Here is a 57208-nt window from a genome sequence, read left to right on the forward strand (position 1 = left end):
TACGCACCACCCCGTCAGTAGCTGAACAGGAGGGACAGCTGATAGAAACAGAAGCCACTGGAGCACCTCAAAAACACCATCATACACTAAATCAGTAAGTTGGCAGCATCACCACGCGTTTCGATGAATACAAACCTAAATTCAACTATGCATTTAGCCTTTTCTTTTTTATACCGGGTGATTTCCCGGCGACATCACGGGGTGCGGTCTTTCCGCATAAAAATAATAGTTGGTTATTCGGGATGGGAACAATGCATACATCCGAGTTGCTAAAACATATCTATGACATCAATTTGTCGTATTTACTGCTCGCGCAGCGTTTGATTAGTCAGGACAAGGCGTCCGCGATGTTTCGTCTGGGTATTAACGAAGAGATGGCAACCATGCTGGGCGGTTTAACCCTCCCGCAGATGGTTAAACTGGCTGAAACGAATCAACTGGTTTGCCAGTTCCGTTTCGATGACTCTCAGACTATAACGCGTCTGACGCAGGAGTCCCGTGTAGACGATCTTCAACAGATCCATACCGGTATTCTTCTCTCTACTCGCTTGCTTAACGAAATCAGCCAGCCTGATGACGTAGCCCGTAAGAAAAGGGCCTAGCAATGAGCGAGAAAAGCATTGTTCAGGAAGCGCGTGACATACAGTTGGCCATGGAGCTGATTACGCTGGGTGCTCGTTTACAAATGCTGGAAAGCGAGACGCAGTTGAGCCGTGGTCGTCTCATCAAACTGTACAAAGAGTTACGTGGTAGTCCCCCGCCGAAAGGCATGCTGCCGTTTTCTACCGACTGGTTTATGACGTGGGAGCAGAATATTCACGCTTCCATGTTCTGTAATGCCTGGCAGTATCTTCTCAAAACCGGTTTGTGTAGCGGCGTTGACGCCGTGATCAAAGCCTACAAACTTTACCTTGAACAATGCCCACAGCAGGAAGAAGGTCCTCTGCTGGCGCTGACCCGCGCATGGACGCTGGTGCGTTTTGTTGAGAGCGGAATGCTTGAGCTGTCGCGCTGCAACTGCTGCAACGGCAATTTCATTACCCATGCTCACCAACCTGCAGGCAGCTTCGCCTGTAGTTTATGTCAGCCTCCTTCCCGTGCAGTAAAAAGACGTAAACTTTCCCGGGATGCTGCCGATATTATTCCACAACTGCTGGATGAACAGATCGAACAAGCTGTTTAACCCGAACGTATGGGAAAGATTCCAGCAGCGGTAAGCGATTACCGCTGCTTTTTTTTACCCCGCGAACGGTCAACGCTGCGAGCTGGACGTCCTTGCCATAGTCACTAGCGGAAGGATGATGTCGTGCTTATCTTATTAGGTTACCTGGTAGTTCTCGGTACAGTTTTCGGCGGTTACATGATGACCGGCGGGCACCTTGGAGCACTCTATCAACCGGCTGAACTTATTATCATCGGCGGCGCAGGGGTAGGGGCTTTTATCGTTGGCAACAACGGTAAATCGATCAAGGGCACGCTGAAGGCAATTCCGTTGCTGTTCCGTCGCTCAAAATACACCAAAAGCATGTATATGGATCTGCTGGCACTACTCTATCGCCTGATGGCGAAGTCGCGTCAGCAGGGCATGTTCTCGCTTGAGCGGGATATTGAAAACCCGAAAGAGAGCGAAATTTTTGCCAGCTATCCGCGCATTCTTGCTGATGCCATGATGCTGGATTTCATCGTCGACTATCTGCGACTGATCATCAGCGGCAACATGAATACCTTCGAAATCGAAGCGCTGATGGATGAAGAGATTGAAACCCATGAAAGCGAATCGGAAGTGCCGGCCAACAGCCTGGCGCTGGTCGGCGACTCGCTTCCGGCATTTGGTATCGTTGCTGCGGTCATGGGGGTGGTTCACGCCCTGGCCTCGGCAGACCGTCCGGCAGCTGAGCTCGGCGCGCTGATTGCCCATGCGATGGTGGGTACCTTCCTCGGTATTTTGCTGGCGTACGGCTTTATCTCTCCGCTGGCCAGCGTGCTGCGCCAGAAGAGCGCGGAAACCACCAAAATGATGCAGTGCGTGAAGATCACGCTGCTCTCTAACCTCAACGGTTATGCGCCACCGATCGCGGTTGAGTTTGGCCGTAAAACGCTTTACTCCAGCGAGCGTCCGTCGTTTATCGAGCTTGAAGAACACGTGCGTGCGGTGAAAAACCCAAACCAACAGACGACAACTGAGGACGCATGAAAAACCAGTCCCATCCGATCGTCATCGTAAAAAAACGCAAGCACAAGGGCGGTGGGCATGGCGCCCACGGCTCGTGGAAAATCGCGTACGCCGATTTTATGACCGCAATGATGGCGTTCTTTCTGGTGATGTGGCTGATCTCCATCTCCAGCCCAAAAGAACTGATCCAGATTGCCGAATATTTCCGCACGCCGCTGGCAACGGCGGTGGCCGGCGGGCCGCGTATCTCTAACAGCGAAAGCCCGATCCCGGGCGGCGGCGATGATTACACCCAGCAGAAGGGTGAGGTGAAAAAAGAGCCGAACATCGACGAGCTGAAACGAAAGATGGAACAGGCGCGGCTGAAAAAACTGCGTGGCGATCTCGATCAGCTGATTGAAGCGGATCCGAAGCTGCGCGCGCTGCGACCGCATCTGAAGATTGACCTGGTGCAGGAGGGGCTGCGTATCCAGATTATCGACAGCCAGAACCGCCCGATGTTTAAAACCGGGAGTGCGGAAGTCGAACCGTACATGCGCGATATTCTGCGTGCCATTGCACCGGTGCTGAACGGCATTCCTAACCGAATCAGCCTGTCAGGCCACACGGATGATTTCCCCTACGCCAGTGGGGAGAAGGGATACAGCAACTGGGAACTTTCTGCCGACCGTGCCAACGCCTCGCGCCGCGAGCTGGTGGCAGGTGGGCTTGATGATGGCAAGGTACTGCGCGTAGTCGGCATGGCCGCAACCATGCGCGTTTCCGGCCGCGGGCCGGATGATGCCATCAACCGTCGTATCAGTCTTTTAGTGCTGAACCAGCAGGCGGAGCAGGCCATCCTGCATGAAAACGCCGAAAGTCAGAATGAGTCACTGGACGATTTAAAACAGCCTGGGGCCGTTCCTTCGGCTGCCGTTCCAACATCGCCACCAGCCAATCCGAGGTGATAGCGTGAGCATGGATATTAGCGATTTTTACCAGACATTCTTTGATGAAGCCGACGAATTGTTGGCCGATATGGAGCAACACTTGCTCGATTTGGTGCCCGAAGCACCGGATTCCGAGCAGCTCAATGCCATCTTCCGTGCGGCGCATTCCATTAAAGGCGGAGCCGGAACGTTTGGATTTACCATCCTGCAGGAAACGACCCATTTAATGGAAAACCTGCTTGATGAAGCACGACGCGGTGAGATGCAGCTCAATACCGACATTATCAACCTGTTTTTGGAAACCAAAGATATTATGCAGGAACAGCTCGACGCCTATAAAAGTTCGGCAGAGCCTGACGCCGCCAGCTTTGAATACATCTGCAATGCGCTGCGCCAGCTCGCGCTTGAAGCCAAAGGTGAGGTTGCCGCAGCCGTGGTTCCTGCCGCAAAACTGAGCGTTGTGGATACGGTTGCCGCGCAGGCGTCTGCCCCTGCCGACGCACCGGCGGGCAAACTGCGCGTGGTGCTGTCTCGCCTGAAAGAGAATGAAGTTAACCTGCTGGAAGAAGAGCTGGGTAACCTGGCGAAATTAAGCAACGTGGTTAAAGGCAAAGACAGCCTGGCCGCGACGCTTGATGACGGTATTGGCCAGGACGATATCGTGGCGGTGCTGTGCTTTGTGATTGAAGCCGATCAAATCGCCTTCGAAACCGAAACCGAAACGGTCGCGGTTGATGCCCCTGCGGCTGTGGAAGAGGCGGCTGTTGTCGCTCAGGCTGCCGTACCGGCTGTGGCGCCTGCGGCTCCGGCGCTCAAGGCGGTGCCAAAAGAGGCTGCTGCACCGGGCCGTGGTGAAAAACCTGCCGCGCGCTCCAGCGAGTCGACCAGCATCCGCGTTGCCGTTGAGAAGGTTGATCAGCTGATTAACCTGGTGGGCGAACTGGTGATCACCCAGTCGATGCTGGCGCAACGTTCAAACGAACTCGACCCGGTCACCCACGGGGATTTGATTACCAGCATGGGCCAGCTGCAGCGTAACGCCCGCGATCTGCAGGAATCGGTCATGTCCATCCGTATGATGCCGATGGAATATGTCTTCAGCCGCTTCCCGCGTCTGGTTCGCGATCTCGCCAGCAAGCTGAACAAGCAGATTGAACTGACCCTGATGGGCAGCTCAACCGAACTGGATAAAAGCCTGATCGAGCGCATCATTGACCCGTTAACGCACCTGGTGCGTAACAGCCTCGACCACGGTATTGAACTGCCGGAAAACCGCATTGCCGCCGGGAAATCCCCGGTCGGGAATCTGATCCTGTCTGCGGAACATCAGGGCGGAAACATCTGCATTGAAGTGACCGATGACGGCGCCGGTCTGAACCGCGAGCGCATCCTGGCAAAAGCGATTTCGCAGGGAATGGCGGTCAATGAAAACATGACCGACGAAGAAGTGGGCATGCTGATCTTCGCACCGGGCTTCTCTACCGCAGAGCAGGTGACCGACGTCTCCGGGCGCGGCGTGGGCATGGACGTGGTGAAACGTAACATCCAGGAGATGGGCGGCCACGTTGAGATTCAGTCCAAACAGGGTTCCGGCACGACCATTCGCATCCTGCTGCCGTTGACGCTGGCGATCCTCGACGGCATGTCAGTCAAAGTGGCGGACGAAGTCTTTATCCTCCCGCTGAACGCCGTGATGGAATCCCTCCAGCCGCGTGAGGAAGATCTGCATCCGCTGGCGGGCGGGGAGCGCGTCCTCGAGGTTCGCGGTGAGTACCTGCCGCTGGTGGAACTGTGGAAAGTGTTCGAAGTGGACGGGGCGAAGACCGAGGCCACGCAGGGTATCGTGGTGATCCTGCAAAGCGCGGGCCGCCGCTATGCGCTGCTGGTCGATCAGCTGATTGGCCAGCACCAGGTGGTGGTCAAGAACCTCGAAAGCAACTACCGCAAAGTGCCGGGTATTTCTGCCGCCACCATTCTGGGTGATGGTAGCGTGGCGCTGATCGTCGACGTGTCGGCGCTTCAGGGATTAAATCGTGAACAACGTGTGGCGTACACAGCCGCCTGATTAAGTAGAAGGTAATAACATGACCGGTATGAGTAATGTAACGAAACTGGCGGGCGAGCCATCAGGACAGGAATTTCTGGTATTCACTTTAGGCGATGAAGAGTACGGCATCGATATCCTGAAAGTGCAGGAAATCCGTGGTTACGACCAGGTTACCCGCATCGCTAACACGCCTGCGTTTATTAAAGGTGTCACCAACCTGCGTGGCGTCATTGTGCCCATCGTGGATCTGCGCGTGAAGTTCAGCCAGGGCGACGTTGACTACAACGACAACACCGTGGTGATCGTCCTGAATCTGGGGCAGCGCGTGGTGGGGATCGTGGTGGATGGCGTGTCTGACGTGCTTTCCCTGACCTCTGATCAGATTCGTCCTGCGCCAGAGTTTGCGGTCACGCTGTCGACCGAATACCTGACCGGTCTGGGCGCGCTCGGCGAGCGTATGCTGATTCTGGTGAACATTGAGAAGCTGCTGAACAGCGATGAGATGGCGCTGCTGGATATCGCCGCGAGTCACGTAGCCTAAAACAAAGCCGGGTGGCGCTGACGCTTACCCGGCCTACGCGTTCGGGCCATTTGTAGGCCGGGTAAGGCGAAGCCGCCACCCGGCTTTTTTACATCCTGCTCCCCCAGCTTAGCTTCCGTGTCCACCCATACGTTAATGCTCGGGGGCCGTCTTCACTGCAGGATATCGCGGAGAGTCACGTAGCCTAAAACAAAGCCGGGTGGCGCTGACGCTTACCCGGCCTACGCGTTCGAGCCATTTGTAGGCCGGGTAAGGCAAAGCCGCCACCCGGCTTTTTTACATCCTGCTCCACCTGCTCAGCTTTCGTGGCCACCCATACGTTAATGCTCGGGGCCGTCTTCACTGCTGGATATCGCGGCGAGTCGCGTAGCCTAAAACAAAGCCGGGTGGCGCTGACGCTTACCCGGCCTACGCGTTCGAGCCATTTGTAGGCCGGGTAAGGCGAAGCCGCCACCCGGCTTTTTTACATCCTGCTCCACCTGCTCAGCTTTCGTGGCCACCCATACGTTAATGCTCGGGGGCCGTCTTCACTGCAGGATATCGCGGCGAGTCACGTAGCCTAAAACAAAGCCGGGTGGCGCTGACGCTTACCCGGCCTACGTGTTTGAGTCATTTGTAGGTCGGGTAAGGCGAAGCCGCCACCCGGCTTTTTTACATCCTGCTCCACCGGCTTAGCTTCCGTGGCTACCCATACGTTAATGCTCGGGGGCCGTCTTCACTGCAGGATATCGCGGCGAGTCGCGTGGCATAAAAACAAAGCCGGGTGGCGCTGACGCTTACCCGGCCTACGTGTTCGAGCCATTTGTAGGCCGGGTAAGGCGAAGCCGCCACCCGGCTTTTTCATGCCATTACGCTTCCTGCTTTACCAGTTCAGCTTCAGCTTCCGCGTCCCGCGCGCCTTCATTCTGCGACAGCATGGCGGTCGCAATACCATTACCCAGAACGTTAATTGCGGAACGGCCCATATCCAGGAAGTGGTCGATCCCCATCAGCAGCAGAATCCCGGCCACCGGAATGTTAAAGCTTGGGATCGTCGCAGCCAGCACCACCAGCGAGGAGCGCGGTACGCCCGCAATCCCTTTTGAGGCCAGCATCAGGGTCAGCATCAGCACCGTCACCTCAGAGAAGCTCAGATGAATGTTGTACGCCTGCGCGATAAACATCGAGGCGAATGAGCAGTACACCATCGACCCCACCAGGTTGAAGGAGTAGCCAATCGGCAGTACGAAAGAGGCGATGTTGCGCGAGCAGCCAAAACGCTCCAGCTGCTCCAGCGTTTTAGGGTAGGCCGCTTCAGAACTGCTGGTGGTAAACGCCACCAGAACCGGATCTTTCAGCATGCTGACCAGGCGGAACACCTCTTTTTTCAGCACCATGTAACCCACGGCCAGCAGCACCATGCAGGTGAGAAGAATGGCAACATAGTAGCCGCCAATAAAGGAGGCATAGTTCAACAGAATGCCCAGGCCCTGCGTGGCGATGACGGAGGAGATTGCCGCGAAAATGGCCAGCGGCGCAACGTACATTACGTAGCCTGTGACCTTCAGCATAATATGAGAAACCACGTCCAGCGCGGCCACCAGCGGGGCGTTGAATTTCTGCCCCAGCGACGCGCCGCCAATGCCGAAGAACATTGAGAACACCACAATCTGCAGGATCTCATTGTTCGACATCGCCCCCGCGATGCTGGTCGGAATGGTGTGAGACAGGAACGCTTTCAGCGTCATCCCCCCAACGGCCAGACCGGTATCCACCACCTCGGTCGGGACGGTCAGGTTCAGTCCGCTGCCCGGATGCTCCAGCGTGACGATAAACAGGCCGACCAGAATTGAGAGCACGGATGAGCTGATAAACCATACCATCGCTTTGCCGCCCACGCGGCCAATGGTGGAGGTTTCGCCCAGCTTCATAATGCCGACGGTGAGCGTACTGAAGACCAGCGGCGCAATGACCATTTTGATCAGTCGCAGGAAAATATCGGTCAGAAGGGTAATATTATCCGACCAGGCTTTGATGGCATCCGCAGATGCATATTCATGAATTGCTGCCCCTGAAAGAATACCCGCCAGCATGAATATCACGATGAAGAGTGTGAGTTTGTTTGCACTTGCCACGAAAAAAGACCCTCTATGCGCTTCAGATGTAGCCCGCACCGATACATATAAATTTTTTATTACGACGCGGGAAATTATTCGGCACATAAATTGACGCAAAGCGTAGGGGGATACAACTCCTTTTTAAGTTTTATTAATTTTGTTGTTATTGCCCTGACGATATATTGTGATCTGCATCACACTTTAATGGATATATTCTCTCCTGATAGCATGAAAATGCTGAAAAAAATAATTTAACTCTCTGTTATTTAAGGCAATAAGAAGTCAATAAGTCAAAGTGCTTATGCGTTATGGGGCAGGTGGTCGAAGCGATATCCGTAAACTAAATTCTCAATAACCCCCCTCAGAGGAACATTAAGCGGGGCTAACATCTTGAACGACAAAAATAAAACGTGGCAAGGGAACGGAGACGTCTTCTGGAGGGTGGTAAATGAAAAGAAAACTCCTTTTGATCTGCGCAGGCACCTTACTGACTGCGACAACGATCCATCAGGCGCTGGCCGTCACCAGTAGCGGCACCATCGGCGCGACGCTGACGCTCACGAACGGTTGTCTGATAAACGGATCGCCCACGCAAAACGGCATTAACTTCGGGACACTGGATTTCGGCACCCATCCCGCAACGTTTTCCACTCTGACCACGCAGCTCACCGGCGCCAGCGGCGGAAACACCTTCACTATTCAATGTACGACCGCCAGCTATACGGTGGCGATCACCGGCAACACCAACTCCACCGCACCCGGCACCGTTGTCGGCACCCCGGGAACCCCTGCGCGCTATCTGGTTAACACCGCCAACGCGGCACAGGGTGTGGCATACAGCCTGTACAGCGACAGCGGGTTTAACAGCGTGATTGCCAATAACACCGCGCTGCCGATCGCCTCTACGGCCGGAGGGGTGGACAGTTACACCCTCTACGGACGTATTACCGGCGGCGGTAACAGCGTGACGGTCGTCCCGGGCACCTACACCGACACGATTAACGTCAGCGTCACCTATTAGTCCTGCACCGCCATGAAGGCAACTCTTACTGGTCTGCGCATATGTGCAGAGGGACACGTGCAGCCTTTTTTCGCGCTGATCGTCGGATTGCTGATGGCGCCCGCGGCGGAGGCGGTGACATCACAGTCCTTTAAGGTCAGCGCGACGATTGTTCCGGGATGCGCGGTGGCCACCGGCAGCGGAGGGGTTCTCGGGACGCTGGATTTTGGCACCCATAACGGCGTCGAGAGCGCACCGGTAAGCACCAGCTTTGTGCCAAACGGGGCGTTGTCTATCGCCTGCACGCCGGGCGTGGCGCTGAGCATGAGCATTAATGGCGGACAGAATTATTCAACCGTTCGCCGCATGAAGCGCTCGAACGGCGCCGACGTGGTGGGATACCGGCTTTACAGCAGCAGCTCGCTGGCAGCGAACAGCGAAATTGGCGTCAACCAGGCGATACCGGTGACCTATAGCAACAGCAATAACATCGCGCTGCCGCTTTTTGGCGTGGCGCTACTGACCGGATTTAGCCCGGCAGGAACGTATTCCGATCAGCTCACCGTGACCTTGTCATGGTAATAAAGGGAGAGTGTTGATGAAGCCAGTTTTCAGACCTGTTTGTCTGGCGGGCGCGTTGGGAATGGCTGTGGCAACCGGTCAGGCGCAGGCGGCAGCCACCATTCTGCTCTGGCCTATCGACCCGTGGCTTGCGGCAGACGCCAACGCCACGGAGCTGTGGATCCAGAACCAGGGAAACAGCGCCACCACGATGCAGGTGCGTATTGTGCGCTGGAAGCAGGAGGACGGACACGAACGCTACGCCGCGCAGCAGGATGTGGTCGCCAGCCCGCCCATCGTCACGATTGGCACAGGCAGCAAGCAGCTTATCCGTCTTATTAAGCAGGCCCCCGTTCCCGCAGGCGTCGAACAAGCCTACCGCATTATCGTGGATGAAATTCCTCAGCCTGATGCCAAAGCAGAACCCGCCATCGGCCTCAAGTTGCAGATGCGTTACTCCATTCCGCTGTTTGTGTATGGCCAGGGGATCCCGACAATAAAAGAGGGGGCGCATCACGCGCTGGTGGAGACCCGGAACCTGAGCTGGCGGGTGACGCGAGCGGATGGGCAGCCGGTACTGGAGGTCCGGAATCGGGGGGATGTCCATGTCAGGCTGAGCCAGGTGGCGCTGGAGCAGGGAGGGCAGAAACGCACGGTCGCGGAGGGATTGCTGGGTTACGTACTTCCCGGCAGCACCCGCAGCTGGCCGATACCCGCAGGCGTTCGTCAGCCAGAGCGGATGAGCGCGCAGATTAATGCCAGGGACGCACAATGGCAGTCGACGCCCGTCAACTGAAGCCGGCGATGATGATACTGCTTTGCGTCAGTTCCGCGACCTGGGCTGAGCCCGGCGATGACAGCCTTCCGCCGCCGCCCCAGGCACAGGCGATACATGATGAAGCGGTCTTCCAGCTTGCCCTCGTGCTCAACCACTACGATACCGGTCTGGTCGTGCCCGTGACGCAGCGCAAAGGCGCTTTCTTTATCTCCAGCGCTGACCTGCTGCGCGCGGGGCTGCCCCCGGAACATGTTCCTGCCGGAGAGGTGAATCTCTCATCGCTTTCTCAGGTTCGGGTGGAGTACGACAGCGCCGGGCAGCGCCTGCTGCTGACCGTTCCCCGGGACTGGGTCGCATCCCGCGTGACGCCGTTCGGCGCGCAAACGGTGCAGGCCAAACCGCACTTCGGGCGCGGCGCGCTGCTCAATTACGATCTCTACACCAACCACACGGAGCATATCGGCGGACAGGCGTCCCTCTGGCATGAATTCCGCTATTTCAATGAGAACGGCTCGTTTTCCTCCACCGGCTATGCCCGGGAAAATTTCACCGGTAACGACGGTCAGCAGGAAGGGTATGTCCGCTATGACACGACCCTGCTGTTCACTAACGAGGATGACGCAATGAGCTGGAGCGTCGGGGACGTGATCAGCGATGCCCTGAGCTGGAGCTCGAGCGTGCGGATGGGAGGGATCAGCGTCGGGCGAGATTTCTCCCTGCGCCCTGACCTGGTGACGTGGCCGCTGCCCGAATTCGCGGGGGAAGCGGCGGTACCCACCTCGGTGGATCTCTTTATCAACGGCTATCGGTCCGGCTCAACCCAGCTTCAGCCGGGCCCCTTCACCCTGACCAATCTGCCCTATATCAACGGCGCCGGGGATGCGGTACTGGTCACGACGGATGCATTAGGGCGCCAGGTCAGCACCACGCTGCCGTTTTACGTCTCCAGCGACCTGCTCAAAAAAGGGCTGAGCGACGGCGCCGTGACGCTGGGCAGCCTGCGGCGTAATTACGGTATCAAGAATTTTGACTACGGCCCGGCGGCAGGCAGCGGTTCGTATCGCTACGGGGTGACGGACTGGCTGACGCTGGAGGGTCATGCCGAAGGGGCGGAGGCGCTGGCGCTGGGCGGGGCTGGGACGGTGATTAAACTCGGCCAGTTTGGCGTGGTGAATACCTCTTACTCGCAAAGCCGCATGCGCGGGGAGGCGGGCGGGCAAATCAGCTGGGGTTACCAGTACAGCACCAGCGAGTTCAGCGTGGCCACCCAGCACACGCGTCGGGACCGCGGCTTTGGCAATCTGGCCCTGTACGACCAGCCTACGGTGTATGACGAGAACGATAAACCCATCGCCAGCTTCAGCCGCAATACGGACCAGTATTCTCTGACCTTCAACCTGGGACAGTACGGCAACATCGGCGCAGCCTGGATTGGCGTGGAGAGTTTTGACAGTCAAAAAACCGAGCTGCTTAATCTCTCATGGAGCCGTAATTTGTGGGGCGCGAGCAGTATTTACCTCGCCGGGAGCCGGGACCAGCAGCGGGGAGACTGGACGGTCGCGCTGTCGCTACAGGTGCCGCTGGGGGCACGCGACAGCGCCGCGTTCACCGTCGAAAACACCCCGGATGCGGGCAACACCCAGCGCATTAACTACAACCATTCCATGCCGTCTGACGGCGGCTTTAGCTGGAACATGGCCTGGGCCAACCAGTCAAAATCCAGTGACTATCAGCAGGGCACGCTGGGCTGGCGTAATAACAATATTGAACTGCAGGGCGGCGGCTACGGCGAAAGGGACATGATGACCTGGTGGGGCGAGGCGATGGGCGCGATTGTTCTGATGGACGGCGAGCTGTTTGCCGCGAATAAGATCAACGATGCGTTTGTCGTCATCAGTACCGACGGTCATCCGGACGTGCCCGTCAGCTATGAGAACCAGCCCGTTGGCAAAACGAATAACAACGGTTACCTGCTGGTCAGCGGGGTGTCGGCGTATTATCCGGCTAGCTACCGCATTGATGCCCTGAACCTGCCGGCGGATACCCGTCTGAAAGAGACCGAGCGGCGGATAGCGATTCGGCGTCACAGCGGCTATCTGGTCGATTTCCCGATGGAGCAGGAGAGGGTGGCAAGCGTCATCCTCCACGATGCGCGCGGCCAGGCGCTGCCGGTGGGAAGCCAGGTCCGACGTGCCTCGCGCAGCAATGCGGTGGTGGGGTATGACGGTATTGCCTGGCTGGAAAACCTTAGCGATGTGAATCCGCTGGAGGTGATCGCGCCTGACGGAAAACGCTGCAAGGTCACCCTGACCGTGGGAGCCAACCCGGAGCACAAGCTGCAAACCTACGGTCCGCTGGTGTGTCGGGAGGCGCCATGACGCGCCTGCTGTTTATGCTTCTGCTGCTGGTGGCAAGCGGCAGTTGGGCTGACTGTCGAGTCAGTACGGTCAACGCCGCGTTTGGGAGTGTAACCTCATTCGCGCTGAGTGGTTCTGGCGAAGTGGCAACCACCGGTACACTGGTCGTAGCCTGTGATGCGCTGGTGAACTTGCTGACCGGGGACACCATCACGCTGAATTTTGTCTCCGCAACCGTTTCGGCCAATGGTCGTGCGACCATGAAGCGCACCGACAACGCGGCCATCACCGATGTGATCCCGACGCGCCTGTGCGGGCAGTCGGGCTGCGCTAACAACAGCGAAGTGCAGACCAGTAAAACCTATACCTGGGACAGCAGTACCTTGTTAAATCTGATCGGCGGCAAACAATACAATATCCCTCTCTATTTCCGCACGGTACCGGGGCAAAATGTGACCGCGGGTCCTTATCAGGTGACGCTAAACTTCGATATCACCTATAGAGTCTGCTCGGTGGGCGTGCTCAACGCGTGTTTGTCGGGACTGCAAACCGGAACGAAAGGAACCAGCATCACGTTGGATATGACCGTCACCAACGACTGCAGCGCCATGACCACGCCGGACGTCAACTTCAACAGCGCGCCGCTGGTACAAAGTTTCCCCACCGTCTCACAGGCGATTGCCGTCACCTGTACCAAAGGCAGTACCTATACCATCGGCATTAACAACGGTGCTAACGCGCTGAATAACGTGCGCCGGATGGTAAGCGGCAGTAACTACCTCAGTTATGACATCTATAAAGAAGCCAGGGGTAACCGCTGGGGCGGCAGCGGCAGCGAACGCTGGACCAGCGCGACGTCGTCGCAGGTCAGTGCCGACGGTTTACTGCGTACCTACAACTACACCGCGAAAGTGCTGACTAATCAGGCCACGCCACCCGCCGGAACCTACACCGATACGCTGATTGTCGACGTGGCTTTCTAACCCCGCGCTTTTCCCTTTCTCAAATGTAAAGTTCCTGTTGGCTGTGCCGATAACACCGTTAATAAATCTATGAGAAGGTGTTGTATGTTGAACCGTATCCGCGTTGTCACAATGCTTATGATGGTGCTGGTCATTTTCGCACTACTTCAGCTTATCTCCGGCGGGCTTTTTTTCTCGTCATTAAAACAGAACCAGGACAGCTTCGCGGCCTCGAACGATCTCCGCCTGCAGCAGAGTGAACTCACCTCAACGTGGGATCTGATGCTGCAAACGCGTATCAACCTGAGCCGCTCGTCCGCGCGCATGATGATGGATCCCAACAATCAGCAGAGCAGCGCGAAAACCGATCTGCTGAAAAATGCCCGGGCGACACTTGCGGATGCCGCAAAGCATTACGAGGCCTTTAAGAAAATCACCCCGCAGCCTGCGATGGAGCAGGTGAGCCAGAATATCGACGAAAAATACAACGCCTACCATGCCGGTCTGGCAGAGCTGATTCAGTTCCTGGAGAGCGGCAACATGGACGCATATTTCGCGCAGCCGACGCAGGGGATGCAAAACGCCCTCGGCGCGGCGCTGGGGGAATATGCAAAGGTCAGTGGCGATCTGTATCACTCCGCGTTTGCTGAAAGCCAGAATGACTACCGCTTTGCGAAATGGCAGATGGCGGTGCTGGCGCTGGCGCTGGTCATTGTGCTGATCGCGGTCTGGTACGGCATTCGCCATATCCTGCTGAACCCTCTCGGTCGCGTCATCGCCCACATTCGTGACATTGCCGGCGGTGACCTGACCAAAACGCTGACCGTGTCCGGGCGCAATGAGATCACCGAGCTGGCAACCAGCGTTGACCATATGCAGCGTTCGCTTATCGATACCGTCGCCAACGTGCGTAGCGGCACGGATGCCATCTATACCGGCACCAGCGAAATTGCGATGGGCAATAACGACCTCTCTTCGCGCACTGAACAGCAGGCGTCCGCCCTGGAAGAGACGGCGGCCAGCATGGAGCAGCTCACCGCGACCGTGAAGCAGAACGCCGATAACGCCCGCCAGGCGTCTCAGCTGGCGGAAAGCGCCTCCGAGACGGCGCAGCGCGGCGGCCGCGTGGTGGATGGCGTGGTGAAAACCATGCACGACATCGCCGAGAGCTCGAAGAAAATCGCCGACATCATCAGCGTCATCGACGGCATTGCCTTCCAGACCAACATTCTGGCGCTGAACGCCGCCGTGGAAGCGGCGCGCGCAGGCGAACAGGGACGCGGATTTGCCGTGGTGGCCGGGGAAGTGCGCAACCTGGCCAGCCGCAGCGCCAACGCGGCAAAAGAGATCAAATCGCTGATTGAAGATTCCGTCTCCCGCGTCGATACCGGCTCCGTGCTGGTGGAAAGCGCCGGGGAGACCATGAATGACATCGTGAATGCCGTCACCCGCGTGACGGACATCATGGGTGAAATCGCCTCTGCGTCTGATGAGCAGAGTCGTGGTATCGACCAGGTTGCCCTGGCGGTATCGGAAATGGATCGCGTGACACAGCAAAACGCCGCCCTGGTGCAGGAGTCCGCTGCGGCGGCCGCTGCGCTGGAAGACCAGGCGAGCCGTCTGAAGATGGCCGTCTCGGCGTTTCGTCTCGCTTCACTCGCTGGAAACACGGTCACCCCGCAGGCGACGTACCGCGCGCCAGCCGCTGAACCGGCTGCCAACCGTACGCGTACCGCGACGACCGGACAAGATGAAAACTGGGAAACATTTTGACTGACAATTAAACCGCGGCTGCTTGCCGCTTGATGGGAGCGTGGATGTTAAATCGTATTCGTATCTCGACCACACTGTTTTTGATTCTGATCCTTTGCGGTGTGTTGCAGGTTGGCAGTAACGGGTTGTCTTTTTGGGCGTTTCGCGATGGCTATCAGAATTTGCAGGACGTTGAGGCGAGTAATCAGCAGCGCTCCGCACTGGCACAAACCCGTGCCGTGCTGTTGCAGGCAAGCACTGCGCTGAACAAGGCGGGAACCTTAACCGCGCTAAGTTATCCGCCGGATGACATTAAGGCGCTGATGGCCACCGCGCGCGACAGCCTGAAACAGGCTGACGCACAGTTTAAGGCCTTTGCGGCACAGGCCACCGGCAGCGAGAAAGAGAAAGCGCTGAAGGCCGCCATGAAGACCCATTTTGAACAGTGGTACAGCGATCTCGACCATCAGGCGACGTGGCTTGAGAACAACCAGCTGTCGGACTTTATGACCGCGCCGGTTCAGGCCTCGCAGGCGGCGTTTGACGGCAGCTTTGACGCATGGCAGCAGGATATCAATCAGTCTGTTCTGCGCGCCGGTGAAGCAAGCCGCACCAGCTATCACATGTCGGGCGTCATCTTCGGCGTGATGGTGATTCTGGCGGGCTTGCTGACCGGCGCCGCGCTGCTCTGGTCACGCAAAATGATTGTGCAGCCGCTGGCGATTATCAGCAGCCACTTCGACAGCATTGCGAAAGGCGACCTGGCGCGTCCGGTGGCGGTGTTCGGCAAGAACGAAATTTCGGCAATTTTTGCCAGCCTGAAGGCGATGCAGGGATCGCTGCGGGAAACGGTATCCGACGTGCGTCAGGGCAGTTATGCCATGCACACCGGGATCTCAGAGATTGCGGCGGGTAACAACGATCTCTCATCCCGCACCGAGCAGCAGGCGGCCTCGCTGGCGCAGACGGCAGCCAGCATGGAGCAGCTGACCGCGACGGTTAGCCAGAACGCCGATAACGCGCGTCAGGCATCTGACCTGTCAAAACAGGCGGCGATGACGGCGAAGAAGGGCGGCGACCAGGCGTCCCATGTCGCCAGCACCATGCAGGAGATCGCCACCAGTTCACAGAAAATTGGTGACATCATCAGCGTGATTGACGGTATCGCGTTCCAGACCAACATTCTGGCGCTGAATGCTGCCGTTGAAGCGGCGCGTGCCGGGGAGCAGGGGCGCGGATTTGCGGTGGTGGCGGGTGAGGTGCGTAACCTGGCGAGCCGCAGCGCCAACGCGGCGAAAGAAATTAAGGTGCTGATTGAAGAATCGGTGTCACGGGTTCAGCAAGGCTCTGCCCTGGTGGATACGGCGGCACAAACCATGCACGAAATCGTCACCTCGGTGACGCGGGTGAACGACATCATGGGCGAGATTGCCTCGGCGTCGGATGAACAGCGTCGCGGGATTGAGCAGGTTGCTCAGGCGGTCACCCAGATGGATCAGGTGACGCAACAGAACGCCTCGTTAGTTGAGGAAGCGGCAGCGGCAACCGATCAGCTGGCCAGCCAGGCGGATCGTCTGACCGGGCTGGTCGCGGTATTTAATGTGAAAGAGCACGTTGAAGCAGTAACAGAAGTCGGGCGGTCGCAGGCCGTGCCAGTTGTATCCTGAATGTAATTAAGAAGGCGCTATGACATCACCAATGCCCCCTGGGCAAACGTCATTATTGTTGCAGATGACACAGCGCCTCGCGCTGTCCGACGCGCATTTTCGTCGGATATGTCAGTTAATCTACCAGCGTGCGGGGATCGTGCTTGCGGATCATAAGCGGGACATGGTCTACAACCGTCTGGTGCGGCGCTTGCGTACGCTGGGGCTGGATGATTTTGGCCGCTATCTGAGCATGCTCGAGGCGAACCAGAACAGCGCCGAGTGGCAGGCTTTTATTAACTCGTTAACCACCAACCTGACGGCGTTTTTCCGGGAGGCTCACCACTTCCCGGTCCTGGCCGAGCATGCGCGCCGTCGCACCGGGGAGTATCGCGTCTGGAGTGCGGCCGCCTCGACGGGGGAAGAGCCGTACTCGCTGGCGATCACCCTTGCCGATACGCTGGGGATGGCGCCGGGACGCTGGAAGGTCTACGCCAGCGATATCGATACCGAAGTGCTGGAGAAGGCGCGTAACGGTGTTTATCGCCAGGATGAACTGAAAACGCTGTCGCCGCAGCAGCTGCAGCGTTATTTCATGCGCGGCACGGGCCCGCATGAAGGCCTGGTACGCGTACGCCAGGAGCTGGCGAACTGCGTCGAATTCGCGCCCGTTAACCTGCTGGATAAGCAGTACAACGTGCCGGGGCCGTTCGACGCCATTTTTTGCCGTAACGTCATGAACTATTTTGATAAAACGACGCAACAGGACATTTTGCGTCGGTTTGTTCCGTTGCTCAAGCCTGACGGTTTACTGTTTGCCGGGCACTCGGAAAACTTCAGCAACCTCGTGCGTGAGTTTAGCCTGCGTGGGCAAACGGTATATGCGCTGAGTAAGGAAAAAGCATGAGTAAAATCAGGGTATTGTCCGTCGATGATTCAGCGCTGATGCGTCAGATCATGACTGAAATTATCAATAGCCACAGCGACATGGAGATGGTGGCAACCGCCCCCGATCCGCTGGTAGCGCGGGATTTAATTAAAAAATATAACCCCGACGTGCTAACGCTGGATGTCGAGATGCCGCGCATGGATGGCATAGATTTCCTCGAAAAATTAATGCGGCTGAGGCCCATGCCGGTGGTGATGGTTTCCTCCCTGACCGGGAAAGGATCGGAAATCACCCTGCGCGCGCTGGAGCTGGGAGCGGTGGATTTTGTCACCAAGCCGCAGCTCGGCATCCGTGAAGGGATGCTGGCGTACAGCGAGATGATCGCCGAGAAGATCCGCACCGCGTCGCGGGCGAAGCTTGCCGCCCACACGCCGATGGCCGCGCCTGCGACCCTGAAGGCCGGTCCCTTACTCAGTTCGGAAAAACTGCTGGTCATTGGCGCGTCAACCGGAGGAACAGAGGCAATTCGTCATGTACTCCAGCCATTGCCGCTCTCAAGTCCGGGTATTCTGATCACGCAGCATATGCCGCCAGGCTTTACCCGTTCGTTCGCCGAACGCCTGAACAAGCTGTGCCAGATCAGCGTGAAAGAGGCGGAAGACGGCGAGCGCGTGCTGCCGGGACATGCCTATATCGCCCCTGGCGACAAGCATATGGAACTGGCGCGCAGCGGCGCTAACTATCAAATCAAAATTCATGACGGACCGCCGGTCAACCGGCACCGTCCGTCGGTGGATGTGCTGTTTCATTCGGTGGCGAAACATGCGGGGCGCAACGCCGTTGGGGTGATCCTGACGGGGATGGGCAACGACGGGGCCGCCGGAATGCTTGCAATGCACCAGGCTGGCGCCTGGACGATTGCGCAGAATGAAGCAAGTTGTGTGGTGTTCGGCATGCCGCGCGAGGCCATCAATATGGGTGGCGTGAGCGAAGTGGTCGATCTTAGCCAGGTAAGCCAGCAGATGCTGGCGAAAATCAGTGCCGGACAGGCAATACGTATTTGACTCAGGAGTATTATTTTATGGCGGATAAAGAGCTTAAGTTTTTGGTTGTGGATGACTTTTCCACCATGCGTCGCATTGTGCGCAACCTGCTGAAAGAGCTGGGCTTCAATAACGTTGAAGAAGCAGAAGACGGCGTGGATGCGCTGAACAAGCTGCAGGCGGGCGGGTTTGGTTTTGTGATCTCCGACTGGAACATGCCAAACATGGACGGTCTGGAACTGCTGAAAACCATTCGTGCTGATGCGGGAATGGCGTCCATGCCGGTGCTGATGGTCACGGCAGAAGCGAAAAAAGAGAACATCATTGCCGCTGCACAGGCGGGCGCAAGCGGCTACGTGGTGAAGCCATTCACGGCGGCGACCCTGGAAGAGAAGCTCGGTAAGATCTTCGAGAAACTCGGCATGTGAGGTGTTGGTTATGATGCAACCTGCTATGAAACCCGTTGAAGAACACTCGCCGAGCGACATTATCGTCCGCATCGGCAGCCTGACGCGCATGTTGCGTGACAGCCTGCGTGAGCTGGGTCTGGATCAGGCAATTGCCGAAGCGGCGGAAGCGATTCCTGATGCACGCGATCGTCTGGACTACGTCGTGCAGATGACCGCTCAGGCCGCGGAACGTGCGCTGAACAGCGTTGAAGCGTCACAACCGCACCAGGATGCGATGGAAAAGGGTGCGAAAGCGCTGACCAAACGCTGGGACGAGTGGTTTGAGAACCCAATCGAGCTGGCGGATGCCCGCGAACTGGTGACCGACACCCGTCAGTTCCTGGGGGATGTGCCCGGCCACACCAGCTTCACCAACGCCCAGCTGCTGGACATCATGATGGCGCAGGATTTCCAGGACCTGACCGGTCAGGTGATCAAGCGCATGATGGATGTGATCCAGGAGATTGAGCGCCAGCTGCTGATGGTGCTGCTGGAGAACATCCCGGAACCGGCAGCCCGTCCAAAACGCGAGAACGAAAGCCTGCTCAATGGTCCACAGCTCGACGCCAGCAAGGCGGGCGTGGTGGCAAGCCAGGATCAGGTGGACGACCTGCTGGACAGCCTCGGCTTCTGATGGTCCATTCCGCTTCAGGGGGTTAACGCCGCCTGGGGCGGTTTGCGACAAAATCACCGAAAAGAGCCCGAATAAACGGGCTTTTCCCGCCATTGGATTTCCGCTGCGCTGGCATGATACCCGTGACGTAATGGGCTGAGCGTGCACAGTGGCAGAAGAGAACGACGACAAAACGGAAGCCCCCACACCCCACCGACTAGAAAAGGCGCGTGAGGAAGGGCAGATCCCCCGATCCCGAGAATTGACCTCCCTGCTGATCCTTATCGTAGGGGTGTGCATTATCTGGTGGGGCGGGGAGTCGCTCGCCCGCAAGCTGGCGGGCATGCTCTCAACCGGCCTCCGTTTTGACCACAGTATGGTCAACGATCCGAATCTGATCCTCAGCCAGATTATTCAGCTGATTAAAGGGGCCATGGTTGCGCTGCTGCCCCTCATTACCGGGGTTGTGCTGGTCGCGCTGGTCTCGCCGGTGATGCTCGGCGGTCTGGTCTTCAGCGCCAAATCGCTGCAGCCGAAATTTTCCAAACTCAACCCGCTGCCGGGCATTGCGAAAATGTTCTCTGCGCAGACCGGGGCCGAGCTGCTCAAAGCTATTCTCAAATCGGTGCTGATGGGCAGCTCTGCGGGGTTTTACCTCTGGTACCACTGGCCGGAAATGATGCGTCTTATCAGCGAATCGCCGCTCACCGCGATGAGCAACGCGCTGAATCTGGTCGGGCTCTGCGCGCTGCTGGTGGTGCTCAGCATTATCCCGATGGTGGGTTTTGACGTGATCTTCCAGCTCTATACCCACTTCAAGAAGCTGCGGATGTCGCGTCAGGATATCCGTGACGAATATAAGCAGATGGAAGGTGACCCGCACGTGAAGGGGCGCATCCGCCAGATGCAACGTGCCGCCGCCCGTCGCCGCATGATGGACGATGTGCCAAAGGCCGACGTCATCGTTACCAACCCGACACACTATTCCGTTGCGCTGCGCTATGACGAAAACAAAATGAGCGCGCCGAAAGTGGTGGCGAAAGGGGCGGGACTGATCGCGCTGCGTATCCGTGAAATTGGCACCGAACACCGCGTGCCGATCCTCGAAGCCCCTCCGCTGGCGCGTGCCCTGTACCGCCATGCGGATATTGGACAACAGATCCCGGGACAACTCTACGCCGCCGTGGCGGAAGTGCTGGCCTGGGTATGGCAGTTGAAGCGCTGGCGTCTGGCCGGCGGTCAACGGCCTGTGAAACCTGAGAACCTTCCGGTGCCTGCCGCGCTGGATTTTATGAACGAGAAGGACACTGATGGCTAATCTGGTGGCAATGTTGCGCCTGCCCGGCAACCTGAAATCGACCCAATGGCAGATCCTGGCCGGGCCGATTCTGATCCTGCTAATTCTGTCGATGATGGTACTGCCGCTCCCGGCGTTCATCCTCGACCTGCTTTTCACTTTCAATATCGCGCTGTCCATTATGGTGCTGCTGGTGGCGATGTTCACCCAGCGTACCCTGGAGTTCGCCGCGTTCCCGACCATTCTGCTGTTTACCACCCTGCTGCGACTGGCGCTGAACGTGGCGTCCACGCGTATCATCCTGATGGAAGGCCACACCGGGGCGGCAGCGGCAGGTAAAGTGGTGGAAGCGTTCGGCCACTTCCTGGTGGGCGGTAATTTCGCTATCGGTATCGTGGTGTTCGTCATCCTCGTGATCATCAACTTTATGGTCATCACCAAGGGTGCAGGGCGTATTGCGGAAGTGGGCGCGCGCTTTGTGCTGGACGGGATGCCGGGCAAGCAGATGGCGATCGACGCCGACCTGAACGCCGGGCTAATCGCCGAAGATGAAGCCAAAAAGCGCCGTGCGGAAGTGACGCAGGAGGCGGACTTCTACGGCTCCATGGACGGTGCGAGTAAGTTTGTGCGTGGTGACGCCATCGCGGGCATTCTGATCATGGTGATTAACGTGGTCGGCGGCCTGCTGGTGGGCGTATTGCAGCACGGGATGGACATGGGCCACGCGGCGGAAAGCTATACGCTGCTGACCATCGGTGACGGTCTGGTCGCGCAGATCCCGGCGCTGGTGATCTCCACTGCGGCGGGTGTCATCGTGACCCGCGTGAGCACCGATCAGGACGTTGGCGAGCAGATGGTGGGACAGCTGTTCAGTAACCCGCGCGTGATGCTGCTGGCCGCGGCGGTGCTCGGGTTGCTCGGCCTGGTGCCGGGTATGCCAAACCTCGTCTTCCTGCTGTTTACGGCGGCGCTGCTGGGCCTTGCCTGGTGGATGCGTGGCCGTGAAACCAAACCGGCAGCGGAACCTGTTCCGGTCAAAATGCCGGAGAATAATCAGGCCGTCGAAGCGACCTGGAACGACGTTCAGCTGGAGGATTCTCTGGGAATGGAAGTCGGGTATCGCCTGATCCCGATGGTCGATTTCCAGCAGGACGGCGAGCTGCTCGGCCGTATCCGCAGTATCCGTAAAAAATTCGCCCAGGACATGGGCTTCCTGCCGCCGGTGGTACACATCCGCGACAATATGGACCTGCCGCCCGCGCGCTATCGCATCCTGATGAAAGGCGTTGAAATTGGCAGCGGTGATGCCTATCCGGGCCGCTGGCTGGCGATTAACCCCGGCACCGCCGCAGGCACGCTGCCGGGCGAGCAAACCATCGATCCGGCCTTTGGTCTGGCCGCGATCTGGATTGAAAGCGCGCTGAAAGAGCAGGCGCAGATCCAGGGTTACACGGTTGTTGAAGCCAGTACCGTGGTGGCAACCCACCTTAACCACCTGATTGGGCAATTCTCGGCGGAGCTGTTTGGCCGTCAGGAAGCGCAGCAGCTTCTGGACCGCGTCACGCAGGAGATGCCGAAGCTGACGGAAGATCTGGTCCCCGGCGTGCTGACCTTAACCACGCTGCATAAGGTGCTGCAAAACCTGCTCGACGAGAAGGTGCCGATCCGCGATATGCGCACCATTCTGGAAACCCTTGCCGAGCACGCGCCGATACAAAGCGATCCGCACGAGCTGACGGCGGTGGTGCGCGTGGCGCTGGGACGGGCAATCACCCAGCAGTGGTTCCCGGGAACCGGGGAGGTGCAGGTGATCGGCCTCGATACGCCGCTTGAGCGTCTGCTGCTGCAGGCTCTGCAGGGTGGGGGCGGCCTGGAGCCGGGCCTGGCGGATCGCCTGCTGGCGCAAACCCAGGAGGCGCTGGCGCGTCAGGAGATGCTCGGCGCGCCGCCGGTGCTGCTGGTGAACCACGCGCTGCGTCCGCTGCTGTCCCGCTTCCTGCGCCGCAGCCTGAGCCAGCTGGTCGTGCTGTCGAATCTGGAGCTGTCGGATAACCGTCATATCCGCATGACCGCGACGATTGGAGGAAAATAATGCGTAAATGGCTTTGGCTGCTGTTCTTCCCGCTGATGGCACAGGCTGCCGGGGGAGGCACCTGGCAGGCGAGCAGCATAGGGGTGACCCTCAGCAACCGCGGTGTTGCCATGTCATCTAACCCGCTGGCGCCTGCTGAAGAGGTTTCCGGTCTGATGGGTCTGGTGGTCTGGAACTACCGGCTGATTGGCCCAACGCCAGCGGGCCTGCGGGTGCGCCTCTGCTCTCAGACGCGCTGTACCGAAATCGACGGCGAAAATGGAACAACGCAGGCGTTCAACGGCGTGCCGGCTATTGAACCTTTGCGTTTCATCTGGGAAGTGCCGGGCGGGGGACGTTTAATCCCGGCGCTGAAGGTGCAGAGTAATTCTGTCATCGTGAACTATCGCTGACGGTTGAATTGTCAGGACTGTAAAAAAACAAAACCCGGCGATTGCCGGGTTTTTGGTATTACATACGTTCTACGGTTTCGATACCCAGAGTATCCAGACCCAGCTTCAGGGTCTTCGCCGTCAGCTGCGCCAGCTTCAGGCGGCTGTTGCGGACCGATTCATTCTCCGCAGAGAGAATAGGGCAGTGCTCGTAGAAGCCGGAGAACAGACCCGCCAGATCGTACAGGTAAGCACACATTACGTGCGGCGTGCCGTCACGCGCGACCACGGTCAGCGTCTCTTCGAACTGCAGCAGACGCGCCGCCAGCTGCGCTTCACGATCTTCCGTGATGGTCACGGTGGCATTCGCCAGCACGCTTTCGTCGATATTGGCTTTGCGGAAGACCGACAGCACGCGGGTGTAAGCGTACTGCATGTACGGCGCCGTGTTGCCTTCAAACGCCAGCATGTTATCCCAGTCGAAGATGTAGTCGGTGGTACGGTTCTTGGAGAGATCCGCGTATTTCACCGCACCGATACCCACGGCGTTCGCCAGTTTTTCCAGCTCGTCGGCCGGCATGTCCGGATTCTTCTCGGCCACCAGACGACGGGCGCGTTCCAGCGCTTCGTCCAGCAGGTCGGAGAGCTTAACGGTCCCGCCCGCGCGGGTTTTGAACGGCTTGCCGTCTTTACCCAGCATCATGCCGAACATGTGGTGTTCCAGCGGAACGCTGTCCGGTACGTAACCGGCTTTACGCACGATGGTCCACGCCTGCATCAGGTGCTGGTGCTGACGGGAGTCGATGTAGTACAGCACGCGGTCGGCGTGCAGCGTTTCATAACGGTATTTCGCACAGGCAATGTCGGTCGTGGTGTAGAGGTAGCCGCCATCCTTTTTCTGGATGATCACGCCCATCGGTTCGCCTTCCTTGTTTTTGTACTCATCAAGGAACACCACCGTTGCGCCTTCGCTCTCCACCGCCAGGTTTTTCGCTTTCAGGTCCGCCACAATGCCGGGCAGCATTGGGTTATACAGGCTTTCACCCATCACGTCGTCACGGGTCAGGGTGACGTTCAGACGGTTATAGGTAAGCTGGTTCTGAGACATGGTGATGTCAACCAGCTTGCGCCACATCTCGAGGAAGTATTGATCGCCGCCCTGCAGTTTTACCACGTAGCTGCGCGCGCGCTCGGCAAAGGCTTCATCTTCGTCATAGTGCTTTTTGGCTTCGCGATAAAACCCTTCCAGGTCCGCCAGCGCCATTTCGCCCGCGTTTTCCTGCTGCTGTTTTTCCAGGTAAGCAATCAGCATCCCGAACTGGGTACCCCAATCGCCCACGTGGTTCGCGCGGATCACCTTGTGACCGAGGAACTCGAGCGTACGCACCGCGGCGTCACCGATGATGGTGGAGCGCAGGTGGCCAACGTGCATCTCTTTCGCCACGTTCGGGGCAGAGTAGTCGATCACGACGGTCTGCGCTTCCGGCTGGGAAACACCCAGACGATCGGATTTCAGCGCCGCGTCAACGTGGCTTGCCAGGAAGGCAGGCTCAAGGAAGATGTTGATAAAGCCTGGGCCGGCGATTTCGGTTTTGCTGGCAATGCCGGCGAGATCCAGATGCGTCAGTACCTGCTCAGCGAGCTGTCGCGGCGGCATACCCAGTTTTTTAGCCACTGCCATCACGCCATTAGCCTGATAGTCGCCAAACTGTACTTTTGCTGACTGACGAACCTGCGGTTCGCAATCCGCAGGCGCGCCTGCGGCAATCAGTGCCTGACTGACTTTTTCGGAGAGAAGAGCCTGAATATTCACCTGGATACCTTACTTTTTTGATGCGGGCTCACAACCACCCGCGCCAGTTAGAGAATTTAGGGCGGGAGTATACTGCAAATGCCTTCTGCCGTCAGCATCGCGGGGCCTGAAGATTGCTCAGAATCCAGGCTAAGAAGGTGTGCATAAACATGCAGTCGTAAAAAGCCGGATTCTGCGGTTGGTCAAAACAGAGCAACAGAGTAAATTAGCGGCTTTGCGACACGAAAAGAGAGTGACTTATGGCGAACTGGCAATCCATTGACGAACTGCATGATATTTCCGCAGATTTACCGCGCTTCACCCAGGCGTTCACAGAACTTGCCACCCGTCTCGGCCTGGATATCGCGCCGCTTGAGGCCGATCACATCTCTTTGCGCTGCCATCAGAATGCTACCGCAGAGCGCTGGCGTCGCGGATTTGAACAGTGCGGCGAGTTACTGTCCGAGAATATCATTAACGGTCGCCCCATCTGCCTGTTCAGGCTGCGTGAGCCGGTGAACGTGGCCCACTGGCAATTCACCGTGGTTGAACTGCCGTGGCCGGGCGAGAAGCGCTATCCGCACGAAGGGTGGGAGCACATTGAAATTGTCCTGCCGGGTGAGCCGGAAACATTAAACGCGCGCGCGCTGGCCCTGTTAGCTGACGAAGGCTTAAGCCAGCCGGGGATTTTTGTGAAGACCAGTTCGCCCAAAGGCGAACGCGAGCGGTTACCCAACCCGACGCTGGCCGTCACGGACGGGCAGGTCACGGTGAAGTTTCATCCCTGGACCATTGAGCAGATCGTTGCCAGTGAGGCGCAAGAGATGTGAGTTCCCGCCGGGACTGAAAACAGACGGCATGTCATGATGGTGCGTTTGGTGGAATTTAAGGAGGATTACATGGCGCTGCTGGAGATTTGCTGTTACAGCGTGGAGTGTGCCGTCACCGCGCAAAATTACGGGGCTGACCGCATTGAACTGTGTGCGGCACCCAAAGAGGGCGGGCTGACGCCTTCTTACGGCGTGCTGAAGGCTGCCCGTCAGGCCGTCACGATTCCCGTTCACCCGATTATTCGTCCACGCGGCGGTGATTTTTGTTACACGACGGGCGAGTTCGGTGCCATGCTTGATGATATCGCCCTCGTGCGCGACCTGGGGTTCCCCGGGCTGGTCACCGGCCTGCTGGATGAAGACGGCAATATCGACCTCCCGCGCATGCGTCAGGTCATGAGCGCCGCGCAGGGGCTCGCCGTCACTTTTCATCGCGCATTTGATATGTGTAAAGATCCGCTTCAGGCCTTTGAAACGCTTGGAGAACTTGGCGTGGCGCGCATTCTGACATCGGGTCAACAGCCGTCCGCTGAAAAAGGACTGCAATTAATTACGGAACTAAAAGCACATTCCGGTGTTCCAATAATAATGGCGGGTGCGGGAGTCCGTGCCAGCAATCTGGAACGGTTTTTAAACGCCGGGGTAGAAGAGCTGCACAGCTCGGCAGGCAAATGGATGCCGTCACCCATGCGTTATCGCAATACAGGATTGTCTATGTCGACGGATGCTGAAGCGGATGAGTATTCACGCTACGGCGTAGAGGGAGAGTCGGTTGCGGAAATGAAGTCGCTGATTGAGCGCTATCACGTGTAGCAACGTACCGATTTTTACCGCGCATCATGTCGCCCAATATGATGCTTGCTTGTACCAGGCCCCTGCAATTTCAACAGGGGCCTTTTTTTCGCCTGCGCCCGGTAGCGCTTCGCTTACCGGATCTGGAAAATCGGGAGTAGGCCGGGTAAGGCGCAGCCGCCACCCGGCTAACAGGCTACGGCTTCGTCGCAATCAACACCGCTCGCATCGGGGCCGGATAGCCTTCAATGGTTTTGCTGTGATCGGCCGGGTCGAGGAACTGCTCCAGCGATTCGGTGATCATCCACTCGGTCCGGCGCTGCTCTTCGATAGAGGTCACGCTGACATCGGCAATTCGCACATCCACAAATCCGCATTTCTCCAGCCAGTTCTTCAGGGCCAGCGCGGAAGGGATGAAGTAAACGTTGCGCATCTGCGCGTAGCGATCGCCCGGTACCAGAACGGCATGTTCATCGCCTTCGATCACCAGCGTTTCCAGCACCAGCTCGCCGCCGCTGACCAGCTGATCTTTCAGTTGCCACAGGTGCTCCAGTGGGGAACGGCGGTGATACAACACGCCCATGGAGAACACGGTATCAAAGGCTTTCAGTGCGGGCAGCTGCTCAATACCCAGCGGCAGCAGGTGCGCGCGCTGGTCGTTACCCAGCAGCTTACGTACCGCTTCAAACTGACACAGGAACAGCTGCATCGGGTCGATACCAACCACCAGATGCGCGCCCGCGCCAATCATGCGCCACATGTGATAGCCGCTACCGCAGCCCACGTCCAGAATGGTGCGCCCGGTCAGGTCGGAAAGGTGCGGCAGAACGCGATCCCATTTCCAGTCTGAGCGCCATTCGGTATTGATGTTCACGCCGTACAGCGAGAACGGCCCTTTGCGCCACGGCATCAGGTTGCGCATCAGCGTTTCGATACGGTTGATCTGCCCTGGCGGAAGCGGTTCTTCACTCTCTGCGGTGACGCTGTGCAGGAGATCCAGACGATGCGGGGTCAGTTCCGGCAGAAACTCCACCGCATTTGACCACTGCTTTAACAGACCGTGCTGCTGATCCCGCTGCCAGGCGGCAATCTGCGCAGGCAGCGTCTCCAGCCAGTGGGAGAGGTGATTTTTGGCAATCAGCTGATAGAAGTTACTGAACTCGATCATGCCGGTTTCCCCGCTTTCAGCGCCACCAGCGAACCAAAGTTGAAGCACTGGAACCACAGTTCGCTATGCTCAAATCCGGCCTGACGCAGGCGCGCCTTGTGGGTTTCTACGGAGTCCGTCAGCATCACGTTTTCGAGCATGCTACGCTTCTGGCTGATCTCCAGCTCGCTGTAGCCGTTCGCACGCTTGAAATCGTGGTGCATATTGAACAGCAGCTCGCCAACTTCGGCGTCTTCAAAGCTGAATTTCTCCGAAAGCACCAGCGCGCCGCCAGGATTCAGCCCCTGATAGATTTTGTCCAGCAGCAGCTGGCGCTCTTCCGGCACCAGGAACTGCAGGGTGAAATTCAGCACCACCATCGAGGCGTTTTGGATCTCGATCTCACGGATATCGCCTTCCACCACGTCAACCGGAACAGGGGCTTTGTAGGCGTCAATATGGCGACGGCAGCGTTCCACCATGGCCGGAGAGTTATCCACGGCAATGATTCGGCAGCCTTCGTGATGAACGTTACGTCGTACCGACAGCGTTGCCGCGCCGAGCGAGCAGCCCAGGTCATAAACCTGCGTGCCGGGTTGAACGAAGCGCTCAGCCAGCATGCCGATCATAGAGATAATATTGGAATAACCGGGAACAGAGCGCTGGATCATATCCGGGAAGACTTCGGCTACCCGTTCATCGAAGGTCCAGTCGCCCAGGCTGGCGATAGGCGCGGAAAAAAGCGTGTCGCGATCTGACATAACGTAAAAATCCGGGAAAAATAAAGTGGCGTATTGTGCGCTAATGGAGGGAGAAAACCAACTCCCACGGCATATACCACAGGTTAGCCAGCACCATCAGCAAAAGCGAACACCAGGTTGCACTCATGCCGGAACGACGCCAGCGGATTAAGCGGTGGTGAAAGCCGTAATAATGCATCAGGCGGCCAGCGATAAGCAGCAGGCCACAGATGTGCACCATCCAGGTTTCTGCGCCATTCATCTCCATAAACAGCAGCAGGATGAGGGCCGCGGGGATGTATTCGACCGCATTGCCGTGAATGCGGATAGCGCTTTGCAGCTCGGAAAAGCCGCCGTCACCGTAAGAAACGCGGTAGAGCGTTCTGAGGCGCACAACGTCAAATGAAAACTTAATCAGCAGTAATGCACCTAACACCGCGTACAGCGCGCTGACCATACAAACTCCCTGTTTTTGGCAGATGGCACTTCCCTATGATAGGGGGTGATATCAGAAAAGAGAAGATTGTTGTGGGATGGAAGGGGCGCTGCCCACGGACGGCACCGCAGCCTGCAAGGCCTGCCACAGAGCATCGACCAGTTCGGGGGCCTGGGCAATATCCGGCGTGTGCAAAAAGAGATACGGCGTGGTGGTGTGTTCCCACGAGGCCAGTTTTTCCAGCCAGACGGCGAACATCGCCTGGTTTTGCGGCATGTTATCGCTGCCGATAAACCTGACCATTGGGTTTTGCGCGGTCACGATGGCGTGGACCGGCACTTTCGGTTTTTTACGCTGAGCTTCAACGATGGCCTCGTTATGCGGTATCGCGCTGTGCACCGGACGGCTATCGAGGATCACCCGGTTAACGGAACGCTCAAGCAGGCCGCGGTTGAGCGCTTTTTCCGCTTCGCCTTTCGCAAAGAAGTCCTGGTGTCGGACCTCCACGCCGTAGGTAAATTCCCGGGGCAGGGCATCCAGGAACTGCCAGAGCGCAGGCAGGTCGCGCGGAGCAAACGTGGCCGGAAGCTGCAGCCAGTACTGGCCGATGCGGTTTGCCAGAGGCGCCATCCGGCCAAAGAATTCGTCGGTCAACTCACCGCAGTTTCGCAGCGCGGCCTGGTGAGAAATGGTCGCCGGAAACTTGAAGCAGAAGCGGAAGTCGTCGGTTGTTTGCTCCCGCCAGCGTGCAACAATCTCGGCTTTAGGGAGCGCATACAGGGTGGTATTACCCTCGACGCAGTTGAAGTGTCGGGCATACTCCTCAAGGCTGGTGATACCCAGACGCACCCATTTCGGGTGCGACCACTGGGGCAGGCCCACATACATCATAACGCGCTAAGGATCTCGTCCGTGCTGCGCACGCGACCGATGCGCGGGAAGATATGGGTCATGCTGCCCTGGTGCTGTTCCGCCGAGGCCGCGCTACACGCATCTTCGGCAATCACCAGATTAAAGCCCAGCTCCCACGCGTTGCGGGCAGTCGACTCCACGCCGATATTGGTGGAAATGCCGCACAGGATGATCGTGTCAATGCCGCGACGGCGGAGCTGCAGCTCGAGATCGGTGCCGTAGAAGGCGCCCCACTGACGTTTGGTCACTTCGATGTCGCCGTCGCGTTTGCCGAGCGATACCGGGTACGTCCACCAGTTTTCCGGCAGGGCGCGGGCGGGAGTCTGCGCATCAACGGGCTGTTTTAACGCTTCTGCGTAATCCGCAGACCAGCCGACGCGCACCATGACAACCGGGGCACCGCTGGCACGGCATTTTTCCGCCAGGCGGGCGGCGCGGCTGACCACATCGTCCGCGGTATGCGGGCCACCGGCGAAGGGCAAAATGCCTTCCTGTAAATCAATCACCACAAGCGCGGTTTTGCTGGCATCAAGGGTTAACATCGTTACTCCCGTTAAATGAATCACTTCCACACACCATACGACGCGATGGCCTGTTATTGGTCGCATAATTTTGTTAATTTTTGTGAGAATGCGCAATAAGAGTGCAGCAAACGACCGCCTGGCCGTGGTTCGCTCTTATCGTCCGGCGGAATTTCCAGTATAATAGCCGCCTTTTTTCATCCAGTTGTGACATACAGAAAGCTGCGACATAGTAGCCTGCATACCAGGCGACATTTAGCCTGCGGCTAATTAAGGGATATCTCATGCGTACAGAATATTGCGGGCAGCTGCGTCAGTCCCACGTCGGACAGCAGGTCACCCTGTGTGGTTGGGTCAATCGTCGTCGTGATCTTGGTAGCCTTATCTTCATCGATATGCGCGACCGCGAAGGTATCGTTCAGGTGTTCTTCGATCCGGATCGCGCAGATGCGTTGAAGCTGGCCTCTGAGCTGCGTAATGAGTTCTGCATTCAGGTCACCGGCACCGTGCGTGCGCGTGACGAGAAAAACGTTAACGCCGACATGGCGACGGGTGCCATTGAAGTGCTGGCGTCCGATCTGACGATCATCAACCGTGCTGAAGCGCTGCCGCTGGACTCCAACCACGTCAACACTGAAGAAGCGCGTCTGAAATACCGCTACCTGGATCTGCGTCGTCCGGAGATGGCTCAGCGCCTGAAAACCCGTGCGAAAATCACCAGCCTGGTGCGTCGCTTTATGGATGACCACGGTTTCCTCGATATCGAAACACCGATGCTGACCAAAGCCACGCCGGAAGGCGCGCGCGATTACCTGGTGCCATCCCGCGTCCATAAAGGCAAATTCTACGCGCTGCCACAGTCTCCACAGCTGTTCAAACAGCTGCTGATGATGTCCGGCTTCGATCGCTACTATCAGATCGTGAAATGCTTCCGCGACGAAGACCTGCGCGCTGACCGCCAGCCTGAATTTACCCAGATCGATGTGGAAACCTCCTTCATGACCGCCGAGCAGGTGCGTGAAGTGATGGAAGCCCTGGTGCGTAGCCTGTGGAATGACGTGAAAGGCGTTGAGCTGGGCGATTTCCCAATCATGACCTTCGCGGAAGCCGAGCGTCGCTATGGCTCTGACAAACCAGACCTGCGTAACCCGATGGAGCTGGTGGACGTAGCTGATCTGGTTAAAAACGTGGAGTTCGCGGTCTTCGCGGGTCCGGCTAACGACGCCAAAGGCCGCGTAGCCGCGCTGCGTGTACCGGGCGGAGCGGCTCTGAGCCGTAAGCAGATCGACGACTACGGCAATTTCATCAAGATCTACGGCGCGAAAGGTCTGGCCTATATTAAAGTGACCGAGCGTGCGAAAGGTCTGGAAGGTATCACCAGCCCGGTTGCGAAATTCCTGAACGCGGACATCGTGGAAGCGATCCTGGAGCGCACCGGCGCGCAGGACGGCGACATGATCTTCTTCGGTGCAGATAACAAGAAAGTCGTTGCGGATGCGATGGGCGCGCTGCGTCTGAAGCTCGGTAAAGACCTGAATCTGACCGACGAGAGCAAATGGGCGCCGCTGTGGGTTATCGACTTCCCAATGTTTGAAGACGACGGTGAAGGCGGCCTGACCGCGATGCACCACCCGTTCACCTCGCCGAAAGACATGACGGCTGCCGAGCTGAAAGCGGCACCGGAAGAGGCCGTCGCCAACGCCTACGATATGGTCATCAACGGCTACGAAGTGGGCGGTGGCTCCGTGCGTATTCACAGCGGTGAAATGCAGCAGACCGTGTTCGGCATCCTGGGCATCAACGAGCAGGAGCAGCGCGAGAAATTCGGCTTCCTGCTGGACGCGCTGAAATACGGTACGCCTCCGCACGCGGGTCTGGCCTTCGGTCTTGACCGTCTGACCATGCTGCTGACCGGCACCGATAACATCCGTGATGTTATCGCTTTCCCGAAAACCACTGCTGCAGCGTGTCTGATGACCGAAGCGCCAAGCTTTGCCAACCCGGCCGCACTGGCTGAGCTGGGCATTGAGGTGGTGAAGAAGGAAGAGAAAAACTGATATGACATATAAGCTCCCCGTTTCGGTCCTGGTGGTCATTTATGCAGAAGACACGAAGCGGGTGCTGATGTTGCAGCGGCGCGATGACCCTGAATTCTGGCAGTCGGTTACCGGCAGTCTGGAAGAGGGGGAAACCGCGCCGCAGGCCGCCGCGCGTGAAGTAAAGGAAGAGGTCGCCATTGACGTTGCCCGCGAGCAACTGACCCTGAAGGACTGTCAGCGCACGGTGGAGTTCGAAATTTTTAGCCATTTACGTCATCGCTACGCGCCGGGTACCGAGCGCAATACGGAATCGTGGTTCTGTCTCGCGCTTCCCCATGAACGGGAGATCGTGTTTACCGAACACCTGACCTACCGCTGGGTGAATGCGGCGGATGCCGCCGCACTGACCAAGTCGTGGAGCAACCGGCAGGCGATTGAAGAATTTGTAATTAACGCTGCCTGAAAAGGCGCGCTCTTTGAGGATATTTTTATGGCAGGTCATAGTAAGTGGGCCAACACCAAACACCGCAAAGCGGCACAGGATGCCAAGCGCGGTAAGATCTTTACCAAAATCATTCGCGAGCTGGTGACGGCAGCGCGTCTGGGCGGCGGCGATCCGGCCTCTAACCCACGTCTGCGTGCGGCGGTGGATAAAGCGCTGTCTAACAACATGACGCGTGACACCCTGAACCGTGCTATCGCACGTGGCGTGGGCGGTGATGAAGACGCGAACATGGAAACCATCATTTATGAAGGTTACGGTCCTGGCGGTACGGCGGTGATGGTTGAGTGCCTGTCCGACAACCGTAACCGTACCGTTGCGGAAGTGCGCCACGCGTTCACCAAAACCGGTGGCAACCTGGGCACTGACGGTTCTGTTGCTTACCTGTTCAGCAAAAAAGGCGTCATCTCCTTCGAGAAAGGCGACGAAGATGCGATCATGGAAGCGGCGCTGGAAGCCGGTGCGGAAGACGTAGTGACCTTCGACGACGGCGCTATCGACGTTTATACCGCCTGGGAAGAGATGGGTGCCGTGCGCGATGCGCTGGAAGCGGCGGGCCTGAAAGCGGACAACGCTGAAGTCTCCATGATCCCGTCCACCAAAGCGGACATGGATGCAGAAACGGCACCAAAACTGCTGCGTCTGATCGACATGCTCGAAGACTGCGACGACGTGCAGGAAGTGTATCACAACGGTGAAATCTCTGATGAGGTTGCAGCGACTCTCTGATGAGAGCGTGTAAACCCGTTACAGGAGACGCGTGATGTCGATTATTCTCGGGATTGACCCAGGCTCACGCGTCACCGGTTATGGCGTTATCCGTCAGGTGGGACGCCAGTTAACCTACCTGGGCAGTGGCTGTATTCGCACCAAAGTTGACGATCTGCCGTCGCGCCTGAAGCTCATCTATGCGGGCGTGTCGGAGATCATCACCCAGTTTCAGCCGGACTATTTCGCCATCGAGCAGGTCTTTATGGCGAAAAATGCCGATTCGGCGCTAAAGCTCGGTCAGGCGCGCGGGGTGGCCATTGTCGCTGCGGTGAACCAGGATTTGCCGGTATTCGAATACGCGGCAAGGCAGGTTAAGCAAACGGTGGTGGGCATCGGTAGCGCGGAGAAAAGTCAGGTGCAGCACATGGTGCGGACCCTGCTCAAGCTCCCTGCTAACCCGCAGGCCGACGCCGCCGATGCGCTGGCGATTGCGATTACCCACTGTCACGTCAGCCAGAACGCGATGCAAATGAGCGAATCGCGGCTCAATCTGGCGCGAGGCAGGTTACGATAATGACAAATCAGGCTGGATGTTTATCCAGCCTTTTTTTATTATGTCGGCAGTTAATTTCTTCCAGAACGCAGGAGCGTCACGTGATAGGCAGACTCAGAGGCATCATCATTGAAAAACAACCCCCGTTAGTGCTGCTGGAAGTGGGTGGCGTGGGCTATGAAGTCCATATGCCGATGACCTGCTTCTACGAGCTGCCGGACGCGGGCAAAGAGGCGATTGTCTTTACCCAGTTTGTGGTGCGTGAAGATGCTCAGCTGCTGTACGGCTTCAACAACAAACAGGAACGCACCCTGTTCCGCGAGCTGATTAAAACCAACGGCGTCGGGCCGAAGCTGGCGCTGGCGATCTTATCCGGCATGTCTGCACCACAGTTTGTGAATGCCGTTGAGCGTGAAGATCCTGCGGCGCTGATTAAGCTTCCTGGCATCGGTAAGAAAACGGCAGAACGCCTGATTGTCGAGATGAAAGACCGCTTTAAAGGCCTGCATGGCGATCTCTTCACGCCGGCGGCCGATCTGGTACTGACCTCGCCAGGTGCGCCTGCGGCGGATGATGACGCGGAGCAGGAAGCGGTTGCCGCGCTGGTGGCACTGGGCTATAAACCTCAGGAGGCCAGCCGCATGGTAAGTAAAATTGCCAAACCGGACGCCAGCAGTGAAACCCTGATTCGTGAAGCGCTGCGCGCTGCATTGTGAGGTAAAGGATGATTGAAGCAGACCGCCTGGTTTCGGCAGGCACTGTTCAGGCAGAGGATGTGGTGGATCGCGCGATTCGCCCAAAACTGCTTGATGAGTACATTGGCCAGCCGCAGGTTCGTTCCCAGATGGAGATTTTTATCCAGGCGGCAAAGCTGCGCGGCGATGCGCTCGATCACCTGCTGATTTTTGGCCCGCCGGGTTTAGGCAAAACCACCCTGGCGAATATCGTCGCTAATGAAATGGGCGTTAACCTGCGCACCACCTCCGGCCCGGTGCTGGAGAAGGCGGGCGATTTGGCGGCCATGCTGACCAACCTCGAACCGCATGACGTGCTGTTTATCGATGAGATCCACCGCCTGTCACCGGTGGTGGAAGAGGTGCTCTATCCGGCGATGGAAGATTATCAGCTGGATATCATGATCGGTGAAGGTCCGGCTGCGCGCTCCATCAAAATCGATCTGCCGCCGTTTACCCTGATTGGCGCAACGACGCGAGCCGGGTCGTTGACCTCTCCACTGCGCGACCGCTTCGGTATCGTGCAGCGTCTGGAGTTTTACCAGGTGGCCGATCTCCAGCACATCGTTGGCCGCAGCGCCCGCTATATGGGGCTGGAGATGAGCGAAGAGGGGGCGTTTGAAGTGGCGAAGCGTTCCCGCGGTACGCCGCGTATCGCCAACCGCCTGCTGCGCCGCGTGCGTGACTTTGCTGAGGTGAAGCACAACGGTTCGATCTCCGCTGAGATCGCCGCGCAGGCGCTGGATATGCTGAACGTCGATGCCGAAGGTTTTGACTACATGGACCGCAAGCTGCTGCTGGCGGTGCTGGACAAGTTCTTTGGTGGCCCGGTCGGGCTGGATAACCTGGCGGCAGCAATCGGGGAAGAGCGTGAAACCATTGAGGACGTGCTTGAACCGTATCTGATCCAGCAGGGCTTCCTGCAGCGCACCCCGCGTGGACGTATGGCCACGGTGCGGGCGTGGAATCATTTCGGCATTACGCCACCGGCAATGCCGTAAGCAGCGATAATTTGTCGCCCCGGTAAGCGAAGCGCCTCCGGGGACATACCCGCTACTGCGCGGTCTTCTTCATCATACTGAAGATAAACAGCACCGCCGCACTCAGCACCACGGACGGCCCCGCAGGCGTGTCATAGAACGCCGAGAAGGTTAGCCCACCCGTTACCGCAATCATCCCGATAATTACGGCGACACCGGCCATCTGCTCCGGCGTACGGGCAAAACGACGCGCCGTAGCCGCAGGGATGATCAGCAGCGAGGTGATAATCAGCGCGCCGACGAACTTCATCGCCACACCAATGGTTAACGCCGTCACCAGCATCAGCAGCAGCTTCACGCGCTGCAGCTTCACGCCGTCGACAAATGCCAGATCCGGGCTGACGGTCATCGCCAGTAAATTACGCCATTGCCAGAGCAAAATCCCCAGGACTACAACCACGCCGATAGCAATGGCGATCAGATCGTCCGGCGTCACGGCCAGCAGGTCACCGAACAGGTAGGCCATCAGATCCACGCGGATATTGGACATCAGGCTGACCACCACCAGACCCAGCGACAGGGCGCTGTGCGCCATGATGCCAAGCAGCGTATCAATGGCGAGGTGGGGGCGTTTTTCCAGCCAGACCAGACCGGCCGCCAGCAGCAGCGTGACCACAATCACCGCATAGAACGGGTTGACGTTCAGCAGCAGGCCAAAAGCCACGCCCAGCAGGGACGCGTGCGCCAGGGTATCGCCGAAGTAAGACATTCTGCGCCACACCACAAACGAGCCGAGTGGACCCGCGGCGCAGGCAAGCATAATCCCGGCCAGCCAGCCGGGCAGTAACAGTTCAATCATGAGTGTCCATTTCCCCGACGCAGAACGATTCGTCCCTGCAAATCATGGCGGTGATTATGATGATGGCGATAGATGCCGAGCTGTTCAGCGCCGCGAGGGCCGAACATGGAGATAAATTCCGGGTGCATGGAGACCACTTCAGGCGTGCCGGAGCAGCAGATATGGTGGTTGAGACACAGCACTTCATCAGTTTTTGCCATCACCAGATGCAGGTCGTGGGATACCATCAGTACCGCGCAGTTCAGTTCCTGACGCAGCTGGTCAATAAGATCGTACAGCGCGACCTGGCCGTTGACGTCGACCCCCTGCGTCGGCTCATCCAGCACCAGCAGCTGCGGGCTGCTGAGCAACGCACGGGCAAGTAATACGCGCTGCGTTTCACCGCCGGACAGTTTTTGCAGCGGCGCATCGACAAGATGGCCTGCCTGCACGCGCTTCAGCGCCGGAAGAATATCGGCTTTCCGCGTGCCGGGGCGCAGGTGCAGGAAACGGCTCACCGTCAGCGGCAGCGTGGCGTCAAGGTGCAGTTTTTGCGGCACATAGCCGATACGCAATTTTTCCTCACGCGTGATCACGCCTTCATCGGGTGCGACCAGACCCAGCACCACGCGAACTAGGGTGGATTTGCCTGCGCCATTGGGGCCGAGCAGCGTCAGAATTTTGCCAGGCTTCAGATCGAGCGACACGTCAGAAAGGACGCGGCGCTGGCCAAATGAGACCGAAATATTTTCAAGAGAAACCAATGTCGTCATGTCATTTTAAGCTTGAAGAAGTCAACGAATGTTATAATATCACATTCCACGCATTCACTACGATGATTAGTCGCATTATGTTACATAAAAATACGCTTCTTTTCGCAGCATTATCCGCTGCCCTTTGGGGTACAACCGCACAAGATGTTAACGCTGCGGTTGTCGCTTCGCTTAAACCACTCGGGTTTATCGCGTCAGCCATTGCTGACGGAGTAACAGAAACTCAGGTTCTGCTCCCGGATGGTGCATCCGAGCATGACTACTCCCTGCGCCCTTCAGACGTAAAACGCTTACAAAACGCGGACTTAGTTGTCTGGATTGGTCCGGAAATGGAAGCGTTTATGCAGAAGTCAGCAAAACAGGTGGCGGGCGAAAAACAGGTCGCGATTGCCGCCCTCCCAGGCGTGAAACCGTTACTCATGAAAGGCACGGATGACGACGGCGATGAACATGACCATCATACTGCCGACGGTGAAAAAGGTGATGGAGATCACCATCACGGCGAGTACAACATGCATCTTTGGTTATCCCCAGAGATAGCGCGGCTTTCAGCGGTTGCAATCCATGACAAATTAGTGGAACTTATGCCGCAAAGTCGAGCCAAACTAGACGCCAACCTGAAAGATTTTGAGGCACAATTAGCCGCAACCGATAAGCAGGTAGGTAATGAGCTCGCACCGTTGAAAGGAAAAGGGTATTTCGTTTTTCATGACGCCTACGGCTATTACGAAAAACACTACGGTTTGACCCCGTTGGGTCACTTTACCGTCAACCCTGAAATTCAACCTGGTGCGCAGCGTTTACATGAAATCAGAACACAGCTGGTTGAGCAAAAAGCGACATGCGTTTTTGCTGAGCCACAGTTCAGGCCAGCGGTCGTAGAAGCCGTGGCCAGGGGGACATCCGTGCGCATGGGGACCCTTGACCCGCTAGGAACGAATATCCAGTTGAGCAAAGCGAGCTATTCGCAGTTCCTCAGCCAACTGGCGAACCAGTATGCGAGCTGCCTGAAAGGAGATTAACGAGGAAGTGAATACGTGCAACAGATAGCCCGCTCTGTCGCCCTGGCATTTAACAATCTGCCTCGACCCCACCGCGTCATGCTGGGGTCGCTTACAGTACTCACCTTAGCGGTCGCCGTCTGGCGGCCCTATGTTTACCACCCGAGTTCTGCCCCTATCATCAAAACCATCGAGCTTGAAAAGAGCGAAATCCGCTCTTTGCTGCCTGAAGCCAGTGAGCCTATCGACCAGTCGGCTCAGGAAGATGAAGCCATTCCACAGGATGAACTGGACGATAAAACCGAGAATGAAGCGGGTATCCACGAATATGTAGTTTCTACCGGGGACACGCTGAGCAGCGTGCTGAACCAGTACGGCATCGACATGGGCAATATCAGCCAGCTGGCGGCGGCAGATAAAGATCTTCGCAACCTGAAAATTGGGCAACAGCTCTCCTGGACGTTAACGGCCGATGGCGATCTCCAGCGTCTGACCTGGGAAATGTCCCGCCGTGAAACCCGCACCTACGATCGCACGGCAACCGGTTTCAAAATGACCAGCGAAATGCAGAAGGGCGACTGGGTCAACAGCGTTCTCAAAGGCACCGTGGGCGCAAGCTTTGTCTCCAGCGCGCGCGACGCAGGGTTGACCAGCGCTGAAATCAGTTCGGTGATCAAAGCCATGCAGTGGCAGATGGATTTCCGCAAGCTGAAAAAAGGCGATGAGTTTTCCGTCCTGATGTCCCGCGAAATGCTGGACGGCAAGCGCGAGCAAAGCCAGCTGCTGGGCGTGCGTCTGCGCTCCGAGGGCAAAGATTACTACGCGATCCGTGCCGAAGACGGCAAGTTCTACGACCGCACCGGTACGGGCCTTGCAAAGGGCTTCCTGCGCTTCCCGACGGCGAAACAGTTCCGCGTCTCCTCCAACTTTAACCCGCGTCGTCTGAACCCGGTCACCGGACGCGTCGCACCGCACCGTGGCGTTGACTTTGCTATGCCGCAGGGCACACCGGTACTCGCGGTTGGGGATGGCGAAGTGGTGGTGGCCAAACGTAGCGGCGCAGCCGGATATTATGTTGCGGTACGTCATGGTCGCACGTATACGACCCGCTATATGCACCTGCGTAAGCTGCTGGTTAAACCAGGACAAAAGGTGAAGCGTGGTGACCGTATTGCGATCTCCGGTAATACCGGTCGTTCTACCGGCCCGCACCTGCACTACGAAGTGTGGATCAACCAGCAGGCCGTGAACCCGCTGACGGCGAAACTGCCGCGCACCGAAGGCCTGACGGGTAAAGATCGTACGGATTACCTGGCGCAGGTGAAAGAGGTATTGCCGCAGCTGAGCTTAGACTAAGCCCTCTGTTTTTGTTAAAAAAGCCGGCGCACCCTGACGCCGGCTTTTTCTTTTGTGCGCGGACGACTGCCTCGCTACACTATCTGAATTAATTTTGCGTCATCAGACCCTGGATCCAGCATGGAAACCCAAAAAAACAATATTGAATACATTCCTGAGTTTGAAAAATCCTTCCGCCATCCGCGCAACTGGGGCGCCTGGCTCGGTGTCTACGCCTTTGCGGGGATAGCGTTGCTGCCGGCTTCCGTCCGCGATCCTGTTCTGGGTAAAATTGGCCGTCTTGCCGGGCGCTTAGGCAAGAGTGCCCGCCGTCGCGCGCAGATCAATCTCTATTACTGTTTTCCTGAAAAGAGCGACGCCGAGCGCGAGGCAATCATTGATGAGATGTATACCACCGCACCGCAGGCCATGGCGATGATGGCGGAGCTGGCGCTGAAAGGACCGGAGAAAATTGTCGATCGCGTTGACTGGAAAGGGCTGGATATCATTGAGGAGATGCGCCGCAATGACGAGAAAGTCATTTTCCTTGTCCCACACGGCTGGGGCGTTGATATTCCGGCGATGCTGATGGCCTCTCAGGGCCAGAAGATGGCGGCAATGTTCCATAACCAGGGCAATAAAATCTTCGATTTTGTCTGGAATACGGTGCGTCGTCGTTTTGGCGGACGCCTGCATGCGCGCAACGATGGCATTAAGCCGTTCATTCAGTCGGTACGCCAGGGGTACTGGGGCTACTATTTGCCGGATCAGGACCACGGCCCCGAGCACAGCGAGTTTGTCGATTTCTTTGCGACCTATAAAGCGACGCTGCCTGCGATTGGCCGCCTGATGAAAGTGTGTCGTGCCCGCGTGATCCCGCTGTTCCCGGTCTATGACGGCAAAACGCATCGCCTGAGCATTGAGGTTCGTCCGCCGATGGACGATCTGCTGACCGCTGACGACCACACCATTGCCCGTCGGATGAACGAAGAGGTGGAGATCCTGGTAGGGCCCCATGCCGAGCAGTACACGTGGATCCTGAAGCTGCTTAAAACGCGTAAGCCGGGTGAAAAAGAGCCGTATAAACGCAAAGAGCTTTATCCAACGAAATAAAAAAAGCCCTCTCCATCTGGAGAGGGCTTTTTAACAGAGACGTTATTACTCGACGGTCATAACGCGCGTGGTGTTGGTTGAGCCGATGGTGCTCATCACATCGCCCTGGGTCACAATGACGATATCACCAGAGACCAGATAGCCTTTGTCGCGCAGCAGGTTTACGGCATCGTGCGCCGCGGCCACGCCGTCATTGGTGCTGTCGAAGTGTACCGGCGTCACGCCGCGGTACAGCGCCGTCAGGTTCAGCGTACGTTCGTGACGGGACATGGCGAAGATCGGCAGACCCGAGCTGATACGCGAGGTCATCAGCGCGGTGCGGCCAGATTCGGTCATGGTGATGATCGCGGTAACGCCCTTCAGATGGTTTGCCGCATACATTGCCGACATCGCAATCGCTTCTTCCACGTTGTCGAACTGCACGTCCAGACGGTGTTTAGAGACGTTGATGCTTGGGATCTTTTCAGCACCCAGGCAAACACGTGCCATGGCGGCCACGGTTTCTGCCGGATACTGGCCCGCTGCGGTTTCTGCGGAGAGCATCACCGCATCGGTTCCGTCAAGCACGGCGTTTGCCACGTCCATGACTTCGGCACGGGTTGGCATCGGGTTAGTGATCATCGATTCCATCATCTGAGTGGCGGTGATCACCGCGCGGTTCAGCTGACGTGCGCGACGAATCAGGGCTTTTTGAATACCGACCAGCTCAGGGTCGCCGATTTCCACACCCAGGTCGCCGCGCGCAACCATCACCACGTCTGACGCGAGGATCACGTCGTCCATGGCATCCTGATCGCAAACGGCTTCCGCACGCTCAACTTTGGCGACGATTTTGGCATCGCAGCCTGCATCGCGTGCCAGGCGACGCGCATAGTTCAGATCTTCGCCGCAGCGCGGGAAGGAGACAGCCAGGTAATCAACGCCGATCAGCGCAGCCGTCACGATGTCCGCTTTGTCTTTATCGGTGAGCGCCTCTGCAGAGAGGCCGCCGCCCAGTTTGTTGATGCCTTTATTGTTGGAGAGCGGGCCGCCGACGGTAACTTCGGTGAACACTTTCATGCCTTGAACTTCCAGCACTTTCAGCTGTACGCGGCCGTCATCAAGCAGCAGGATATCGCCAGGTACGACGTCAGCCGGGAGGCCTTTATAGTCGATACCGACTTTCTCTTTATCGCCTTCGCCTTTGCCCAGGTTGGCATCCAGCAGGAATTTGTCGCCGATATTGAGGAAAACTTTCCCCTCTTTAAAGGTGGAGACACGAATTTTTGGACCCTGCAAATCGCCGAGGATAGCAACGTGGCGGCCCAGTTTGGCTGCGATTTCACGCACTTTATCGGCACGTAATTTATGGTCTTCTGGCGTACCGTGAGAGAAGTTCATACGCACCACGTTGGCACCGGCGGCGATAATTTTTTCGAGATTATTATCGCGATCGGTGGCCGGGCCTAAGGTGGTTACGATCTTGGTTCTGCGAAGCCTTCTGGACATGTAATACTCCGTTGACTGAAACAACTTTGGTGTTGCGTGAACATTGAATCGGCCTTCATCTGCTGCAAGGCAGTGGAGAGGGGACCGAATGCCGTAAATCGTTACTTCGTCATTATTCGTGACGTCTTCGTTATCAACTATCGAACATCGCTCTTTATAAGCAATTCTTTATCAAAACGCGATTCCTTCAGCGCTTCCTTGACCCGCTTCAAGTTATCCCGGAATTTTGCCCCCCGGCGTAAGGTAAAACCGGTCGCCAGCACGTCAATCACGGTGAGCTGGGCCAGTCGGGAGACCATTGGCATATAAATGTCGGTGTCTTCTGGCACGTCGAGAGTGATCGCCAGCGTCGCCTCACGGGCCAGCGGTGTGCCCGCTGTGGTCAGCGCAATCACCATGGCATCGTTTTCACGGGCCAGCTGCGCCAGTTCTACCTGACTCTTAGTGCGGCCAGTATGCGAAATCAGTACCACGACGTCATCTTCACTGCAATTCATACAGCTCATGCGTTGCAGGACAATGTCATCGGAATAAATCACCGGGACGTTAAAGCGGAAAAATTTATTCATGGCGTCATGCGCGACGGCCGCCGACGACCCGAGCCCAAAGAAGGCAATTCGCTTGGCCTGGGTGAGTAAATCCACTGCGCGATTCACGGAACTCATGTCCAGAGACTGACGGACGTGGTCAAGCGAAGCCATGGCCGACTCAAAAATTTTCGCGGTATAGGCATCAACGCTGTCGTCTTCATCCACATTACGATTAACATAAGGGGTGCCGTTAGCCAGACTTTGTGCCAGATGCAGTTTAAAATCAGGAAAGCCGCGCGTTTCCAGGCTGCGGCAGAAGCGATTGACCGTGGGTTCGCTAACACCCGCTTCCTGTGCCAGAGCGGCGATGCTTGAATGAATCGCCTGAGCGGGAGAGGCGAGAATGACCTCGGCCACTTTTCGCTCGGATTTGCTAAGGTGTTCCAGTTGAAACTGGATTTTTTCCAGCATGTTCATGTTAACAGGACGCTCATGGGTGTAAACGATTTCATTAATTGATGAAATCGTGATTCGATTTAGCCGATATTACCCCTGTGGCTTCCATTAAGGGTAACAATCGACGAGATAATGTTGTTGTTTTTTTTCATTACTTGATCGATGTCGGGTTTTGCTATGACCCTGTTGCGCAAAGAAACGACGGTTGTTGCGTCATTAAGCCGTCGAAATCATCCGATGGGTGAAAAATCGCGGTATCGCACGCGACGATAAGCGCTAATGGTTTCGGGAATGACGTAAAAGCAGTACAGTGCATTGTAATAAAATTACAACGATACCTGGCAGAAGTACCAGGTGATCCAACTGAGGAGAATGACATGGCGGTAACGCAAACAGCCCAGGCATGTGACCTGGTCATTTTCGGCGCGAAAGGCGATCTTGCACGCCGAAAATTGCTGCCTTCCCTGTATCAACTGGAGAAAGCGGGCCAAATTCATCCGGATACGCGTATCCTGGGTGTTGGGCGCGCCGACTGGGACAAGGACGCTTATACCAAAGTCGTCCGCGAGGCGCTCGAAACTTTCATGAAGGAAAAAATTGATGAAAGTTTGTGGGATACCCTGAGCGGTCGTCTCGATTTCTGCAACCTTGACGTGAATGACGTCAGCGCATTCGCTCGCTTGGGCGCGATGCTGGATCAGAAAAACCGTGTCACCATTAACTATTTCGCCATGCCGCCAAGCACCTTCGGCGCCATCTGCAAAGGCCTGGGCGAAGCCAAACTGAACGCCAAACCGGCGCGCGTCGTGATGGAGAAGCCGTTGGGTACGTCCCTGGCAACCTCGCGTGAAATCAACGACCAGGTGGGCGAGTTCTTTGAAGAGTGCCAGGTCTACCGTATTGACCACTATCTCGGTAAAGAGACGGTGCTGAACCTGCTGGCGCTGCGTTTTGCTAACTCCCTGTTTGTGAACAACTGGGACAACCGCACCATCGACCACGTGGAAATCACCGTGGCGGAAGAGGTGGGGATTGAAGGCCGCTGGGGTTACTTTGACCAGGCCGGTCAGATGCGCGACATGATCCAGAACCACCTGCTGCAGATTTTGTGCATGATTGCCATGTCTCCTCCGTCCGATCTGACGGCGGACAGCATTCGTGACGCCAAAGTGAAAGTGCTGAAGTCGCTGCGCCGCATCGACCGCTCCAACGTGCGCGAGAAGACCGTTCGCGGCCAGTACACCGCCGGGTTTGCGCAAGGTAAAAAAGTGCCTGGCTACCTGGAAGAAGAGGGCGCGAACAAGTCCAGCAACACCGAGACGTTCGTGGCCATCCGCGTGGACATCGACGACTGGCGCTGGGCGGGGGTTCCGTTCTACCTGCGCACCGGTAAGCGTCTGCCTGCGAAATGTTCCGAAGTGGTTGTCTACTTTAAGAACCCGGAACTGAACCTGTTCAAAGAGTCCTGGCAGGAGCTGCCGCAGAACAAACTGACCATTCGTCTGCAGCCGGACGAGGGCGTGGACATCCAGATCCTCAACAAAGTGCCGGGCCTGGATCACAAACACAACCTGCAGACCACCAAGCTGGATCTGAGCTACTCCGAAACCTTTAACCAGACGCACCTGGCCGATGCGTACGAGCGTCTGCTGCTGGAAACCATGCGCGGTATCCAGGCGCTGTTCGTGCGTCGCGATGAGGTGGAAGAGGCGTGGAAATGGGTCGACTCCATCACCGAAGCCTGGGCTGCCGATCAGGATGCGCCAAAACCGTATCAGGCGGGCACATGGGGACCTGTCGCGTCGGTGGCAATGATCACCCGTGATGGCCGCTCCTGGAACGAGTTTGAGTAAGATAATCCGCTAGCCCGAAAGTGTTATTTTACCGGTAACATGATCTAACACAGCTCGTGGCACAATTTTCAACTTTTAAGCTCCGCGTGGATTCACCCGCGGAGCTTTTTTTATTACACTGCCGGAAGTGATTTTGCCCCTGAGCTCCGGACAGCAAGCGTTTCAGCGTTGTTAACAACTGCCAGCGACTTTGTAAACTCCCGAGCCCGGACAGATAAATGAGAGGAGCTTTTATGAATCCGACATTGTTACGCGTAACAAAGCGCATTATTGAGCGCTCGAAAGAGACCCGTTCGGCCTACCTCGCCCGGATTGAACAGGCGAAGAGCAACACCGTTCACCGTTCCCAGCTGGCCTGCGGTAACCTGGCGCACGGCTTCGCCGCCTGCCAGCCTGACGATAAAGCGTCGCTGAAAAGCATGTTGCGTAACAATATCGCCATCATTACCGCCTATAACGATATGCTCTCCGCGCACCAGCCCTATGAGGTTTACCCGGATATCATCCGTAAAGCGCTGCACAGCGTGAATGCGGTCGGCCAGGTGGCGGGGGGGGTACCCGCCATGTGCGACGGCGTGACGCAGGGTCAGGACGGTATGGAGCTCTCCCTGCTGAGCCGTGAAGTCATTGCCATGTCCGCGGCGGTGGGCCTGTCACACAACATGTTTGATGGCGCGCTCTATCTCGGCGTATGCGACAAGATTGTTCCGGGCCTGGTGATGGCCGCGCTGTCGTTTGGTCATCTGCCTGCGATCTTCGTGCCGTCGGGCCCAATGGCAAGCGGCCTGCCGAACAAAGAAAAAGTGCGCATTCGCCAGCTGTACGCGGAAGGAAAAGCAGATCGTCAGGCGCTGCTGGAAGCGGAAGCTGCATCCTACCACGCGCCGGGCACCTGTACGTTCTACGGTACCGCGAACACGAACCAGATGGTGGTGGAGTTTATGGGGATGCAGCTTCCGGGCTCGTCCTTTATCCAGCCGGATGCACCGCTGCGCAAGGCGCTGACCGAGGCCGCGGCCCGTCAGGTCACGCGTCTGACCGGAAACGGCAACGAATGGATGCCGATGGGCAAAATGGTCGACGAAAAAGTTATCGTCAACGGGATTGTCGCGCTGCTGGCCACCGGTGGTTCGACCAACCACACCATGCACCTGGTGGCCATGGCGCGTGCCGCGGGCATTCTGATTAACTGGGATGACTTCTCCGAGATCTCTTCCGTGGTGCCGTTGATGGCGCGCCTGTATCCGAACGGTCCGGCGGACATCAACCACTTCCAGGCCGCAGGCGGCGTACCGCTGCTCATGCGCGAGCTGCTGAAGGGCGGTCTGCTGCATGAAGATGTTAACACCGTAGCGGGCTTTGGCCTGCAGCGCTACACCCAGGAGCCATGGCTGAACAACGGCGAGCTGGACTGGCGCGAAGGGGCGACCGCATCTCTTGATGCGCAGGTTATCGCCACCATCGACAAACCTTTCTCTCCTCACGGTGGCACCAAGGTGCTGAGCGGTAACCTTGGTCGCGCGGTAATGAAGACCTCTGCCGTACCGGAAGAGAATCAGATTATCGAAGCGCCAGCGGTGGTATTTGAAAGCCAGCACGACGTATTACCTGCCTTTGACGCCGGTCTGCTCGACAAAGACTGCGTGGTAGTGGTGCGTCATCAGGGGCCTAAAGCCAACGGGATGCCAGAATTACATAAACTTATGCCACCACTTGGTGTATTATTGGACCGCCGTTTCAAAATTGCACTGGTGACCGATGGACGCCTCTCTGGCGCCTCAGGTAAAGTGCCATCAGCTATCCACGTGACGCCGGAAGCGTACGACGGCGGCCTGCTGGCGAAAGTGCGTGACGGTGACATGATCCGCGTTAACGGTCAGACAGGCGAGTTAACCCTGCTGGTGGATGACGCCGAGCTGGCGGCACGTCAGCCCCATATTCCTGACCTGAGCGCGTCGCGCGTGGGAACAGGACGCGAAATGTTTGGCGCACTGCGTAAGAACCTCTCCGGTGCTGAGCAGGGCGCAACCTGTATTACGTTTTAAGACGACTTGATTTTAACGATCTGGCGAGAGAAGACTCTGATGAAAAACTGGAAAACAAGTGCAGAAGCAATCCTGACCACTGGCCCTGTCGTGCCGGTTATCGTGGTAAACAAGCTGGAGCACGCTGTACCGATGGCGAAAGCGCTGGTTGCGGGCGGCGTTCGCGTTCTGGAAGTGACACTGCGTACCGCCTGCGCGATGGATGCCATTCGCGCGATTGCCAAAGAAGTGCCGGACGCCATTATCGGTGCGGGTACCGTAACGAACGCAAAACAGCTGGCTGAAGTGACCGAAGCGGGCGCACAGTTTGCCATCAGCCCGGGCCTGACCGAGTCGCTGCTGAAAGCCGCGACCGAAGGTACTATTCCGCTTATCCCGGGCATCAGCACCGTTTCTGAACTGATGCTGGGCATGGACTACGGTCTGAAAGAGTTCAAATTCTTCCCGGCGGAAGCGAACGGCGGCACCAAAGCGCTGCAGGCCATTGCCGGTCCATTCTCTCAGGTACGCTTCTGCCCGACGGGCGGTATCTCTCCAGCCAACTACCGTGACTACCTGGCGCTGAAAAGCGTGCTTTGCATCGGTGGCTCATGGCTGGTTCCGGCGGATGCCCTGGAAGCGGGCGACTGGGATCGCATCACCAAACTGGCTCGCGAAGCGGTAGAAGGCGCGAAGCAGTAAGTCATTCGCTGCATGAAAAACGGGCCTTTCGGCCCGTTTTTTTATCCCGTTACCTTAACGCTTGATGCGGCCGCTTTCGCTCTCGCCACGGCGTCATCAACGTTATCTCCTGTGGCTAACGCCACGCCAAGACGACGGGTTCCGTCGATCTCCGGCTTGCCGAACAAACGGACCTGCAACCCGGCACCCACCGCCGCGTCAACGTTATCAAACGTAACGTTCTGGCTGGTTAGCTGCGGCAGGATCACCGCCGAGGCGGCCGGGCCGTACTGACGGATACCGCCGACGGGCAGGCCGAGGAAGGCGCGCACGTGCAGGGCGAACTCGGAGAGATCCTGCGAAATCAGCGTGACCATGCCGGTGTCATGCGGGCGAGGGGAGACTTCGCTGAAGATCACCTCATCGCCGCACACAAACAGCTCCACGCCAAACAGGCCATAGCCGCCCAGCGCCAGGACGGTTTTACGGGCGATCGCCTGCGCACGCTCCAGCGCCAGGGCGCTCATCTGCTGCGGCTGCCAGGATTCGCGGTAATCGCCATCTTCCTGGCGGTGGCCAATCGGGTCGCAGAAATGGACGCCGTCAACGGCGCTGACGGTCAGCAGGGTGATCTCGAAATCAAACTTCACCACCCCTTCAACGATCACGCGACCGGCGCCTGCGCGGCCACCCTGCTGGGCATACTCCCACGCCTTGTCCAGCGTGCTGCTGTCGCGGATAAAGCTCTGTCCTTTACCGGAAGAGCTCATCACCGGCTTAACGATGCACGGGTAACCAATCTCCTCTACGGCCTGCAGGAATGCGGCCTTATCGCCAGCAAAACGATAGCTCGACGTGGGCAACCCGAGCTCTTCTGCCGCCAGACGACGAATGCCTTCGCGGTTCATGGTCAGCTTTGCGGCTTTCGCGCAGGGCACCACGCGCTGGCCTTCCTGCTCAAGCGCAATCAGCGTATCGGTGGCGATGGCTTCAATTTCCGGTACAACGAAATCAGGCTTCTCGCGTGAAATCAGCTCACGAAGGGCATCGCCGTCCAGCATGTTAATCACATAAGAACGATGGGCGACGTGCATGGCGGGTGCATCGGCGTAGCGGTCTACGGCAATGACTTCCACGCCTAAACGCTGGCACTCAATGGCGACCTCTTTTCCCAGCTCGCCCGATCCCAACAGCATCACTCGCGTCGCCGCAGGTCGCAGCGCGGTTCCTAAACGAATCATAACAATCCCCCTGAAAAAGTTGCGGGCAGTATAAACGAAAACGTTTGCGTCTGTCTTGTGCACGGCCAGGTGAGGGGAGAAGAAATTTGCGCTTCTTTAGCCCGTCCAGACATTTCCTGACGCCTGCTCGCTTACGCTGTGGAACATGTTCACCGTTAAGTGAGGGAAACCATGTCTGGCTGGCTAAATCAATTGCAATCACTGTTAGGGCAGAAAACGTCGTCTTCCGGCGAGCGGGATCTCAGCAAACTACTGGTGCCCGGGGCGCTCGGCGGGCTGGCAGGCCTGCTGGTCGCGAATAAATCCTCGCGCAAGCTGCTGGCAAAGTACGGGACAGGCGCGCTGCTGGCCGGTGGGGGCGCCATTGCGGGCACCGTCCTGTGGAATAAATACAAGGACAGGGTCCGGACCGCGCACAGCGATGAACCGCACTACGGCGAGCACACCTCGCCGCTGGATCTGCGTACCGAAAGGCTCATTCTTGCGCTGGTTTTTGCCGCGAAAAGTGACGGACATATCGACGATAAGGAACGGCTGGCGATCGAACAGCAGCTGCGCGAAGCCGGCGTCGAAGAGAAGGGCAGAGCGCTGGTGGCGCAGGCCATCGAACAGCCCCTGGATCCGCAGCGTCTGGCGCAAAGCGTGAAAAATGAGGAAGAGGCGCTTGAACTCTATTTCCTCAGCTGTGCCGCCATCGATATCGATCACTTTATGGAGCGCAGCTACCTGAATGCGCTTGGCGACGCGCTGAAGATCCCGCAGGACGTGCGTGAGGGCATTGAGCGGGATATCCGGGAACAAAAACAGGCGTTACAGGGATAGTTCTCGCCGTTGCGACCCGGTTTCGCTTGCATCATGCGTGGGTTTTGCCAACCTTATAGGGTGTAAAACGAAAAAGAATGACGACATGCCACCGAAAGCCCGACGTATACCTTATGCGATCACCACGCATGGCGATACGCGTATAGACAACTATTACTGGCTACGGGACGACTCGCGCTCCCGGCCAGAGGTGCTCGACTACCTGCACGAGGAAAACGACTATGGCCGCAAGGTCATGTCCAGCCAGCAGACGCTTCAGGACCAGCTGCTGAATGAAATGGTGCAGCGTATTCCACAGCGCGATATCTCCGCGCCCTGGACCAAAAATGGCTATCGCTATCGCCATATTTATGAGCCCGGCAACGAGTATCCCATCTACCAGCGTCAGTCGGTCCTGAGCGCCGAATGGGATGCGTGGGATATTCTGCTGGATGCCAATCAGCGCGCGGCCCACAGCGAGTTTTATACTCTGGGCGGCATGTCCATTTCGCCGGATAACGCGGTGATGGCGCTGGCGGAGGATTATCTCTCCCGTCGCCAGTACGGCCTGCGTTTTCGCAACCTGGACACCGGCAACTGGTATCCGGAAATGCTGGAAAACGTCTCCCCGGATTTTGTCTGGGCGAATGATTCCGAGACGGTGTACTACGTCAAAAAGCACGCCTCTACGCTGCTGCCCTATCAGGTATGGCGGCATACCATCGGAACGGACTCCGCAGACGACGAGCTGGTCTATGAAGAGAAAGACGAAACGTTTTATGTCAGCCTGCATAAAACCTCTTCGCGCCACTATGTCATTATCTTCCTGGCCAGCGCCACGACGTCGGAAGTCCTGCTGCTGGATGCCGAACTGCCCGACGCCCAGCCGCTCTGTTTCCTGCCGCGCCGAAAGGATCATGAATACAGCCTGGATCACTTCCAGCACAGCTTTTATCTGCGCTCGAATCGCGAGGGTAAAAACTTTGGCCTCTATAAAACCAAAGTGCGCGATGAGCGCAAGTGGGAGGTGCTTATCCCCGCGCGGGATCAGGTGATGCTGGAAGGGTTTACCCTGTTCACCGACTGGCTGGTGGTGGAGGAGCGCCAGCGCGGGCTGACCAGCATCCGGCAAATCAACCGCAAAACGCGGGAAGTGGTGGGGATCGCGTTCGACGACCCGGCCTATGTGACGTGGATTGGGTTCAATCCCGAACCCGAATCATCGCGGCTGCGCTACGGCTACTCATCCATGACCACACCGGACACCCTGTTTGAGCTGGACATGGATACCGGGCAGCGTCAGGTGATAAAGCAGACCGAGGTTAAAGGGTTTGAGTCCGAAAACTACCGCAGCGAGCACCTGTGGGTCACCGCCCGGGATGGCGTCGAGGTCCCCGTCTCGCTTGTCTATCACAAAGCCCATTTCCAGAAAGGCAAAAACCCGATCCTGGTGTACGGCTACGGCTCCTACGGCTCCAGCATGGATGCTGATTTCAGCAGCAGCCGTTTAAGCCTGCTCGACCGCGGCTTTGTTTTCGCCATCGCCCATATTCGCGGCGGCGGTGAGCTGGGGCAGCACTGGTATGAGGACGGGAAATTCCTGAAAAAGAAAAACACCTTCAATGACTACCTCGACGTCTGCGATGCGCTGATTGATCAGGGCTATGGCGATCCGAAACTCTGCTTTGGCATGGGCGGCAGCGCGGGCGGCATGCTGATGGGAGCGGTTATCAACCAGCGTCCCGAACGCTTTAAGGGGATTGTCGCGCAGGTGCCGTTTGTCGATGTGGTGACGACCATGCTCGATGAATCCATTCCGCTGACGACCGGGGAGTTTGAAGAGTGGGGGAATCCGCAGGATGAGATTTACTACCGCTATATGAAAACGTACAGCCCTTACGATAACGTCGAGGCGAAAGCCTATCCCCACATGCTGGTCACCACCGGTCTGCATGATTCTCAGGTGCAGTACTGGGAGCCGGCAAAATGGGTGGCGAAACTGCGGGAGCTGAAAACCGACGACAACCTGCTGCTGCTGTGTACCGACATGGATTCCGGACACGGCGGGAAATCGGGACGATTTAAATCGTATGAAGGGGTGGCGCTGGAGTATGCCTTCCTGATTGGCCTGGCGCAGGAGACGCTGCCAGGCCGTGCAGAGCGTTAAGCTTCGCCCAGATAGTGCTTTAGCGTCAGGCGCAGTTCCGGGCTCATTTTGTCAAGGTTGTTATACAGCCAGCGCAAATAGCCCGGGTCTTTATCCGCAATATCCGACACCGATCTGCCCCGGTATTTACCAAAGGTAAACGTGGTCAGCAGTGCGGGACGGCCGGTGATGGTCGCCATATCATCCGGCGTCCAGCCAGAGGTATTCATGATATCAATCAGTAGCGCGGCGGTGATATAGCAGTCATACAGGGCCCGGTGATGATGAAGCCCCTCAGGCGTGCGGACGCTGAGCTTGCGGGACTTGTACAGCGCCATGTTGCTGTATTTAATGCCCGGCCAGAGGCGACGCGCCAGCTTCATGGTACAAATCCACTCCCCGGGCATCTCCGGCAGCACGCGGCGGTCAAAGCTGGCGTTATGCGCGACGTACCACGGGCTACCGTAATAGTGGGGAATAACGTCTTCGATCCACGGTTTATCCGCCACCATCGATTCGGTAATGCGATGGATAGCCATCGCCTGAGGGCTGATGGGGCGATCGGGACGCACCAGATGGCTCATTGGGTTGACGATTTTTCCGTCAATCACGTCGACAGAGGCCACTTCCACTATTCCGCCCTGAAGATCGCAAGTTTCGGTATCGATGACGCGCAGCATTGAACACTCCTGAGCTTAAAACGCCTAGCCTAAAGGAATGATATCGCCTTGCCAACCCTGTCTGCCGAGCGTGCCGGTCAACAGCAGCTCGCCCTTATCCGCGCGAACGATCAGTTGGCCTTTTTCATCCCATAGCGCGCTACCGCCGCAGGCGTTCGCCATCAGCACCGCTATGGCATATTTATGCGCGAAGCGCTGCAGGGTACTGATGGACTGCCGCCAGCGGTTATCCTCCACTGACTGACAGCTGGTAAACAGCGACGCTCTGGGATCGAGATTGGGGGAATCGGCATGCGCATCAATAATGCTGAGCTGTTTCTCTCCCGGCACCAGGCTGGCTCCGCCACCTTGCGGGTAGCGAAGGATGCGTTGACGAGCGGGGGTGAAGAGCGCGAGACCTTTCTGGCGCTGACCATCCCGCTCCACGGGGAGCCCGGCAATCACGGTTATTCGGTAACGATGCGCCGCGTCGAGCAGCGGTTCCAGCTGGGCGTCGCCGGGTGGGAGAGGTAACGTCGTCGTTCCCGAGCCTGTTAATGACAGTTCAGGAAACACCAGCAGATCGCACCCCTGCCGTGCTGCTTCGGCGATGAAGCGCAGGTGGTGCGTGATATGGTCATCGACACTCTGATGCTGCCCGCTATACTGGGCCGCCGCTATATTCCAATGTGACATCGTGACTTCCTTATACACTGAGTCGCAGGGATTTAAGAATACACCTAAATTTATCAGGGTTTTCTTATCCTGCCAGATTCAGCGTAAGGAAGTGTAACAGCTCGTTAAGCTTATTTAACTTTAGGTTCGTACGGTAAACGGGAGAGGTTGACCGAGGCGAGACGGTGGGCGATGAGTCTTTCGCGAAACCAGTCGCGCAGATGGGCGGGCTGTTCCCGTTCAACGACTTCAGCCACGACAGGCATGTTGTAACGCTCTTTAAACGCGACGCCAGCGGCAGCGAGATCGACATTCACTTTATCCATCTCGTCCTGTGGAAGGGCGGCCAGATTGATCTTCATTACCTTCTCCTTTTTATGCGGCGGCAACGTTACCGCGATTGCACGACGATGACAAGCGGAGGCAGGATGATCCTCGACTCGTTTATTATACAGCGTTATTCTTTAGCATACAGACATAACAAAAAGGAATGATTGCGATGGGTTTCTCCGCTTCCCGCGCGGTATGCGCACTGGTTTTTCTGGCCTCTACAATGATGGCCCCCTCCGTGCTGGCGCATGCGCACCTTAAGCAGCCGATCCCGGCAGCGGACAGCGTGGTGAGCGCTCCGCAGGCACTGACGCTGAATTTTTCAGAAGGCATCGAACCGGGATTTAGCGGTGTGGTGGTGACAGATGCGCAAAAGCAGGTCATCAAAACGGGAACCGCCACGCGCGACGAAAAGAACAAGGCGCAGCTCACCGTTCCGCTGGACCAAACGCTGACGCCAGGGACGTACCAGGTAGACTGGCATGTCGTCTCGGTAGACGGTCATAAAACCAAAGGTAGCTATCACTTTAGCGTGAAATAGCATGCTGGCGCTGTGTTATATCGGGTTGCGCTTTATCCATTTCGGGGCGCTGATGCTGATTTTTGGCAACGCGCTTTACAGCGTCTGGTTTGCGCCTTCCTCTCTCCAGCGGCTGATGTCCCGACGTTTCCAGCTGCAGCAGACAGTGGCGGCTTTTGTGAGCCTGGCGGCTGCACTCCTGATGTTTATGCTTCAGGGCGGGCAGATGGGTAACGGTTGGGGCGATGTATTTGCCCCACAGGTCTGGTCCGGCGTAATGAGGACACAGTTTGGCGGCGTCTGGCTGTGGCAAATGATTCTCGCTGCGATGACGGTCGCTGCAGCATGGCTCGCGCCGCTGAAGGGTTCGCGGCTGCTGCTGCTCGCCATGGGGCAGCTTATCCTGCTGGCGGGGGTAGGGCACGCGGCGATGAACGACGGTCCGATGGGGGCGCTGCAGCGCCTTAATCACGCTTTTCACCTGATCTGTGCTGCTACCTGGCTTGGCGGATTACTGCCCCTGCTGTTCTGCATGCGTCTGGCGAAAGGGCGCTGGCAGAATGCCGCCATCTATACCATGATGCGCTTCTCGCGCGTGGGCCATTATGCGGTCGCGGGCGTGCTGCTCAGCGGAGCGAACAATGCACTCATGATACTGGGCGTCCATATTCCCTGGCAGGCTGACTACGTGCAGTTTTTGTTGTTCAAATGTGCGCTGGTGGCGTTGATGGTGGTAATTGCGCTGGCAAATCGGTATTTTCTGGTGCCACGGTTTCGTCCGGAGACCGGGCGAGCACAACAGATTTTTATCAGGATGACACAGGCAGAAGTGGTGCTGGGGGCGCTGGTACTGGCAACGGTCAGTCTGTTCGCCACCTGGGAACCCTTCTGACAAGGTTAAATATCATATGAAAAAGACAGTACTTTCTCTCATATTGCTGGCCTGCACGGGGAGCGCGTTTGCCGCACCGCAGGTTATCACCGTCAGCCGTTTTGAAGTGGGTAAGGATAAATGGGCGTTCAACCGCGAAGAGGTGATGCTGACCTGCCGTCCGGGCCATGCGCTGTATGCCATCAACCCGAGCACGCTGGTGCAATACCCGTTAAATGAAACCGCCGAGCAGCAGGTGGCCAGCGGAAAGAGCAGCGGCCAGCCGATTAGCATCATTCAGATCGATGACCCGGCGAATCCGGGACAGAAAATGAGTCTGGCCCCGTTTATCGAGCGCGCCGACAAGCTCTGCTAACGTTCAGGTTTCCAATAAAAAACCGCAGATGCTTGCGAAAGCACTGCGGTTTTTCACATTTTATGATGCTCTGGCGCTTTTTTTCCGACCGCTTTAGCTGTGGACTGGAAAACCTGGCGTCGTCATCTATTCTTAAAAGGCAAGGCGACTTAGCCTGCATTAATGCCAACTTTTAGCGCACGGCTCTCTCCCAAGAGCCATTTCCCTGGACCGAATACAGGAATCGTATTCGGTCTCTTTTTATCTGCATGAAAGTAAAAGACTAATCCTTTTGTTGTCTCACTTCTGCAGCGCACGTCCTATACGTCTGGTTAAAACATAACACACTACGGCATGCTGTAGTCCAGCCCTTTTTGCCTGTTTTGTTAAATTTTCGTGTGCAATTCAGTAAAGCGCGTGCGGGGTCTAAAAGTACGACCTAACAGACGCTTCGATTTCATCAAGCAGCTCAAAGCGACGGCGGTATTCAGCGCGTTTTTTACTGGCAATTTCTTCAAGGGATTTGCGCTCCATATGCAGCGGGAGCTGCCAACTGAAGGTCGAGCGTTTTTGACCGTCAATAGAAGCCCAAAACTCGTCGTAGCTGGCATGGAAATGACGACCTTTACTCAGACGATAGCGCAGCGCGCGGAAGATATGCCCTTCATCGCTGACTGCGTAAATGGCTTTCATGCCGGAGAGGGTTGCAAGCTGGAAAAGCACTTCCATCAACACGCGTTTCGGGAAAAGACCATGGCAGGCACGGGTCGCCTGTTTGATTACATCGCGGGATACGCTGCGGCGCGGGCCCTGAAGACCCCCAATCACCAGCGCATATTCTCCGTTTTCACGCGTAACGCAAAACGTCACGCTCGCAAGCAGGGTATTTTCGTTATCACGCAGCCACAGCGTACACTCGCCCTCACGCTCTGCTTTACTTGCGTTCATGGCATTAACGTTATAGCTCACGCCATCTTTAGCATGAAACTCAACAATGGATTGTTCTTGCGGCCCGGTTAAGGCGGCGATTAGCCCGGCATCTCTCAGGGAGTCAATCCACTGATAATGGGTGATGATGGCATTGGCCCGTGCGTTGGCATTCATCCCCCGCATGAGATACTGGCGATGCGTTTTGCTCGGCAGGGTGATTTGCGAAGCCAGCAGCTGGTCGAAATCGTTGCGGCGAGCCAGTGCATCGAGCATGCGATGCGTGGAAGACCAGAACAGCAGTGA

At 57.2% G+C, this 57208-nt stretch carries 56 protein-coding genes (1 of these 56 cut by a window edge); 39 read left to right on the forward strand and 17 right to left on the reverse strand.

All coding sequences use genetic code 11. The annotated features are described in order from the left end of the window. On the reverse strand, positions 1 to 58 hold a 58-nt coding region (locus tag FHC48_RS23810), incomplete at its 3' end, for an IS1 family transposase (RefSeq protein WP_097491765.1). 193 nt (positions 59 to 251) lie between these two features. On the opposite strand from FHC48_RS23810, the gene flhD reads away from it, so the two are divergent. The 6 genes from flhD (at position 252) to cheW (ending at position 5690) form a co-directional block, all read left to right on the forward strand. Continuing rightward, complete coding sequence (gene flhD, locus FHC48_RS12930) at positions 252 to 602, forward strand: flagellar transcriptional regulator FlhD (protein WP_008500415.1); 351 nt, start codon at positions 252 to 254, stop codon at positions 600 to 602. Positions 603 to 604: 2 nt separating this feature from the next. Then, the gene (gene flhC, locus FHC48_RS12935) at positions 605 to 1183 is read left to right on the forward strand and encodes a flagellar transcriptional regulator FlhC (protein ID WP_008500416.1); all 579 of its coding nucleotides are present in this window, start codon (positions 605 to 607) and stop codon (positions 1181 to 1183) included. Between the two features lie 123 nt (positions 1184 to 1306). Next, positions 1307 to 2194 (forward strand): flagellar motor stator protein MotA, encoded by an 888-nt coding sequence (gene motA, locus FHC48_RS12940; RefSeq protein WP_008500417.1) that lies wholly within the window; start codon positions 1307 to 1309, stop codon positions 2192 to 2194. Beyond that, the gene (gene motB / locus FHC48_RS12945; protein ID WP_059362275.1) at positions 2191 to 3120 is read left to right on the forward strand and encodes a flagellar motor protein MotB; all 930 of its coding nucleotides are present in this window, start codon (positions 2191 to 2193) and stop codon (positions 3118 to 3120) included. The genes motA and motB overlap by 4 nt, the downstream gene beginning before the upstream one ends. Positions 3121 to 3124: 4 nt before the next feature. Next, positions 3125 to 5167: a chemotaxis protein CheA gene (gene cheA / locus FHC48_RS12950; RefSeq protein WP_059362273.1), complete on the forward strand. Its 2043-nt coding sequence runs from the start codon at positions 3125 to 3127 to the stop codon at positions 5165 to 5167. Between the two features lie 19 nt (positions 5168 to 5186). Next, a complete protein-coding gene (gene cheW, locus FHC48_RS12955; protein WP_008500420.1) occupies positions 5187 to 5690 on the forward strand; it encodes a chemotaxis protein CheW in 504 nt (167 codons plus the stop codon). Between the two features lie 848 nt (positions 5691 to 6538). Here cheW and FHC48_RS12960 read toward each other — a convergent pair. After that, a complete protein-coding gene (locus tag FHC48_RS12960) occupies positions 6539 to 7804 on the reverse strand; it encodes a dicarboxylate/amino acid:cation symporter (protein WP_059362269.1) in 1266 nt (421 codons plus the stop codon). 430 nt (positions 7805 to 8234) lie between these two features. Between FHC48_RS12960 and FHC48_RS12965 the strand changes: the two genes are divergently transcribed. From FHC48_RS12965 to FHC48_RS13030, 14 genes are all read left to right on the forward strand, one after another. Continuing rightward, positions 8235 to 8807 carry a spore coat protein U domain-containing protein gene (locus tag FHC48_RS12965; RefSeq protein WP_047074104.1) on the forward strand — a complete coding sequence of 191 codons (573 nt, stop codon included), beginning with the start codon at positions 8235 to 8237 and terminating at the stop codon, positions 8805 to 8807. A 12-nt stretch (positions 8808 to 8819) separates the two neighbouring features. Then, entirely contained in the window at positions 8820 to 9368 is a 549-nt protein-coding gene (locus tag FHC48_RS12970) for a spore coat U domain-containing protein (RefSeq protein ID WP_032635222.1), read from the forward strand. A 16-nt stretch (positions 9369 to 9384) separates the two neighbouring features. Continuing rightward, on the forward strand, positions 9385 to 10143 hold the full coding sequence (locus tag FHC48_RS12975; protein ID WP_032652515.1) for a molecular chaperone: 759 nt from the start codon (positions 9385 to 9387) through the stop codon (positions 10141 to 10143). Beyond that, entirely contained in the window at positions 10119 to 12503 is a 2385-nt protein-coding gene (locus tag FHC48_RS12980; protein WP_059362266.1) for a fimbria/pilus outer membrane usher protein, read from the forward strand. Before FHC48_RS12975 ends, FHC48_RS12980 begins: the two co-directional genes overlap by 25 nt. After that, positions 12500 to 13465: a spore coat U domain-containing protein gene (locus FHC48_RS12985; RefSeq protein WP_059362262.1), complete on the forward strand. Its 966-nt coding sequence runs from the start codon at positions 12500 to 12502 to the stop codon at positions 13463 to 13465. Before FHC48_RS12980 ends, FHC48_RS12985 begins: the two co-directional genes overlap by 4 nt. Before the next feature lie 84 nt (positions 13466 to 13549). Then, positions 13550 to 15217, forward strand: a complete 1668-nt coding sequence (tar, locus tag FHC48_RS12990) for a methyl-accepting chemotaxis protein II (protein WP_023344435.1) — start codon at positions 13550 to 13552, stop codon at positions 15215 to 15217. A 44-nt stretch (positions 15218 to 15261) separates the two neighbouring features. Continuing rightward, complete coding sequence (gene tap / locus FHC48_RS12995) at positions 15262 to 16863, forward strand: methyl-accepting chemotaxis protein IV (protein ID WP_023344434.1); 1602 nt, start codon at positions 15262 to 15264, stop codon at positions 16861 to 16863. Positions 16864 to 16882: 19 nt separating this feature from the next. After that, positions 16883 to 17749, forward strand: a complete 867-nt coding sequence (gene cheR / locus FHC48_RS13000; protein WP_220420535.1) for a protein-glutamate O-methyltransferase CheR — start codon at positions 16883 to 16885, stop codon at positions 17747 to 17749. Beyond that, positions 17746 to 18795 (forward strand): chemotaxis response regulator protein-glutamate methylesterase, encoded by a 1050-nt coding sequence (locus FHC48_RS13005; protein WP_008500430.1) that lies wholly within the window; start codon positions 17746 to 17748, stop codon positions 18793 to 18795. The genes cheR and FHC48_RS13005 overlap by 4 nt, the downstream gene beginning before the upstream one ends. Positions 18796 to 18812: 17 nt before the next feature. Then, positions 18813 to 19202, forward strand: coding sequence for a chemotaxis response regulator CheY (gene cheY, locus FHC48_RS13010; RefSeq protein ID WP_008500431.1), 390 nt, complete (start codon positions 18813 to 18815; stop codon positions 19200 to 19202). A 10-nt stretch (positions 19203 to 19212) separates the two neighbouring features. Then, positions 19213 to 19857 (forward strand): protein phosphatase CheZ, encoded by a 645-nt coding sequence (gene cheZ / locus FHC48_RS13015; protein ID WP_008500432.1) that lies wholly within the window; start codon positions 19213 to 19215, stop codon positions 19855 to 19857. Positions 19858 to 20005: 148 nt separating this feature from the next. Continuing rightward, entirely contained in the window at positions 20006 to 21154 is a 1149-nt protein-coding gene (gene flhB, locus FHC48_RS13020) for a flagellar biosynthesis protein FlhB (RefSeq protein WP_021240449.1), read from the forward strand. Next, on the forward strand, positions 21147 to 23225 hold the full coding sequence (gene flhA / locus FHC48_RS13025) for a flagellar biosynthesis protein FlhA (protein WP_008500434.1): 2079 nt from the start codon (positions 21147 to 21149) through the stop codon (positions 23223 to 23225). Before flhB ends, flhA begins: the two co-directional genes overlap by 8 nt. Further along, positions 23225 to 23617, forward strand: a complete 393-nt coding sequence (locus FHC48_RS13030) for a flagellar protein FlhE (RefSeq protein ID WP_059362260.1) — start codon at positions 23225 to 23227, stop codon at positions 23615 to 23617. Before flhA ends, FHC48_RS13030 begins: the two co-directional genes overlap by 1 nt. Positions 23618 to 23675: 58 nt before the next feature. On the opposite strand, the gene argS is transcribed toward FHC48_RS13030, so the two are convergent. After that, on the reverse strand, positions 23676 to 25409 hold the full coding sequence (argS, locus tag FHC48_RS13035; RefSeq protein ID WP_008500436.1) for an arginine--tRNA ligase: 1734 nt from the start codon (positions 25407 to 25409) through the stop codon (positions 23676 to 23678). A 239-nt stretch (positions 25410 to 25648) separates the two neighbouring features. Between argS and FHC48_RS13040 the strand changes: the two genes are divergently transcribed. Next, on the forward strand, positions 25649 to 26218 hold the full coding sequence (locus FHC48_RS13040) for a VOC family protein (protein WP_039266608.1): 570 nt from the start codon (positions 25649 to 25651) through the stop codon (positions 26216 to 26218). Between the two features lie 69 nt (positions 26219 to 26287). Next, the gene (gene cutC / locus FHC48_RS13045; protein WP_008500438.1) at positions 26288 to 27031 is read left to right on the forward strand and encodes a copper homeostasis protein CutC; all 744 of its coding nucleotides are present in this window, start codon (positions 26288 to 26290) and stop codon (positions 27029 to 27031) included. A 175-nt stretch (positions 27032 to 27206) separates the two neighbouring features. Here the strand turns inward: cutC and cmoB are convergent, their stop codons facing one another. The 5 genes from cmoB to FHC48_RS13070 are packed head-to-tail and all read right to left on the reverse strand — an operon-like array spanning position 27207 to position 30787. After that, positions 27207 to 28178, reverse strand: a complete 972-nt coding sequence (gene cmoB, locus FHC48_RS13050; protein ID WP_025912287.1) for a tRNA 5-methoxyuridine(34)/uridine 5-oxyacetic acid(34) synthase CmoB — start codon at positions 28176 to 28178, stop codon at positions 27207 to 27209. Beyond that, positions 28175 to 28918, reverse strand: a complete 744-nt coding sequence (cmoA, locus tag FHC48_RS13055) for a carboxy-S-adenosyl-L-methionine synthase CmoA (RefSeq protein WP_059362257.1) — start codon at positions 28916 to 28918, stop codon at positions 28175 to 28177. Before cmoA ends, cmoB begins: the two co-directional genes overlap by 4 nt. A 40-nt stretch (positions 28919 to 28958) precedes the next feature. Further along, a complete protein-coding gene (locus FHC48_RS13060) occupies positions 28959 to 29354 on the reverse strand; it encodes an MAPEG family protein (RefSeq protein ID WP_021240443.1) in 396 nt (131 codons plus the stop codon). A gap of 51 nt (positions 29355 to 29405) precedes the next feature. Continuing rightward, positions 29406 to 30224, reverse strand: a complete 819-nt coding sequence (locus FHC48_RS13065) for a DUF72 domain-containing protein (RefSeq protein ID WP_023293959.1) — start codon at positions 30222 to 30224, stop codon at positions 29406 to 29408. Further along, positions 30221 to 30787, reverse strand: a complete 567-nt coding sequence (locus tag FHC48_RS13070) for a hydrolase (RefSeq protein ID WP_023325521.1) — start codon at positions 30785 to 30787, stop codon at positions 30221 to 30223. Before FHC48_RS13070 ends, FHC48_RS13065 begins: the two co-directional genes overlap by 4 nt. A 263-nt stretch (positions 30788 to 31050) precedes the next feature. Here FHC48_RS13070 and aspS point away from each other — a divergent pair, with 263 nt between their 5' ends. The 6 genes from aspS (at position 31051) to ruvB (ending at position 36306) form a co-directional block, all read left to right on the forward strand. Beyond that, positions 31051 to 32823 carry an aspartate--tRNA ligase gene (gene aspS / locus FHC48_RS13075; RefSeq protein ID WP_008500445.1) on the forward strand — a complete coding sequence of 591 codons (1773 nt, stop codon included), beginning with the start codon at positions 31051 to 31053 and terminating at the stop codon, positions 32821 to 32823. Position 32824: 1 nt separating this feature from the next. After that, positions 32825 to 33268 (forward strand): dihydroneopterin triphosphate diphosphatase, encoded by a 444-nt coding sequence (nudB, locus tag FHC48_RS13080; protein ID WP_008500446.1) that lies wholly within the window; start codon positions 32825 to 32827, stop codon positions 33266 to 33268. A 27-nt stretch (positions 33269 to 33295) separates the two neighbouring features. Further along, positions 33296 to 34036 (forward strand): YebC/PmpR family DNA-binding transcriptional regulator, encoded by a 741-nt coding sequence (locus tag FHC48_RS13085; protein WP_008500447.1) that lies wholly within the window; start codon positions 33296 to 33298, stop codon positions 34034 to 34036. Positions 34037 to 34070: 34 nt separating this feature from the next. Further along, positions 34071 to 34592, forward strand: a complete 522-nt coding sequence (gene ruvC, locus FHC48_RS13090; protein ID WP_003859749.1) for a crossover junction endodeoxyribonuclease RuvC — start codon at positions 34071 to 34073, stop codon at positions 34590 to 34592. An 80-nt stretch (positions 34593 to 34672) separates the two neighbouring features. Continuing rightward, the gene (gene ruvA / locus FHC48_RS13095) at positions 34673 to 35287 is read left to right on the forward strand and encodes a Holliday junction branch migration protein RuvA (protein WP_008500448.1); all 615 of its coding nucleotides are present in this window, start codon (positions 34673 to 34675) and stop codon (positions 35285 to 35287) included. 8 nt (positions 35288 to 35295) lie between these two features. After that, positions 35296 to 36306: a Holliday junction branch migration DNA helicase RuvB gene (gene ruvB, locus FHC48_RS13100; protein ID WP_008500449.1), complete on the forward strand. Its 1011-nt coding sequence runs from the start codon at positions 35296 to 35298 to the stop codon at positions 36304 to 36306. A 52-nt stretch (positions 36307 to 36358) separates the two neighbouring features. On the opposite strand, the gene znuB is transcribed toward ruvB, so the two are convergent. Both znuB and znuC read right to left on the reverse strand, forming a co-directional pair. Further along, complete coding sequence (gene znuB, locus FHC48_RS13105; protein WP_021240439.1) at positions 36359 to 37144, reverse strand: zinc ABC transporter permease subunit ZnuB; 786 nt, start codon at positions 37142 to 37144, stop codon at positions 36359 to 36361. Continuing rightward, positions 37141 to 37896: a zinc ABC transporter ATP-binding protein ZnuC gene (gene znuC, locus FHC48_RS13110; RefSeq protein WP_059362254.1), complete on the reverse strand. Its 756-nt coding sequence runs from the start codon at positions 37894 to 37896 to the stop codon at positions 37141 to 37143. The genes znuB and znuC overlap by 4 nt, the downstream gene beginning before the upstream one ends. A 77-nt stretch (positions 37897 to 37973) precedes the next feature. On the opposite strand from znuC, the gene znuA reads away from it, so the two are divergent. From znuA to lpxM, 3 genes are all read left to right on the forward strand, one after another. Next, complete coding sequence (znuA, locus tag FHC48_RS13115; RefSeq protein WP_059362308.1) at positions 37974 to 38918, forward strand: zinc ABC transporter substrate-binding protein ZnuA; 945 nt, start codon at positions 37974 to 37976, stop codon at positions 38916 to 38918. A gap of 15 nt (positions 38919 to 38933) precedes the next feature. After that, complete coding sequence (gene mepM / locus FHC48_RS13120; RefSeq protein ID WP_008500453.1) at positions 38934 to 40253, forward strand: murein DD-endopeptidase MepM; 1320 nt, start codon at positions 38934 to 38936, stop codon at positions 40251 to 40253. A 120-nt stretch (positions 40254 to 40373) separates the two neighbouring features. After that, positions 40374 to 41345 (forward strand): lauroyl-Kdo(2)-lipid IV(A) myristoyltransferase, encoded by a 972-nt coding sequence (gene lpxM / locus FHC48_RS13125; RefSeq protein WP_008500454.1) that lies wholly within the window; start codon positions 40374 to 40376, stop codon positions 41343 to 41345. A gap of 45 nt (positions 41346 to 41390) precedes the next feature. Here the strand turns inward: lpxM and pyk are convergent, their stop codons facing one another. Together pyk and FHC48_RS13135 are read right to left on the reverse strand one after the other, a co-directional pair. Next, a complete protein-coding gene (gene pyk, locus FHC48_RS13130; RefSeq protein WP_008500455.1) occupies positions 41391 to 42833 on the reverse strand; it encodes a pyruvate kinase in 1443 nt (480 codons plus the stop codon). 137 nt (positions 42834 to 42970) lie between these two features. Beyond that, positions 42971 to 43840, reverse strand: a complete 870-nt coding sequence (locus tag FHC48_RS13135) for a MurR/RpiR family transcriptional regulator (RefSeq protein WP_008500456.1) — start codon at positions 43838 to 43840, stop codon at positions 42971 to 42973. 356 nt (positions 43841 to 44196) lie between these two features. Here FHC48_RS13135 and zwf point away from each other — a divergent pair, with 356 nt between their 5' ends. From zwf to kdgA, 3 genes are all read left to right on the forward strand, one after another. Beyond that, on the forward strand, positions 44197 to 45672 hold the full coding sequence (zwf, locus tag FHC48_RS13140; protein WP_008500457.1) for a glucose-6-phosphate dehydrogenase: 1476 nt from the start codon (positions 44197 to 44199) through the stop codon (positions 45670 to 45672). Between the two features lie 233 nt (positions 45673 to 45905). Continuing rightward, positions 45906 to 47717, forward strand: coding sequence for a phosphogluconate dehydratase (edd, locus tag FHC48_RS13145; protein WP_059364230.1), 1812 nt, complete (start codon positions 45906 to 45908; stop codon positions 47715 to 47717). 39 nt (positions 47718 to 47756) lie between these two features. Next, on the forward strand, positions 47757 to 48398 hold the full coding sequence (kdgA, locus tag FHC48_RS13150) for a bifunctional 4-hydroxy-2-oxoglutarate aldolase/2-dehydro-3-deoxy-phosphogluconate aldolase (protein WP_008500459.1): 642 nt from the start codon (positions 47757 to 47759) through the stop codon (positions 48396 to 48398). A 41-nt stretch (positions 48399 to 48439) separates the two neighbouring features. On the opposite strand, the gene purT is transcribed toward kdgA, so the two are convergent. Beyond that, complete coding sequence (gene purT, locus FHC48_RS13155) at positions 48440 to 49618, reverse strand: formate-dependent phosphoribosylglycinamide formyltransferase (RefSeq protein ID WP_059364229.1); 1179 nt, start codon at positions 49616 to 49618, stop codon at positions 48440 to 48442. 171 nt (positions 49619 to 49789) lie between these two features. Here purT and FHC48_RS13160 point away from each other — a divergent pair, with 171 nt between their 5' ends. Next, positions 49790 to 50440: a tellurite resistance TerB family protein gene (locus tag FHC48_RS13160; RefSeq protein WP_021240435.1), complete on the forward strand. Its 651-nt coding sequence runs from the start codon at positions 49790 to 49792 to the stop codon at positions 50438 to 50440. Between the two features lie 85 nt (positions 50441 to 50525). Continuing rightward, positions 50526 to 52586, forward strand: coding sequence for an oligopeptidase B (gene ptrB / locus FHC48_RS13165; protein ID WP_023293953.1), 2061 nt, complete (start codon positions 50526 to 50528; stop codon positions 52584 to 52586). Here ptrB and exoX read toward each other — a convergent pair. The 3 genes from exoX to FHC48_RS13180 all read right to left on the reverse strand — a co-directional run bounded on the left by exoX (position 52583) and on the right by FHC48_RS13180 (position 54261). Continuing rightward, positions 52583 to 53245 carry an exodeoxyribonuclease X gene (gene exoX / locus FHC48_RS13170; protein WP_059364227.1) on the reverse strand — a complete coding sequence of 221 codons (663 nt, stop codon included), beginning with the start codon at positions 53243 to 53245 and terminating at the stop codon, positions 52583 to 52585. The two genes, ptrB and exoX, sit on opposite strands and share 4 nt — an antisense overlap. Before the next feature lie 24 nt (positions 53246 to 53269). Then, positions 53270 to 53920, reverse strand: a complete 651-nt coding sequence (locus tag FHC48_RS13175) for a carbon-nitrogen hydrolase family protein (protein WP_059364225.1) — start codon at positions 53918 to 53920, stop codon at positions 53270 to 53272. A gap of 110 nt (positions 53921 to 54030) precedes the next feature. After that, on the reverse strand, positions 54031 to 54261 hold the full coding sequence (locus FHC48_RS13180) for a DNA polymerase III subunit theta (protein ID WP_008500465.1): 231 nt from the start codon (positions 54259 to 54261) through the stop codon (positions 54031 to 54033). Between the two features lie 137 nt (positions 54262 to 54398). On the opposite strand from FHC48_RS13180, the gene yobA reads away from it, so the two are divergent. The 3 genes from yobA to FHC48_RS13195 are packed head-to-tail and all read left to right on the forward strand — an operon-like array spanning position 54399 to position 55996. Next, positions 54399 to 54770, forward strand: a complete 372-nt coding sequence (gene yobA, locus FHC48_RS13185; protein ID WP_059364222.1) for a CopC domain-containing protein YobA — start codon at positions 54399 to 54401, stop codon at positions 54768 to 54770. 1 nt (position 54771) lies between these two features. Further along, entirely contained in the window at positions 54772 to 55641 is an 870-nt protein-coding gene (gene copD, locus FHC48_RS13190) for a copper homeostasis membrane protein CopD (protein WP_059364221.1), read from the forward strand. A gap of 16 nt (positions 55642 to 55657) precedes the next feature. Next, positions 55658 to 55996, forward strand: a complete 339-nt coding sequence (locus FHC48_RS13195) for a YebY family protein (protein WP_008500468.1) — start codon at positions 55658 to 55660, stop codon at positions 55994 to 55996. A 405-nt stretch (positions 55997 to 56401) separates the two neighbouring features. Here FHC48_RS13195 and FHC48_RS13200 read toward each other — a convergent pair whose 3' ends face one another. Further along, positions 56402 to 57208 carry the 3' portion of a VirK/YbjX family protein gene (locus FHC48_RS13200; protein ID WP_045335029.1) on the reverse strand. Its footprint extends 135 nt past the window's final position, so 807 of the gene's 942 nt are visible here — the last part of the coding sequence; its start codon lies off the right edge, out of view; it ends in the stop codon at positions 56402 to 56404.

The sequence above is a fragment of the Enterobacter sp. EC_50 genome (assembly GCF_019584525.1).
In the GTDB taxonomy this organism is placed as follows: Bacteria; Pseudomonadota; Gammaproteobacteria; order Enterobacterales; family Enterobacteriaceae; genus Enterobacter; species Enterobacter roggenkampii.

Excerpts from the sequence above, each read along its gene's own strand:
- flhD (WP_008500415.1), top strand. The coding sequence starts at position 252 with ATGCATACATCCGAGTTGCTAAAACATATCTATGACATCAATTTGTCG.
- flhC (WP_008500416.1), top strand. The coding sequence starts at position 605 with ATGAGCGAGAAAAGCATTGTTCAGGAAGCGCGTGACATACAGTTGGCC.
- motB (WP_059362275.1), top strand. The coding sequence starts at position 2,191 with ATGAAAAACCAGTCCCATCCGATCGTCATCGTAAAAAAACGCAAGCAC.
- cheW (WP_008500420.1), top strand. The coding sequence starts at position 5,187 with ATGACCGGTATGAGTAATGTAACGAAACTGGCGGGCGAGCCATCAGGA.
- FHC48_RS12965 (WP_047074104.1), top strand. The coding sequence starts at position 8,235 with ATGAAAAGAAAACTCCTTTTGATCTGCGCAGGCACCTTACTGACTGCG.
- FHC48_RS12970 (WP_032635222.1), top strand. The coding sequence starts at position 8,820 with ATGAAGGCAACTCTTACTGGTCTGCGCATATGTGCAGAGGGACACGTG.
- FHC48_RS12975 (WP_032652515.1), top strand. The coding sequence starts at position 9,385 with ATGAAGCCAGTTTTCAGACCTGTTTGTCTGGCGGGCGCGTTGGGAATG.
- FHC48_RS12980 (WP_059362266.1), top strand. The coding sequence starts at position 10,119 with ATGGCAGTCGACGCCCGTCAACTGAAGCCGGCGATGATGATACTGCTT.
- FHC48_RS12985 (WP_059362262.1), top strand. The coding sequence starts at position 12,500 with ATGACGCGCCTGCTGTTTATGCTTCTGCTGCTGGTGGCAAGCGGCAGT.
- tar (WP_023344435.1), top strand. The coding sequence starts at position 13,550 with ATGTTGAACCGTATCCGCGTTGTCACAATGCTTATGATGGTGCTGGTC.
- tap (WP_023344434.1), top strand. The coding sequence starts at position 15,262 with ATGTTAAATCGTATTCGTATCTCGACCACACTGTTTTTGATTCTGATC.
- cheR (WP_220420535.1), top strand. The coding sequence starts at position 16,883 with ATGACATCACCAATGCCCCCTGGGCAAACGTCATTATTGTTGCAGATG.
- FHC48_RS13005 (WP_008500430.1), top strand. The coding sequence starts at position 17,746 with ATGAGTAAAATCAGGGTATTGTCCGTCGATGATTCAGCGCTGATGCGT.
- cheY (WP_008500431.1), top strand. The coding sequence starts at position 18,813 with ATGGCGGATAAAGAGCTTAAGTTTTTGGTTGTGGATGACTTTTCCACC.
- cheZ (WP_008500432.1), top strand. The coding sequence starts at position 19,213 with ATGATGCAACCTGCTATGAAACCCGTTGAAGAACACTCGCCGAGCGAC.
- flhA (WP_008500434.1), top strand. The coding sequence starts at position 21,147 with ATGGCTAATCTGGTGGCAATGTTGCGCCTGCCCGGCAACCTGAAATCG.
- FHC48_RS13030 (WP_059362260.1), top strand. The coding sequence starts at position 23,225 with ATGCGTAAATGGCTTTGGCTGCTGTTCTTCCCGCTGATGGCACAGGCT.
- FHC48_RS13040 (WP_039266608.1), top strand. The coding sequence starts at position 25,649 with ATGGCGAACTGGCAATCCATTGACGAACTGCATGATATTTCCGCAGAT.
- cutC (WP_008500438.1), top strand. The coding sequence starts at position 26,288 with ATGGCGCTGCTGGAGATTTGCTGTTACAGCGTGGAGTGTGCCGTCACC.
- cmoB (WP_025912287.1), bottom strand. The coding sequence starts at position 28,178 with ATGATCGAGTTCAGTAACTTCTATCAGCTGATTGCCAAAAATCACCTC.
- cmoA (WP_059362257.1), bottom strand. The coding sequence starts at position 28,918 with ATGTCAGATCGCGACACGCTTTTTTCCGCGCCTATCGCCAGCCTGGGC.
- FHC48_RS13060 (WP_021240443.1), bottom strand. The coding sequence starts at position 29,354 with ATGGTCAGCGCGCTGTACGCGGTGTTAGGTGCATTACTGCTGATTAAG.
- FHC48_RS13065 (WP_023293959.1), bottom strand. The coding sequence starts at position 30,224 with ATGATGTATGTGGGCCTGCCCCAGTGGTCGCACCCGAAATGGGTGCGT.
- FHC48_RS13070 (WP_023325521.1), bottom strand. The coding sequence starts at position 30,787 with ATGTTAACCCTTGATGCCAGCAAAACCGCGCTTGTGGTGATTGATTTA.
- aspS (WP_008500445.1), top strand. The coding sequence starts at position 31,051 with ATGCGTACAGAATATTGCGGGCAGCTGCGTCAGTCCCACGTCGGACAG.
- nudB (WP_008500446.1), top strand. The coding sequence starts at position 32,825 with ATGACATATAAGCTCCCCGTTTCGGTCCTGGTGGTCATTTATGCAGAA.
- FHC48_RS13085 (WP_008500447.1), top strand. The coding sequence starts at position 33,296 with ATGGCAGGTCATAGTAAGTGGGCCAACACCAAACACCGCAAAGCGGCA.
- ruvC (WP_003859749.1), top strand. The coding sequence starts at position 34,071 with ATGTCGATTATTCTCGGGATTGACCCAGGCTCACGCGTCACCGGTTAT.
- ruvB (WP_008500449.1), top strand. The coding sequence starts at position 35,296 with ATGATTGAAGCAGACCGCCTGGTTTCGGCAGGCACTGTTCAGGCAGAG.
- znuB (WP_021240439.1), bottom strand. The coding sequence starts at position 37,144 with ATGATTGAACTGTTACTGCCCGGCTGGCTGGCCGGGATTATGCTTGCC.
- znuC (WP_059362254.1), bottom strand. The coding sequence starts at position 37,896 with ATGACGACATTGGTTTCTCTTGAAAATATTTCGGTCTCATTTGGCCAG.
- znuA (WP_059362308.1), top strand. The coding sequence starts at position 37,974 with ATGTTACATAAAAATACGCTTCTTTTCGCAGCATTATCCGCTGCCCTT.
- lpxM (WP_008500454.1), top strand. The coding sequence starts at position 40,374 with ATGGAAACCCAAAAAAACAATATTGAATACATTCCTGAGTTTGAAAAA.
- pyk (WP_008500455.1), bottom strand. The coding sequence starts at position 42,833 with ATGTCCAGAAGGCTTCGCAGAACCAAGATCGTAACCACCTTAGGCCCG.
- FHC48_RS13135 (WP_008500456.1), bottom strand. The coding sequence starts at position 43,840 with ATGAACATGCTGGAAAAAATCCAGTTTCAACTGGAACACCTTAGCAAA.
- zwf (WP_008500457.1), top strand. The coding sequence starts at position 44,197 with ATGGCGGTAACGCAAACAGCCCAGGCATGTGACCTGGTCATTTTCGGC.
- edd (WP_059364230.1), top strand. The coding sequence starts at position 45,906 with ATGAATCCGACATTGTTACGCGTAACAAAGCGCATTATTGAGCGCTCG.
- kdgA (WP_008500459.1), top strand. The coding sequence starts at position 47,757 with ATGAAAAACTGGAAAACAAGTGCAGAAGCAATCCTGACCACTGGCCCT.
- purT (WP_059364229.1), bottom strand. The coding sequence starts at position 49,618 with ATGATTCGTTTAGGAACCGCGCTGCGACCTGCGGCGACGCGAGTGATG.
- FHC48_RS13160 (WP_021240435.1), top strand. The coding sequence starts at position 49,790 with ATGTCTGGCTGGCTAAATCAATTGCAATCACTGTTAGGGCAGAAAACG.
- ptrB (WP_023293953.1), top strand. The coding sequence starts at position 50,526 with ATGCCACCGAAAGCCCGACGTATACCTTATGCGATCACCACGCATGGC.
- exoX (WP_059364227.1), bottom strand. The coding sequence starts at position 53,245 with ATGCTGCGCGTCATCGATACCGAAACTTGCGATCTTCAGGGCGGAATA.
- FHC48_RS13175 (WP_059364225.1), bottom strand. The coding sequence starts at position 53,920 with ATGTCACATTGGAATATAGCGGCGGCCCAGTATAGCGGGCAGCATCAG.
- FHC48_RS13180 (WP_008500465.1), bottom strand. The coding sequence starts at position 54,261 with ATGAAGATCAATCTGGCCGCCCTTCCACAGGACGAGATGGATAAAGTG.
- yobA (WP_059364222.1), top strand. The coding sequence starts at position 54,399 with ATGGGTTTCTCCGCTTCCCGCGCGGTATGCGCACTGGTTTTTCTGGCC.
- copD (WP_059364221.1), top strand. The coding sequence starts at position 54,772 with ATGCTGGCGCTGTGTTATATCGGGTTGCGCTTTATCCATTTCGGGGCG.
- FHC48_RS13195 (WP_008500468.1), top strand. The coding sequence starts at position 55,658 with ATGAAAAAGACAGTACTTTCTCTCATATTGCTGGCCTGCACGGGGAGC.